The sequence below is a fragment of the Actinoalloteichus fjordicus genome (assembly GCF_001941625.1).
GTDB lineage: Bacteria > Actinomycetota > Actinomycetes > Mycobacteriales > Pseudonocardiaceae > Actinoalloteichus_A > Actinoalloteichus_A fjordicus.
This window is the reverse complement of the sequence record NZ_CP016076.1, coordinates 6,970,047-7,027,717: the sequence shown is the minus strand read 5'-3', so window position 1 is coordinate 7,027,717 and position 57,671 is coordinate 6,970,047. Positions and strand designations below refer to the sequence as shown.

Here is a 57,671-nt window from a genome sequence, read left to right as displayed (position 1 = left end):
GATGGCCAGGCCGATCGCCGTGCCGATGATGCCCGACTCGGCCAGCGGGGTGTCCATCACCCGCTGCTCGCCGAAGTCCTTCTGGAGTCCGTCGGTGATGCGGAAGACGCCGCCGAGCTTGCCGATGTCCTCGCCGAGCAGGAGCACCTTGGGATCACGTTCCATCGCCGCGCGCAGGCCGAGGTTGAGTGCCTTGGCGATGGTGATCTTCTGGGTCGCGCCTGCGGAGCCGCCTGCTGTCGCCGCAGCGCCGCCTGCATCCGGCCGCGCCGGTCTGCTGGTGTTCGCGTCGGGGCCCTGTGCCGTCGTCCGGGATCTCGTCTCGGCCATCAGTGCGCACCCCCCGAGTGGTCGAAGTCGGACAGGTAGGTGAGGAACTCGTCGCGCTGCCGATCCAGCGGCGGGCTGCCTTCGGCGTAGACCTGGGAGAAGATCCGCTCGGGGGGCGGCGTCGGCATGTCGACGCAGTAGGCGCGCAGTCGCTCGGCGAGGGCATCGGACTCGGCGTCGACCTGAGCGAAGAACTCCGCGTCGGCGAACTGGCTGCGCACCAGGTGCACCCGGACCCGCTCGATGGGGTCCTTGAGCTTCCACGCCTCCAGTTCGTCGGAGAGGCGATACCGGGTCGGGTCGTCCGAGGTGGTGTGGGCGTCCATCCGATACGTGAAGGCCTCGATCAGGATGGGGCCGTTGCCGCTGCGGCACTCCTCCAACGCCCATCGGGTGACCGCGAGGGTGGCGAGCACGTCGTTGCCGTCCACCCGGATGCCGGGGAAGCCGAAGCCGTTCGCACGCTGATACAGCGGGATGCGGCTCTGGCGCTCCATCGGCTCGGAGATGGCCCACTGGTTGTTCTGGCAGAAGAACACGACCGGTGCGTCATAGACCGCGCCCCAGACGAAGGCCTCGTTCACGTCGCCCTGGCTGGTGGCTCCGTCGCCGAAGAAGACGATGGTCGCCTCGGCGTCGTCCTGCTGCCCGTCGCCCACCTTGCCGTCGAGTCGCTGGCCCATCGCGTAGCCGGTCGCATTGAGGACCTGGTTGCCGATGACGATCGTGTAGGGGTGGAATCGCTTCTCCAGCGGGTCCCACGTGCCGTGGTCGGTGCCACGGAAGATGCCCAGCAACTCCGTCGGGTCGATGCCTCGACACCAGGCGACCCCGTGTTCGCGGTAGCTGGGGAACGCCATGTCGGCGGGGCGCATCGCCCGACCCGCGCCGATCTGTGCGGCCTCCTGGCCGAGGAGCGGCACCCAGATGCCGAGCTGTCCCTGGCGCTGGAGTGCGTTGCACTCACGGTCGGCGCGTCGGACCAGGACCATGTCCCGGTAGAGGTCGCGCAGGCCCTCCGGAGGGATGTCGAGGTCGAAGTGCGGGTGCGTGACTCGCTCACCCTCAGGGGTGAGGAGCTGCACCAGGTCGGGGCCACCTTCCGAGGTGGCGCGCAGTCCAGCGATCACCTGCTCCGCCGTGGGTCGAGCCGCCACGGCGGCGGGGGCGCTCTCCGATGGCGGCGGTATGTCGGCCGAGGAACTCGGCCAAGGCTTGGTCCAGTATTCGGGCGACGACATGCCTGTCTCCTCAGTCTTGAGGCCCGCGCTCACCACTTGTGATGGCGGAGCACGGACGCACCGCCGGGCGCCGCCACCGTCCTTTGGGACTGCGACATCGACCGTCGGCACTGACGGTTCGCTCCAGCCATACTTGCATGGTCGCTGGGCGGGCAAGAGTATCGATGGTCGCTAAAGATGCCCCTGGTTTGTGGTGGAGACCGTCCCTAGCTGCACGTTCGGCGACACACTGTGCTCGTCCGTCACCGGGGGTCATGGTTTCCGCGGTTGCGGGCGATGGTCTCGCGTCCGTAGTGGATCAAGGCTGTTGCTGGTTCGCGCGGGGAGGTGCCCGGCGGCGGTTCGGCTGCCGTCGTGCCTTCGGGCGGCTCGGCCGCTGTGGTCTCTGGGCGGCTCGGTCGCCGTGTCTTCTGGGCGGCTCGGCCGCCGTGTCTTCTGGGCGGCTCAGCCGCCGTGGCCCGCTCGCATCCCGGCATCCCGCATCCCCTCGGTCGCCAGACCCTCCGATGACAGGATGCGGTCGTGACGCACGCAGAGCTGATGACGACGGTGCAACGACAGTGGGACTCGGCAGTCCTCCCGAGCCTGGAGCGGCTGGTCGAGATCCCGGCCCTCTCGCCTGCCTTCGACCCGGACTGGGCCTCCTCCGGGCACTTAGACGCGGCGATCGCGCATGTCGAGTCCTGGATCTCCGACCGGGGACTGACCGGCGCGACCACCCGAGTCCTGCGGGGGCCAGGACGTACGCCGTTACTGGTGGTGGACGTCCCGGCGACGCCGGGAGCCGAGGACGCGGGGACCGTTCTGCTGTACGGACATCTCGACAAGCAGCCGCCCGTCGGCGGCTGGTCCGAGGGCCTCGGCCCGTGGACGCCGGTCGTCCGGGACGGCAGGCTCTACGGGCGCGGTGCGGCCGACGACGGCTACGCGGCCTATGCGGCGACGACGGCCGTGGAGGCACTGCGGTCCACCGGCGGCGCCCATGCCAGGGCCGTCGTGCTGTTGGAGACCGGTGAGGAGTCCGGTTCGCCGGACCTGCCCGCCTATCTGGCGGAGCTGAGCGACGACCTCGGCGAGGTCACCCTGGTGGTCTGCCTCGACTCCGGGGCCGGCGACTACGAGCGGATGTGGCTGACGACCTCGCTGCGGGGGATGGCTCAGATCCGGGTGCGGGTGACGGTGCTCGACGCCGGACAGCACTCCGGCATGGCCAGCGGTGTCGTGCCCAGTTCCTTCCGCGTCCTGCGGGTGCTGCTCGACCGGATCGAGGACGCCGAGACCGGGGAGCTGCTGCTGCCCGAACTGTCGGTCGAGGTGCCTGCGAATCGGATCGACGAGGTCCGGGCGGCGATCGAGGCGGTGCCGGGCCTGGTGTCCGACGGCATCCCGCTGCCCGCCGACATCCGGCCGGTCGTCGACGACCCGGTGGAGCAGGCGTTGAACAACACCTGGCGGCCGACCCTGTCGGTGATCGGTGCGGCGGGCCTGCCGGACCCCGACGAGGCGGGCAACGTGCTGCGCCCGTCGACGACCCTGGCGCTGAGCTTCCGTCTCCCGCCGACCGCCGACCCGGATGCCGCGCTCGCGGCACTGCGGACGGTGCTGACCACGGATGTGCCGTACGGGGCGCGCGTCGAGTTGGACCGCAGTGAGTGCGCCCCCGGCTGGAACGCACCCGAGGTGGCGCCCTGGCTGGGGGCCGCGTTGGCGACCGCGAGTGACGAGGTCTTCGCCTCGCCGTGGCGGACGATGGGCATCGGCGGCTCGATCCCCTTCATGGGCCTGCTGCATGCCGCCTATCCCGCCGCTCAGTTCGTGGTGACCGGAGCACTCGGTCCGGGCAGCAACGCACACGTCCCGGACGAGTCGCTACAGCTGGACTATGCGGCGAAGGTCACTTCGGCGGTGGCCGTGGTGCTCGACGCGCACGCCCGCCGAGGCTGAGGGATCGCTCTCCTGCGGTGATTGACCCGTCACCGCAGGTGAGCCCTCCCGGCGTGCCCGACCCGCCGGTTCCCGGCGACGGCTCACCGAATTCGCCGTGATCTTGTGACTCGCGAACGTCCTAGTCCACCTGGCGGATCAATTGCACCCACATGCGTCACATCTCTACTCGTGGTTGAGTCCCTTAATCCAATGGTTACCTTAAATTTCGCCCAGTAGTGGAATGATGCCTTCCGTTCGATACGGATAGTGATCGGAGGGCGACGTTTTGGTGCAGCGGACTCGACCGCAGGCCCTGGTCGCGGCCTGCGTACTGGCCGCGTCCCTCGGACTCGCGGGTTGTGGATCGACCCCGGAGGCGGAGTCGCCAGAGGAAGACCGCGTCATCCCCGACGTCGAGCTCGTCTCCGAGGGCAGGCTGTTGACCTGCACCCATCTCCCGTATCCGCCCTTCCAGTACGAGGAGGACGGCGAGGTCGTCGGCTTCGACGTCGACATCGTCGACCTGATCGCCGACGAACTGGCCGTCGATCAGGCGATCGTCGACATGCCCTTCGACGGCATTCAGAACGGCGCGGCGCTCGACGGGGGCGAATGCGACATCGCGGCAGCCGCGATGACGATCACCGAGCCGCGCGGCGAGGTGGTCGACTTCGCCTATCCCTATTTCAACGCCGCGCAGGCATTGCTGGTCGAGCGCGCCTCCCCCGTCCGGGGCCTGGAGGGGATGCACGGCATGCGCCTCGCCATTCAGGAAGGCACGACCGGTGCCGCGTTCGTCGAGGAGTACAACGCCGAGCACGGCAACCCGATCGAGCTCGTCTATTACACCAACCTCAGCGCACTGACCCAGAGTCTGCGCTCCGACGAGACCGACGGCGTGGTCTCCGACAACGGGCCGCTGCACCAGTTCGCCGAGGTCTACCGAGACACCGAGGTCGTCGCCGAGTTCGACACCGACGAGCAGTACGGGCTCGCGGTCCGCAAGGGCAACACCGAGCTCCTCGACGTCGTGAACCGGGTGCTCGAAGAGGCTCGCACCGACGGCAGGTATGAAGAGATTCATCTGAGGTGGTTCGGTGTGACGCCGAACCAGTGGTGATCTCGCAGGTCAGCAACCGTCCTCGACGGCATCTCCATGGGCACCGGCTACGGTGCCCATTCGCCCCCCGCTCACCGGAATCGAAGGAACGAGACATTGGAACGGCGTAGTAGAAGGATCTTCCACCCGGCCGTCGTGCTGGCCCCCGCCCTCGCGTTGACCCTCGCGGCCTGTGGTGGTGACAGCGAGGGTGCTGGCACGGACTCGGGCGCGGCGACGGTCGACGGCATCGAGCTGATCGCCGAGGGCACGCTGACCACCTGCACCCACCTGCCGTACGAGCCGTTCCAGTTCCGGGAGGGTGACGAGGTCGTCGGCTTCGACGTCGACCTCGTGGACCTGGTGGCCGAGGACCTCGGCGTCGAGCAGGCGATCATCGACACCCCGTTCGACACGATCCAGTCGGGTGCCGACCTGGATACCGGCAAGTGCGATGTAGCTGCGGCGGCGATGACTATCACGCCGGAACGAGATGAGAACATCGACTTCTCGGACCCGTATTTTGATGCCAACCAGGCTCTTATGGTTCCTGCCGACTCGGATGTTGCGGGTTTGGATGACCTGTCCGGCCTTCGAGTGGCGGTCCAGGCGAGCACGACCGGCAAGGATTACGCAGAGGAGAACATCGCAGACGCCGAACTGGTCACCTACGAGGACTCGGGCTTGTTGACCGCCGCCGTCCAGACGGGCGAGGTCGACGCTGCCATTAATGACAACGGCATCCTCTATGATTTCGCGGCGAATAACGATGACGTCGTAGTGGTGACGGAATTCCCCACGGGAGACCAGTACGGACTCGGCGTGCAGAGCGACAATGACGTCCTCCGTGAGCGGATCAACGAGGTCCTGGCTGCGGCCCAGGAGGACGGTCGGTACGACGCAATCTACGAGAAGTGGTTCGGTACGGTGCCTGGGGATTCCGAGGACGCCGACTCTGACGACGCCGAGGGTGATGACGCGGGGGCCGACGAGACAGACGAGGAGTCCGAGGTGGAGTCGACCGAGACCTCGGAGAACTGACCGATCTGATCTGACGGGGCCGGCGTGCTAGAGCGCGCCGGCCCCTCGCATTCGCCACCGGCAGCCGACGTCGTGCCTGCCGCAGTCGACCTTCGTAGAACACATTCCAGGAGTACGAGAGACCATGGCGGGAAACAACACGGCAGGCCGGGTCGCCGGGGACGATCCCCCAGCTGCGCCGCCTCGGCCTGCGGTCGGGGAGACACCCGGCAGGCAGCCCCGACGGCGGATCAGCAAGCGACAGCGGGCCAGGCTGTTCCGAGGCGTGCAGTACCTGATCCTCATCGCCGCACTCGTCGCTTTGGCGTTGGCGGCCGACTGGGGACAGATCCAGCGGGCCTTCTTCAACATGGAGGTGGCGGCCAACCTGTTCCCCTCCGTGATCACGGTCGCGCTGGGCAACACCATCTTCTACTCGGTGCTGGGCTTCGGCCTCGGCCTCGGCCTCGGCCTCGTGCTGGCGCTGATGCGGCTCTCGTCGGTGGGGCCCTATCGGTGGATCGCGGGCATCTACATCGAGTTCTTCCGAGGCCTGCCCGCGATGCTGGTCTTCCTCGCCGTCGGCGTGGGCATCCCCTACGCGTTCGACACTCGGCTGGACCGCAACGTCCAGGTCATGGTGGCCCTCGGCCTCGTCGGCGCCGCCTACATCGCCGAGACCATCCGCGCGGGCATCCAGGCGGTGCCGAAGGGACAGATCGAGGCGGCCCGCTCGCTGGGCATGTCGCCCGCCAGAACGATGATCACGGTGATCATCCCGCAGGCGTTCCGCATCATCCTGCCGCCGCTGACCAACGAGCTGATCCTGCTCACGAAGGACTCCTCGCTCGCCTTCTTCCTGGGCAGCACCCTGGCTCAGCAGGAGCTGGCGCAGTTCGGTCGGGAGGCGCTGAACACCAACCAGAGCATGACCCCGGTGCTGGTGGTCGGGTTGTGCTATCTGATCATCACCATTCCGTTGTCGTTCGTCTCCCGAGGTCTGGAGAAGCGATTCGGCAAGGGAGTGGCCAGGAAACCGGTCAAACCCGGTGCGACTCGCAGCGGAGGGCAGTGACATGAGCGAGGCCAAGACCGACGACGCGAATGTCGCCGATCACCGGGCTGACGGCTCGAAGGTGATCGAGGTCCTCGACCTGCACAAGTCCTTCGGTGATCTCCAGGTGCTCAAGGGCGTCGATCTGAGCGTGCGTCGGGGCGAGGTGGTCTGCGTGATCGGGCCGTCCGGTTCCGGCAAGTCGACGCTGCTGCGCTGCGTGAATCTGCTGGAGGAGCCCAGCGGCGGGCGCATCCTCGTCAACGGCACGGAGCTGACCGACCCCGACTGCGACATCGACGCGGCGCGGACCGGGATCGGCATGGTGTTCCAGCAGTTCAACCTGTTCGCCCACCTCTCGGTGCTGGACAACCTCACCATCGCCCAGCGCAAGGTGCTCCGCCGCGACAAGACCGAGGCGGAGCGCATCGCCCGGGCCAACCTCGACCGGGTCGGGCTCGCGGACAAGGCCTCGGCGATGCCCGCTCAGCTCTCCGGCGGCCAGCAGCAGCGGGCCGCGATCGCCAGGGCCCTGTCGATGAATCCGGACGTGATGCTCTTCGACGAGCCCACCTCGGCGCTGGACCCGGAGCTGGTCGGGGACGTCCTCGGCGTGATGCGCGGGCTGGCCGAGGAGGGGATGACCATGCTCGTGGTCACCCACGAGATGCAGTTCGCCCGCGAGGTCGCCGACACGGTCCTGTTCATGGACGGCGGCGTCGTCGTCGAGCAGGGCGACCCGGCCCAGGTCATCGGCGCGCCGAGGGAGACCCGTACCCAGGAGTTCCTGGCACGCGTGCTGGACCCGACGCATCACGGTCCGCGCGATCCGGCGATCTGAGTTCCGCAGGCGAGCACTCGGCTGAGGCGGGCGTGAGGCAGGCTCCGGTGGACGGAGTCGGCCTCACACCCGCCGGAGTGAATTCGGGCGGCGGCTGCTCACCGTCGCCTGGCGCCGGGGACGGCCGTGGCGGGACGATCTTCCGGCCGCTTCGCGCCGATCTCCCCGCTCAGGCCGTCGACCGCCGGTTCCCACTCTGTGGGCGGCGGGTTTTCTTGCGTGTTAAACGTCGTGGTCGCGTGTGACGAGCCCTTCGCAGGCTGCTCCTTTCGAGTTAGGGTGCCGCCCGTGAGCACCACTGATGACGTTGACACGACCCGGCCGACGACGCCCGACGCCGCCTACCTGCGGTCGATGACCGACGCGACTGCCCGCGCGGTCGCGTCGGCCGAACCGCTCGGCTCGGCACACGGGGGAGTCGCGGAAGACGTCCGCGCGGCGATCACGGCGGCCTCGGCTCAGGCAGGCACGGACCTGGTCGCCTTGAGCCGAGACCTGCATGCCCACCCCGAGGAGGGCTTCGCCGAGCACCGGTCGGTTCGGGCGGTCGCCGAGCTGCTCACCGCACACGGCCACCGGGCCCAGGTCGGCGTCGGCGGGCTGGACACGGCACTGGTGGCCACCAGCGGCTCCGCCGACGGGCCGCACGTGGCGGTGCTCGCCGAATACGACGCGCTGCCCGGCATCGGCCACGGCTGCGGACACAACGTCATCTGCGCCGCGGGTGTTGGCGGATTCCTCGGCGCCGCCTCGGCGATCGACGCACTCGGCGGCCGGGTCTCGCTGATCGGCACGCCTGCCGAAGAGGGCGGCGGCGGCAAGGAGATCCTGGCCAGGCAGGGCGTGTTCGACGACGTCGACGCCGTGGTCATGCTGCATCCCTTCACCCATGACCTCGCCATGCACCCCTTCCTGGGCAGGCGCCAGCTGGAGATGGTCTTCCACGGGGTCGCCGCGCACGCCTCGGCCCAGCCCTTCATGGGTCGCAATGCCCTGGACGCGGCGGTCGCCGCCTACCAGGGGGTGGCCGCGCTGCGGCAGCACATTCCGCCGGGCGACCGGGTGCACGGGGTCTTCACCGACGGCGGTTCCCGCCCCAACGTGGTGCCCGACCGGGCCGCAGTCCTGTTCTATCTGCGCTCCGCCGAGCCCGAGACCCTGCGCGACCTGGCCGCCCGCCTGGCACGGATCGCCGAGGGCGCCGCCGAGCTGACCGGCTGCGGCGTCGAGCTGCGCTGGGACGCCCAGGTGCCCTACCTGCCGATCCGGCACAACGCCATGCTGGCCGGTCGGTGGGCGGTCAACCAGGAGCCGTGCGGGCGCAGGCCGCTGGCTCCCGGCGTGGTGCCGGACTTCATCACCGGCTCGACCGACCTGGGCAATCTGAGCTTCCGGATGCCCGCCATCCATCCGATGATCGCCGTCGCCGAACCGACCGGCGCGCTGCACACCACCGACTTCGCCGCCGCAGCAGGCAGCCCGGCAGGCGACAAGGCGGTGCTCGATGGTGCGCTCGGACTGGCACTGACGGCAGCCGACTACCTCGGCGATGCCGAACTGCGCACGGCCGTGCACGCCGAGTTCGAGGCGGCAGGCGGCCCCGTCGACGTGCCCGCGTACTTCGACTGAGCCCCGCGCCTCGACGAACCCGCCTACTGCGACGAACCCACCTACGGCGGCGAACCCGGTCGTCGCACCGACCACTCGATCGACGGCCGACTGCCAGGCCAGGCCAGACCGCACACCCGACCGCCGGTCGGCGCTGACGCGACATCGGCCGGGTGACATCGACACCGACGAGCCGCCCGGCTGGTCGGCATCCGATTCATTCGACAGCGGATCGCAGGAGGTGGCCACGGTGACCGACACCGCGACCTCGGCAAAGGGAAACCGGCTCGACCGGGTGTTGAACTGGATCGAACGGGCGGGCAACCGGCTGCCGGAGCCCTTCATCCTCTTCGTGCTGCTCACGCTCGTCGTCGCCGTGGTGTCCACGCTGATGGCAGGCTTCGGGATCACGGTCCTGATCCCCGGCGAGGAGGAGGCCACCCCGGTTCGCGGCGCCTTCACCGGCGAGGGCGTCGAGTTCATGTTCACCGGGCTGGCCTCGAACTTCATCGAGTTCCCGCCGCTGCAGACGGTGGTCACGATCATGCTCGGCGTCGGCCTCGCGGAGCGGACCGGGCTGCTCGCCGCATTGATCAAGCTGGCCTTCGGCAACGCGCCGAAGTGGATGCTGCCCTACGCCTTGGGCTTCATCGGCGTCACCGGCAGCATCATGTCCGACAGCGCGTTCATCATCATCCCGCCGCTCGCGGCGATGGTCTTCAAGGCAGCAGGCAGGCATCCGGTGGCAGGCCTGCTGGGCGGCTTCGCGGCAGCAGGCGCGGGCTACTCGACGTCGATGCTGGTCACGAGCCTGGACGCGTTGTTCTCCGGCATCACCAACTCGGTGGCGGCGACCCTGCCCTTCTCGGGCACCGAGGTCACCCCGGTGTCGAACTACTTCTTCAACCTCGTCTCCGCGATCGTGCTGAGCCTGATCGCGGGCCTCATCATCGCCAAGGTGGTCGAGCCCGGCCTGGAACGATCGAACTTCCCCCGCGAGGAGGTCGGCGCGGCGACCGCGCCCGTCGCGATGTCGAGCGGCGGGCAGGCGCCGCGCACCGTGGAGGCGGCCGAGGCCGCCGAGGAGTTCGGGGAGTCCCAGCGGTCCGAGACGGGCGAGCTGACCGCCGAGGTGTCCGCCCGGGAGCGTCGCGGGCTGCGGTGGTCCGGTGTCACGCTGCTGGTCCTGACCGCCGCGATCCTCACGCTCGCGCTGGTCCCCGGCTCGCCGCTGCGGAACGAGGACGGCGGCTACCTGCCCTCCTCGCCGCTGCTCAGCTCGGTCACCACCCTGGTCTTCCTGGCGTTCTTCGTGCCCGCCCTGGTCTACGGGATGGTCGTCGGGGTGATCCGCAAGGGCGCCGACGTGCCGCTGCTGATGGGCCGGGCGCTCAAGGACCTGTCCGGGTTCATCGTGCTGGCCTTCGTGCTCGGCCAGTTCATCGCCCTGTTCGCCTGGACCAACATCGGCGCCTGGCTCGCGGTGTCGGGCGCGAGCCTGCTGGAGAGCATCGGCCTCACCGGGTATCCGGCGATCCTCGGCTTCATCATGCTGGCCTCGCTGCTGAACCTGTTCATCATCTCGGGATCGAGCCTGTGGACGCTGATGGCCAGCGTGTTCGTGCCGATGTTCCTGTTGATCGGCTTCGAACCCGGCTTCACCCAGGCCGCGTTCCGGGTCGGGGACTCGGCCACCCAGGTGATCACGCCGCTGAACCCGTACATGATCGTGTTGCTGACCTTCGTCCGGCGCTACCAGCCGAGCGCGGGACTGGGCACGCTGATCGCGAAGATGCTGCCGTTCGTGGTGCCGTTCTGGCTGTTCTGGGCAGGCATCCTGACGATCTTCTACTTCTTCGACCTGCCGCTGGGACCGGGGATGGGCATCCATCTGGCCGACTGAGTCGGCGAGTCGTCGGCTCGGCGACCGAGCCTGTCCTCGGGCGCCGTGCACCGCAGGCGGCGATGCACGGTCGATGCGAGGACAGGCTCCGCCCGGTGGCCGTCGGCTCAGAGCCTGTCTTTAATCCCCGCTTTCGGAGTTGCGCGGGGCCAGCGCGGCGATCTGCGGCGTTGTCGTCAGTCGACATAACTCCGTTATGCCTCTTTCCTCCGCCTTGCAGCTCATCCACGCTGATCCCCGCTCACGACTGAGGGGGATCAAAGACAGGCTCTCAGGCGTCGGTCTCTGGCTCCGTGTCGGCGTCGGACTCCGTGTCGGCGTCGAGGGCTTGGGCGATCAGCTCGTCGGAGAGGATGCGCAGCCTGCGTCGAGCGTCGGGATCGTAGGCCTGCGAGTCCGCGCGATCCTCCTGCGTCGTGTTGAAGTAGCAGCCGCTGACCTCGTCGAATCGATCCTCGGTGATCAGCCGGAGCGTCGCCTCGCCGCCTTCCTCGATGGTGCTGACCGGGGTGATGCCCCATTCCCGGACCATCTTGGTGTCCATGAAGGTCGCGGGATGGACCGCGTTGACGGTGACGCCCTGGTCGCCGAGTTGATCGGCGAGATCGAGGGTGAACATGATCTGCGCGAGCTTGCTCTGCCGGTAGGCACGGGCACCGCTGTAGGCGTGGGTGAGGAGCGGATCGTCGAAGTCGATCGCGGACTGACCCGCGGAGGCGATGTTGACGATCCTGGCGGGCGCCGCGCGGGTGATCAGCGGGGTCAGTCGGTGTCCGAGGTAGTAGCCGGCCAGGTAGTTCACCGCGAAGCGCAGTTCGATGCCGTCGGCGCTCTCCTCACGTGCCTCGGCATCTGAACCGGCGCCGATGCCCGCGTTGTTGACCAGGACGTCCAGCCGGGGCAGGCGCAGATCGAGTTCGGTCGCCAGTGAGTCCACCTCCTTCAGGCTGGAGAGGTCGGCCAGCACCGTCTCGATCTTCTCGTTGCCGGTGGCGGTGACGACCTCGTCTCGGGCCTGCGCGGTTCGCTGCGCGTCCCTTCCGTGCATGACGACCCGAGCACCGGCCGCCGCGAGTCGCTCGGCCAGGTATCGGCCCAGCCCGACGGTCGCTCCGGTGATCAGGATCGTCTGTTCGCTCAACGGTCGCATCGGCGACGCTTCTCCTTCGTAGTCCGTTGACGGCTGAAAGGCGGAGTCACTGTGCCCGGCAGACCTCGCGGGCGAGGGTGCCCGGCGGTTGTGCTGGAGTCGTCGGCGGAGGCCGGGCGCCTGGTGCGTGATCGGGGGCGGACCTCGGCGACTCCGGGGGCAGCCGGTCGGCGGCCGGTCGCCGGTGGCAGTCGATCCTGATCGACGTGGGCCGAGACGTCCTCGGCAGGGGAGGAGGTCCGACCCGGTAGCGCGTGCGTCGGCGTCGTCGCGGAGCCTGCGTCGATCCCCGATCTCACCCTCGAGCCGGCCAGGGCAGCGACCGGTGTGGCGCTCGTCGGTCCGATGTCGGACGCCTGCTGACATGCGGCACTGTGGCAACGCCGCAGGGAGAGTGTGCCCGGTGCGCGGCGATCGGCGCCGCCGGGGACGTTCCGGTGCGGCGCCGAGTGCGCGAGACCATCGGGTCGGACCTGCTGGTCGACCTTGCCTGCCGCTTCCGCAGGCCCCGGCCGTCGAATCGGCGGCATGTCGGCGATTCGACGGCAGGCGGGCCCGCGAGACCACCGTCGTCGGCAGGCTCGTCGCGGCCTGCTGCCGTCGTGGTCCGTCCGGACCCGAGATCATCCGCCCAGTCCCCTCGTGAACAATGAGTCGTGAAGATCAACAAACTGGTGCCGCTGCTCCTCATCGCCCTTGCGCTGTATGCGGTGCTCGTGGACCCGGACTGGGCTTCCGGTCTGGTGCTGTGCCTGTTGTCGTGGTTGCGGATGGTCGCAGAGTCCATCGCGACGTTTCTCCACGGCCTCGGGCAGTAGACCGAACGGCGGAGTGTGGCCTGCGGCTCCGAACCGGCGCTCACCTCTGCCTGCGACCCGAGATCGGTCGGTGGAGTCCGTACCGAGGACTGCCCGTCGACCGCCGGGTCGCCGAGCAGGCGACGCCGCGCCGCATGGTGTCGGGCGGGACCCGACGCGACGGCGGGCTCCGTGTCCTCGTCGGGACGATAGATCGTGAACATGATCCATCATCGCGCGTTATGTCTGGATTATGGTCGTATCGTCTCCATCGTCGAAGCTGGCGGGTCGGTGGCCTCACATAGACGGCCGCCCCGCCGCCGTCTCCTCCTCGTCGAAAGGGTGCGAACACCCGGCATCGTGCCGTCACACCGGGACCGCCGTCGAGTCCGTCATACCGTGGCGGGGCCACCCGCCGCCGCGATCGGAGCCGAGGCTTTCGCCTGTTCCGACAGATAGTCGCTCGCGGCAGTCTGATCCGGTCCCATCGGCACCTTCAGCCTGCGGCATAGCAGCGTCACCAGGATCGCCACCACGAGGTTGGCCGCCAGCGCGACGAAGCCGACGAAGATCTGCGTGTCCGATCCTGTGAACGGATGCCAGCCCAACAGCGACAGTTCGCCGAGCCGCAGCGCCGAACCGCCGAAGTGCTCGCGCCCGGTCACCGGATTCGGGATGGAGTAGAGCATCAGGAATCCCCAGAGCATGCCCGTCGCCCAGCCCGCGATCAACGCCCAGCGGTGGAACCACCGCGTGTAGAGGGCGATCGCGACGGCAGGCAGTGTCTGCAGGATGATCACGCCGCCGATGAGCTGGAGGTCGATGGAGAACTGCGGGTCGACGAACACGATGAAGCCGAGCGCACCGAACTTGACCACCAGCGAGGCGATCTTGGCCTGCCGGGTCTCCTGCGCCGGGGTGGCGTCGCGACGCAGGTACTCCTTGTAGACGTTGCGGGTCCACAGATTCGCGGCGGCGATGGACATGATCGCCGCAGGAACCAGTGCACCGATGCCGATGGCGGCGAACGCCAGTCCGGTGAACCAGCTGGGGAACTGCTCGGAGAACAGCACCGGGATCACCGTGTTCACGTCCGGTCGACCCGTCGCGGCGTTCGTCACCGGTTCGGCACCCGTGGCCAAGGCGGCATAGCCGAGCAGCAGCAACAGCCCCAGCATCAGCGAGTACGCGGGCAGCGCAACCATGTTGCGCCGCACGACCTTTCCGCTCCTGGCCGCCAGGATGCCGGTGAGCGCGTGCGGATAGAGGAACAGCGCGAGCGCCGAACCCAGGGCGAGCGTGGCGTATTGCAGTTGATTGCTCGGCCCGAGCAGCAGGGAGCCACGCGCGTCGCCGGTGGGTCCCGGCTGGGCCAGCGCGGCGCCTGCGGAGTCGAAGATCGTGTCCCAGCCGCCCAGCTTGATCGGTAGATAGATGATCGCGACGATCACCACGATGTAGATCAGGCTGTCCTTGACGAACGCGATCAGCGCGGGCGCCCGCAGTCCCGACTGGTAGGTGTAGACGGCCAGGATCACGAACGCGATCAGCAGCGGGAGATGGCCGAGGAAGCCGCCGCCGTTCAGACCCATTGTGCGCAGCACCGCCTCCAGGCCGACGAGCTGCAGCGCGATGTAGGGCATGGTCGCGAGCAGCCCGGTCAATGCGATGAGCAGCGCCAGCAGCGGCGAGCCGTACCGACCGCGTACGAAGTCGGCCGGTGTCACGAACCCGTGCACCTTCGACACGCTCCACATGCGCACCAGGGGAAGCAGCGCCAGCGGGAACGCGATGATCGTGTACGGCAGCGCGTAGAAGCCGAGCGCCCCCGCACTGAAGAGCAGCGCCGGAACGGCGACGAAGGTGTACGCCGTGTAGAGGTCGCCGCCGATCAGGAACCAGGTGATCCAGGAGCCGAACCGACGGCCGCCCAGTCCCCACTCGTCGAGATGGTCCATGGTGTGACCGGACTTCCACCTCGCGGCGAGGAAGCCCATCACAGTGACCGCGAAGAACAGCACGCCGAAGACGGACAGCTCGACCCAGTGCAGATCGCTCATCGCGATTCGCCCCCGTCCGTGCCGCCGTCCGCAGGGACCTCGCCCGTGCCGACGGCGAGGCGTGGCCGCGTCCGGTTCACCACGATCGCCGTGCATGCCACGCCGAGCGGGATGAACAAGAACTGCGACCAGTAGAAGAACGGCAGACCGAGCAGGCTCGGCTCCATCCGGTTGAAGAACGGCGTGACCAGGACCAGTAGGGGAACCAGCAGCAGCAGGCTCCAGGCGTTCCAACGGCTGGTCCGACCTCGTCGTCGAGGCAGTCCTGTCATGGCTCTCCCCAGTAGGGCGGCGGCATCGGCCGATTCGCGCCTGCGACGGCGGTCCGGGCGGCGGCTGATCAAGGCAGGTGTGCCCCCAGGACAGCCGCCGCCTCGGCGATCGTTCGACCGGCGTGACGAGGATGTCAGTGCGACCTCCGCGGACACGAACGCCGAATGGGTGATCACGGAGCGTGCCGATCAGCGCTCTGTGATCGGCCGACATGACGGCCCGCCTCCCGGTGGCTTGTTCACCTGCTCGATGAGCTCCGCCCCTCGGACATCGCGGTGACCCAAGCGGCGATCGGGCATCGATCGACGAGTACGTGAGTCCGGCATGGACGATGCTCGGTACCGTGTCGAGTGACGACAGTCCGATCGAGAGGCGGAGGCCGTGTCGCGACGCTCGTCGGTGATCGGCGTGCTGCTTGCCGCCGCCGTGCTCCTCAGCGCCTGCACTCAGTCGAGTGATGAGTCGACGAACGACGAGTCCCCGAAGCCGCCCTCCAGAATCGAGCTGCCGCCCTCGGCCGAGACCGGCATCGCCGATGGCGACGGGATGTCGATCGAGCCCGAGATCGTGCCCGCCGAAGGTCTTCCCGCGTCTGGGGACTGCATGGTGCTGACCGACTTCCGGTCCGTCGACTGCGCCGAGCCGCACACGATGGAGGTCGCCGCGATCACCGAGCTGCCCGGCGACCTGCCTCGGATGCGCCCCGAGGACGACGAGATGCTGCGGTTGACGTCGGTCGAGTGCGCCGAGCCGGTGGCCGACTACGTGGGCAGCGGCGACATCAACGCCACCCGGCTGCATCCCTGGACGGTGTGGCCCTCGCAGGACGGCTGGGCCAGGGACGAACGATGGCTGGTCTGCGGACTCGCCGAGCTCGGCACCGACCTGGTGCCCACCGGCCGAACGGGATCGGTGCGCGACGCGCTGGTCGGCGAGCCCTTCTACGACTTCCAGGCCTGTCTGCCCGATTCCCCGACCGAGGCGACCGAACTGCGCTACGTGCCGTGCGACGAGCCGCATCGTGCGGAGGCGCTGCCTGGTGTGCTGCCGCTGCCGGGCCGCCCGAATGATCCGATGCCCTCAGCCGAGGAGATCGAGGAGCTGGCCGCGCCGCACTGTGAGCAGGCGCGGGCGGCGTATCTCGGTGGTGCCGAACGGGACGACATCGCGCTGAGCTGGCGGGTTCCCGAACTGGCCGACTGGCGACGCGGCTCGAACACGGTCGTCTGTTATGTCTCGACCGAGGAGCCGGTGGGTGAACTGCTGTTGGGCATCGGAGACCGTCCACTGCCGGAGTGATCGGACCGATCGGCCCCACCCCGGCAGTCCCTCGTTCGTCCGTTCGTCACTGCGTCACCCGAGTGTGGTTCTCGGTATCGAATGAGCCGTCACCCGCAGGCGCCTGTAGCGCGTTCTGTTCTTCCACGCGGACCTGTTCCGCATTCTCCTGCGTGCTATTGAGTCTCCCGGTGAGGACCGCGACCAGCACCGTCCCCATCGCGAGCGCCGTCATCGCCACTCCCGCATACATCATCATCACCCCCGTTCCCCCGGAACTGTGATCTACGTTACTAGGACGCGGGGGTGTGCGGGTCGGTTCCGGGAAAGACGGCAGGCGTGCGGGGGGACAACGGCTTCATCATCGGGCGTCCCGGCACACCAGTGACTCTCCGCCGCGCCAGGCATCGCCGACACCGCCGCCGTCGAATGCTCCGGTGGCCGTGAGCGTCGAACTGCACGCCACGGAGGACCACGACCGACCTGCTTCGTCGAAGGCCGGTCGGTGGTCCCCCGCAGTGCCCTGCCTGCGAGCGCTCACGCGGCAGACCGGGTGATGCCCTCGCATCACCCCAGGGGGCAGGCGGCCGTCCTGTCGATCGGCCGCCGTCGGGCAGGCACGTCGGTCAGCCCAGCCGCTGCCGCAGCGCCGCCAGCTCGTCGCGCATCGTGCTCGGCAGTGCCGGGCCGATGGTGTCGAACCACTCCTCGATGAGCGGCAGCTCGGCCCGCCACTCGTCGGCGTCGATCGCCAGTGCGGCCTCGACGTCCGCCTGATCCACGTCCAGGCCGCTCAGATCCAGGGCATCGGCGGCGGGGACCAGCCCCACGGCGGTCTCGGCCGCCGCCGCGTCGCCGTCGAGTCGCTCCACGATCCACTTGAGCACCCGGGAGTTCTCGCCGAATCCCGGCCACAGGAACCGGCCGTCCTCGCCACGGCGGAACCAGTTCACGTAGAAGATCGACGGCAGCGCGGCGGCGTCGGCCTGCTTGCCGAGGTCGACCCAGTGCTGGAAGTAGTCGCCCGCGTTGTATCCGATGAAGGGCAGCATCGCCATCGGATCACGGCGCACCTGTCCGACGGCGCCGGTCGCCGCAGCGGTCTTCTCGCTGGACAGCGTGGCGCCGAGGAACACGCCGTGCTGCCAGTCCCGTGCCTGGGCGACCAGCGGGACGGTGGTGGCCCGCCTGCCGCCGAAGAGGATCGCCGAGATCGGCACGCCCTGCGGGTCGTCCCACTCGGGCGCCAGCACCGGACACTGGTTCATCGGCGTGCAGTACCGCGAGTTCGGATGCGCGGCGGGCTCGCCTGCCGCGCCGTCGGCGGGCGTCCAGGCCTGCTTCTTCCAGGAGGTCAAGTTCTCCGGAGAACCCTCCATTCCCTCCCACCAGACGTCGCCGTCTGCGGTGCGGGCCACGTTGGTGAAGATGGAGTTGCCCTGTTCCAGGGTGCGCATCGCGTTCGGGTTGGTCTTCCAGTTGGTTCCCGGCGCCACGCCGAAGAAGCCGTTCTCCGGATTGACGGCGTACAGCCTGCCGTCCTTGCCGAACCGCATCCATGCGATGTCGTCGCCGAGCGTCTCCACCCGCCAACCGGGAATCGTCGGCTCCAGCATGGCGAGGTTCGTCTTGCCGCAGGCCGAGGGGAAGGCGGCTGCCACATAGTGGACCCGGTCGGCAGGCGAGGTGAGTTTGAGGATCAGCATGTGCTCGGCCAGCCAGCCCTCCTCCCTGGCCAGCGCGGATGCGATCCGCAGCGAGTAGCACTTCTTGCCGAGTAGCGCGTTGCCGCCGTAGCCGGAGCCGAAGCTCCAGATCGTCTTCTCCTCGGGGAAGTGGGTGATGTACTTGGTCTCGTTGCACGGCCACGGCACGTCGTCGGCGCCCTCGGCCAGCGGCGCTCCCACGGAATGCAGACAGGGCACGAAATCGGCGTCCGAACCCATTCGCTCGATTACTCGTCGACCCACCCTGGTCATGATGTGCATGGAGACGACCACGTATTCCGAGTCGGTGATCTCCACGCCGAACATGGGTTTATCGGCGGCCAGCGGACCCATGCAGAACGGGATGACGTACATCGTCCGACCACGCATCGAGCCGCGGTACAAATCGGTCATCACCGACTTCATCTCAGCGGGGTCCAGCCAGTTGTTCGTCGCGCCCGCGTCGGCCGGGTCTCGCGAGCAGATGAAGGTCCGCTCCTCGACGCGGGCGACGTCGTCCGGGTCCGAGGCGCACCAGAACGAGTTCGGCCGCTTCGGCAGCGGCACGAAGGTTCCGGCGTCGACGAGTCGCCCGGTCAGGCGATCCCACTCCTCCTGCGTGCCGTCACACCAGACCACCTCGTCTGGGCTGGTCAGCTCGGCGACTTCGTGCACCCACGAGAGCAGCCTCTCGTGGGTGGTCGGTGCGTGATCGAGGCCGGGGATCGCCAATGCGGTCATCGTCTCGTCTCCTGACTGGGCGGCGGCCCTAGGGGAGTCGCCTCGGCGGTGCCGCGGGTGGTCGTCGCCATTCACCGGGAATGGCTCGGTCCGCCCGGTGCGATCGACGGGCGTGGGGAAAAAGGGATGTCGTCGAGGCTAGCGCTCTTGACCAACACTGCTCTACGAGAACGTTGTCACATCGCTCACACGACCGATCAGGTTATCGATTCAGCACTCCAGTGGGTCACGCGTGTCGGAAACAATGCAGAAATATGAAAGACCCCGTATCCCGGCAAACGGGATACGGGGTCTTTCGGTTCAGTGGCGGGTCAGCCCCACTGCGCCTGGGCGTCCGCGCCCGCGTCCGCTGCGGGTTGGCTGAAGATTGCGGAGACGTCGTAGGAGCGCCGATCCGCGGCGCCGGTGTCGTCGTCATCGTCGTCGGCCCAGGCGTCGTCTGCCCAGGCGGCGTCGTCGGATGCCGCCGAGGAGAACGAGCCGCCCCTCCCGTCGGGCTCGCCGCCGAGGTCGATGCCGGACCCGCCGTCGGTGTCGAAGCCTTCGTCCGGGACGAAGTTGCCCTCGGCGTCGAGCCTGCCCGACTCGGTGATGATCCACTCGCCGTCGCCGACGTGCTCGGAGACGACCACCCGGCCGTCCGCGCCGAACTCGCCGATCATGTCGGCCTCTCCGTCGCCGTCCACGTCGCTGACCACCAGGATCGTGCCGTCGTCACCGGTGACCACTGCGGTGTCCAGCACTCCGTCGCCGTCGAGGTCCTCGGTGGGCGGACCTGCTTCGACGCCCCCGCTCGGCGTCTCGACGATCATCGGCGCACCGTCTGCGGTCACGTCGACGTCGTCGCCGGTCCTGCTGTAGTCGTCCTGGCCGTCGGTGGGGACGCCCGTCCCCGATCCGCCGATCGCGTCCTCGACGTCGGTGCCCACCCAGTCACCGGCCGCCTCGTCGTAACCGGCGGCCGACGTGACATCGCCGTTCTCGTCGAGCTTGACGAGCAGATCGGCGTCCCCGTCGCCGTCGACATCGGAGAAGACGGCATACCCCTCGTCCGACTCGATGACGACCGAGTCGTTGATGCCGTCGCCGTTCATGTCGTAGTTGGCCTCGGCGGTGTACTCCTCGCCGTCCACGGTGACCTTCAGATCGGTATCGGCCGTCGCGGTCGTGTCGGCCGAGCCGTCCGCGTCCTCGATGTACACAACGTCCCCCTCATCCTGGTTCCGCGAACCGCTCGGCTCTGCGAACTGTGTCGACGTTCTCGGGTTGGACTCGACGGGAGGCCGGTCGGTTCCGCGCCGTCGGCAGATCGTTTTCGTCGCCGCAGGTACGGCGGCTGCGGATGCCGTCGGCGTGCGAGGGTAGACACGGGTGCGACCTCGGTTCCAGCGCCGGGTTGTTCGTGGAGGCGGCGGCCGCCTGGACGAGCCGACGGGCTCAGCCGCCGACGCGCAGGGCGCTCAGCAGCCGGTCCAGGGATCGGCCGACCGCCACGAGGTCGCGCTCGGGGTCGTCCGAGCGCGCGAGCCACAGCGCCGCCTCGTTCATCGCGCCCGAGAGCAGCCGAGTGAGCGGTTCGACGGGCTGCGCCTCGATGACTCCCTGCTCGACGAGGCCGGTCAGGGCCTCGGCGAGATGGGCCCCGGAGGCCGCCTCGTCCAGCGCCCGCCAGTCGTGCCAGCCGAGGACGGCGGGCCCGTCGACGAGCAGGATGCGTCCTCTGGCGGGCGCGGCGCCTGCGGTCAGAAAGGCTTGACAGCCTGCGAGAAGCTGCTCCCACGGGGTGTCTGCGGCATCGGCGGCGGCGGCCACCTCGGCGGAGACCTCGTGCGCGACGTCGTCGACCACCGCGTGGAAGAGACCTGTCTTGCTGCCGAAGTGGTGGTAGAGCGCGCCCTTGGTGAGGCAGGCGGTCGTGGCGATCTCGGCGAGCCCGACGGCGTGATAACCCCGCTCGGCGAACAGGTCCCGGCTGATCGAGATCAGTGTTCTCCGGGTCTCCGCCCGCTGTCGGGCCTTGCTGCCTCCGGGGCTCATCGCCGCCGCCCTTCCTTGGAACACCTTGACATACCGAGGGTACGTGACTAGTTTTCGCTGGCATACCTACCGAAGGTATGTATCTGAGAGGACGTGTCTCGTGGCCCTGACCAGCTTCTATCCCGTCGTCTGCACGCACGACATTCCGACGTCGCACGCCTTCTACACCCGATGGCTCGGCTTCGAGACCACCTTCGAGTCGGACTGGTACGTGAGCCTGCGCCGGATCGAATCGCCGCACCAGGAGTTGGCGATGCTCGATCCCCGCCATGGCAGCGTTCCGGCGGGCCATCGCGAACCCGTGCGCGGCGTGCTGCTCAACTTCGAGGTCACCGACGTCGATGCCGAACATGATCGACTGGTGACCAGGGGTGGTCTGGTGCCGGTCCTGCCGTTGCGCAGCGAGGAGTTCGGCCAGCGCCACTTCATCATCGAGGGTCCCGACGGCGTCCTGATCGACGTCATCACCCCCATTCCGCCGTCGGAGTCCTTCCTCGCGCAGTACCGCGAGCCGTCGAGCTGAGGCGGGCCGGGCGGAAGCCAGACAGGGAGGAGGTGCGGCAACACTCGGCGGATGGCGGCCGATCGCGTGATCGGACCCCGACCGCCCTGGTCAGGCGGTCGCCATGTCGGCCGCTCGCTGCCGGGCGTCGGCGAGATCCCCGGCCGTGGGCGCGTCATCCTGCGTCCGGCCGAGTCGCCAATACCCCGCGAACTCGACACATCGGCCTGACAGGCCTCGGTCGGCGACCAGATGGCGGCGCAGCCTCCGCACGGTGGCGGCCTCGGCGGCCAGCCAGGCGACCGTCCGCTCGGGTGCGAACTCGGCCGCCCGTAGCGCCGGAAGCAGGAGGTCGCCGGTCCCCGGCCGCGTCTCCGCTCGGTGCAGCCACCGCACGGTCACCTCGCCGCGAGTCGCGAGCCGCTGCTCGTCGGCGGGGTCGGCGACCTCGATCAAGGCCAGCGCGCGAGTCTGCGCGGGCAGCGACTCGATCATCGTGCCGATGCCGGGCAGCGCCGACTCGTCGCCCACGAGCAGGAGTAGGCCGTCGACGTCGATCGACGCGCTGATCGGGCGGGCTCTGGCGAAGAGCGGCGACGGGCCGACCATGCCGATCACCGCGCCGATGCGGGCGGTCCGTGCCCACCGGGTCGCCGGGCCCGCGTCGGGACGGAGGGCGAAGTCGACGTCGATCACGCCCTGCTCGGCGCGATGTGCGCGGACGGTGTAGCTGCGCATCCAGGGCCGTTCCTGCTCCGGCAGCGCGAGGTAGGCCTGGTACCAGGGCAGCGGATCGCCGTCCGGAGTGGGGGCGGGCAGGCGTGGCGCGGAGTCGCCCGCCCGGGGGAAGCACAGTTTCACCTGCTGATCGGGAGCGAAGACGAAGTCCGCGAGGTCCGACCCGCCGAAGGTGATCCGGATCGTCCTCGGGGTCGGCTGGTGGCAGCCGACGACCTGGATGAATCGGACCGGGAGTTCTGTCATGGACGTCCTCTCGCTCGTTCGGCGGCCGCGAGCCCTCGGGCCCGACGGCGACAGCCAGACCAATCGCGCGGCAGCCCGAACGTCCGCCGACGTCGGGTCTGTCGGATCGAGACGCTCGACGGGCGGAGTCGAGGGCCTGCCGGAAGGCGGCCCGCTCCCACGGTGCGCAGCCGCGTCGCGAGATTACTTTACGATGTAAAGAGATTCAAGGCGGTCGCATGGCGTGGCGGCGTCCGGGCAGACCAGAAGATCGGTCACGTCGCAGCCGCGCCGCCATGAGCGCGGCGCGGGCCTGCGGTGCGACCGCTCTCGCGGCATCGAGGAGCCGCCAGGAACGCGGCCGGGATATCCGGGCGAGGAGTCAGGCCCGCGCTCGGACGTCGCGGATGCGGCGCAGCAGCTCCTCCACGCGATCACGGCCCGCCGTCACCTCGGCGAGCCTGCGATGGGTGGCCTGCAACTCGCGCTTGCGCTCGGCGACGTCCATCCGCAGCGCCTTCTCCACGTCGCGCAGCTCCTCCTCGATCGCCGAGATCCGCCGCGCCAGCGCGTCGTCCAGCGCGAGCGAGAGCTGGAGTTCCGCCTCGATGAGCTGTTCGGAGATGAGCTGATCCAGGGTCGAGCGCGACTCGGCGATCGCCTCGGTCAGCCACTGCTTCACATGCTGCTTGTCCGCGGTGTGCTTCCTGGTCTTGCCGATCCACCAGCCCGCGCCGAGGCCCAGCACGATCGCGGGCACCGCGAGCAGCGGCGCGGCGATGGCCAACGGCGCCAACGGCAGGGTGGCCAGCTTGCCTGCACCCAGCCCGCCGGAGAGCCCCATGAACACGAGCAGTTTGTCCTCGGCGGTCGCAGGCCGCTTCTCCGGGAGCCGGACGACGACCGGCGGCCGAGTCGCCCTGGCGACCTGGTTCCGCAGCACCGCGAGCTCCTCGGCGGAGAACAGCTCGGACAGGGAGGTGTCCGCCACCTTGGCCAGCCGATCGCTGAGCATGCCGCTGATCCGGGAGGACAGCATCTGCAATGCGGCGTCCACATGGTGCGGCAGTTCGACCAGCTTCTCCTTGCCCGCGATGTCGATGGCCTTGCGGAACCAGGACTGGAGGTCGCGCACCTGCCTGCCGACCTCGTGGGCGCATTCGACCCTCGCCCGGTTGATCTCGCCGCGCAGCCGCAGCTGCCAGCCTCGGTTGTTCGCCCGTCGCTCGCCTGCGAGCTCGTCGCGCCGGGCGCGCAGCACCTCGGCCTCGTCCTCCCCGACGGTCAGCGCCCGCTGCTCGGCCTCCAGCCGGACCACCAGCGCGTCGAGCGAGCTCGACAGCGCCCGCATGGTGTTGGCCTCGCCGAGCATGTTCGCCCGCCCGCCGACCAGCTGCGACAGCGACTCGGCGAGCTGTCCGACGCCGGAGCGCTCGCGCAGCATCCCGCTCGCGCCCTCGTTCGACGCCTGCGCGGCGAGTTGGAACATCCGAGCCGACACCGGGTGGAACTCGGTGTCGGCGAACCTCGGCGCATGTTCGGAGAGCAGTGCCCGGTTCGCCTCCAGGATCTCCCGCCAGCCCCGATACTGATCGGTCTTGGTCAGCGCGAACAGGACCGTCTCGACCCGATCGGACACGGTGGTGAGAAAGGCCAGCTCGCTTTGGGTGAACGGCGCCGAGGCGTCCACCACGAAGAGTAGGGCGGTGGCGTTGGCGGCGGCCTCCGCGGCCAGTTCACCGTGCACCTCGCTGAGCCCGCCGACCCCGGGGGTGTCGACCACCCGGAGGTTGGACAACAACGGAATCGGGCCGTCGACCTCGACGTAGCGGGGCGGCAGGGCGCCTGCGGGCAGCTCGTGATTCGCCGAGACCCAGGACGGGATCGACTCCATCGAAATGTCGACGGGCTCGACCCCGACTCCGTAGCAGGCCCGCGCGGACCACTGCTCGGCATGGCCGAAGGCCAGATAGGCGGCGGTCGCGACGTCGGCGTCGACGGGAGAGAGGTCCTGCCTGCTCAGCAATGCGTTGACCAGCGAACTCTTGCCCCGATTGGTCTCCCCGACGACGACCACCGACGGCGTGGCGACCTTCCCGGCCCGGACCTTCTCCACCCAGTCGGCCGACTCGGAGTCGATGTCCTTGAGCAGCTCGACGAGCCGTTCCCTGGTCTGCCGGACCAGCTTCGGCAGCGGCAGCTTCTTGGCGTTCTCCGCGGTCATCGCTCGGCACGCGGGGTGTAGACGATCACCACGGGCGGGCGTAGCGGCGTTCCGCGATCGGCGAAGCCGACGATCTCCGTCTCGGCCACCGTGCCTGCCAGCGCGGGTGCATCCGAGGCGACGACGCCGCCCGCCTCGTGGTGGGCGGGGTCGAACTGCTCGCCGTCCGGGCGCAGCGCTCGGACACCGACCGAGGCCAATCCCTCCTCCAGCCGCTCCGCGACGCCTGCGCTGCGCGCACGATCCAGCGCGTAGAGACAGAGCCGGATCAGTTCTCGCCGCTCGCGGAGCGCCTGTTCGAGCAGTTCGGCATCGGTGCCGGACACTGCGGACGACTCCGGTGCGGCCGGAGGATCAGCATGAGAGCCCACGTCGGGCTTCGACGGATGCGAGCCGGAGCCGGTTCCCGGTGATTTCGCGGCGGGTCCGAGGTTCGCGGCGGTCGGCGACGCCGTGCCGCCGGGACCGACAGCAGGCAGAACACCGGCCGATGATCGGCCGTCCGACGCGCTCGAATCCCCCGCCTGCCCCTGCCCCGGCGGCCGCTGCCCGATCGGCACCGACGTGTCGGCGTGCTCGACCGAGAGCGGTCTGGCGGCACTCACGGCGGTCCGACTCCCTGCTGACGGCGACCTGCGACCGTCCCAGGGTAGGTCCGAGGAGTATCACGAGGCGGCCGCCCACTATGCCGAGGTGCCGGGTTTCGCCGGGCCGAGGCGGGCAGGCCCGCCGCAGCCGATCAGCGAGTGCCCTCGCGAAGCTGCTGCCAGATCAGGAAGTAGGCCCGATGGACGACATGGGCGACCCGGCTCTGCGCAGGCGTGGCGCCGAACGAGGCGAAGGACCGCCACCAGCCCGCACGCTCCAACGCGTAGGCGGCCCATTCCATCGGCGGCCTGCCCACCATGCCGAGCTGCTCCCCGACCGAGCTGGTGCTGCCCACCCGCAGCACCTCCTCCGCGAGGTCCTCCGGCATGGACACGGCACCCGCCGCCACCAGGGTCAGCGCCTCCAACAGTCGGAGCTGGTGTGCCTCGGGCTTCGCGAGCAGCACCTCGATGGCGTCGTGCACCCGTTGCCGCTCGCCCGGATCTCCGGAGGCATGGGCCAACGCGCTCACCGACGCCATCGCCGCTGCGGCCTTGATGCCGTCGGCGCGGGCCCGGAACACACTTTCCAGCCTGCCGCGCACGGCGGCCAGTCCGGAGGAGTCCAGTAGTTCCCGGCGCAGCGCTCCGGCGGTGATGTCGGGCTTGCGGCTGACGGCACGCACGCCGCAGCGGATGCCGTAGAGGTCGAGCCGTTCCAGCAGCCGGGTCCGGTCGGCGGCGGGCACCTCGCAGTCCCAGGTGGTGAAGAGGTCGGCGGAGATCAGCATCGTCTCCAGGGTCGCCTCGTCGAGATCGGCGAGCCTGCGCAGCGCGTCGGCGTCGCTGGAGGTGAAGCCGCCCGCTTCCGAGGTCTCCGCGAGCAGCCCGATGACGGGGAGCACGTCGGCGACCCTCGGCTTGAGGCTGCCTGCCTGCCGTTCGGAGAGCAGCGTGGCGGCCCGCCAGAGATCGCCGCCCGAGCCCGCCACGGAATCCGGCTCGATGGTGTCGGCCTTGTTCAGCACGGCGATGGCGTTCACCGGTCCGGCCTCCCGGCTCGCCGTCGCCGCCGTGAAGGCCGCGAGGGCCTGCTCGTCATCGGCGCGGACCGACTGCGTGAGCACGTAGAGCACCGCCTCCGCGCCCGCCACAGCATTCCGGGACACCGGATCAAGCTCGTCGGCGGCCGGGTCCGATCCGCTCGAGGCAGCGGCGTCCCGGGGTGTCGTCCAGGAGTCCGCTCGGCCTGCGCCTGCCTGCTCGGCGTCCGCTGAGCCCGCGTCCCCGTCCGGTCGAGCCGTGCCCGCGCCGAGCAACTCCTCGGTCCGCTTCACCGAGGCGGCGTCCAGCGATCCGAGGCCGGGGGTGTCGATGACCGTGAGGTCACGCAGCACGGCGTTGGTGAGGAAGGCCTCGATGTGGGAGACCTTGTCGATGTCCACGCCCAGCGACGCCGGGATCATCCCGTCGGTGTCGAAGGGCAGCACCTGTTTGCCGCCGTCGGCGAACACCACCTCGATCCGGTCCACGGTCCCGTACTGGAACCGGGTGACCAGCCGGGTGCACTCACCGACGTCGGTGGGTGCGACCCGGCGGCCGATCAAAGCGTTGACCAGCGTCGACTTGCCCGATTTGATCCGGCCCGCCACCGCAAGCTGCAACGGGGCGTCCAGCCTGCGCAGCACCTCGCGGAAACCCGCGGCGGTGCGCGGACTCACCTGGGGCTGGAGCCGATGACACAGACTGGCGACGGCGGCGGACAGCGGCCCGGCCACGGGCTGTCGTCCACCTGCTGCCGCCACCCCTGACCCCTTGCGCCGTCCTGCACCGTCGACCCACTGTGACCAGATGGTGTCATGACCGAGAGTGCCGTCTCGACCCGCAGGGTTCGCCGAAGCCCATCGGCCGGCTCAGAAGGCCCCTTCGGGCAGATCCATCAGCGCGTTGTCCGTCGCCTCCAGGCTGCGCCTGCGCGCGGCCAGCTCCGGCAGCACCGTCGTGGCGAAGAATCGCGCTGCGCCGACCTTGCCCTCGTAGAACAGCCGGTCCTTCTCGCCGGGGCTGCCGTCGAGCGCCGCCATGGCGATCTCCGACTGCCGCAGCAGCGTCCAGCCGATGAGCAGGTCGCCCGCGCTCATCAGCAGTCGGACCGTGTTCTGCCCGACCTTGTGGATGTTGGCCTGGTCCTCCTGGGCGGAGGTGAGGAAGCCGACCATCGCCCCGAGCATGCCCTGGAAGTCCTCCAGCGCCTGCTTGAGCAGCTCGCGCTCCTCTTTCAGCCTGCCGTTGCCCGACTCCGTCGCGAGGAAGGACTGGATCTCGGTGGCAATGTGCAGCAGGCCCTGGCCATTGTCGCGGATGATCTTGCGGAAGAAGAAGTCCATCGACTGGATCGCCGTGGTGCCCTCGTAGAGGCTGTCGATCTTGGCGTCCCGGATGTACTGCTCGATCGGGTAGTCCTGGAGATAGCCGGAGCCGCCGAGCGTCTGCAGCGAGAGCGTCAGCATCTCGTAGGCCCGCTCGGAGCCGACGCCCTTGACGATCGGCAGCAGAAGGTCGTTGATCCGCTCGGGAAGCGAGACGTCCTCGCCCGCCGCCTTACCGGCCAGGATTCGGTCCTGGAAGCTCGCCGTGTAGAGGTAGAGGCCGCGCATCCCCTCCGCGTAGGCCTTCTGCAGCATGAGCAGCCTGCGGACGTCGGCGTGCCGGGTGATCGGCACGCGCGGTGCGTTCTTGTCGGTCATCTGCGGCAGGTCGGCGCCCTGCACGCGCTCCTTGGCGTAGTCCAACGCGTTGAGGTAGCCGGTGGAGAGCGTGCCGATCGCCTTGGTGCCGACCATCATCCGGGCGTACTCGATGACCTGGAACATCTGGGCGATGCCGTTGTGCACCTCGCCGAGCAGCCAGCCCTTGGCCGGGGTGCCGTTCTGACCGAAGGTCAACTCGCAGGTGGCGGAGGCGTTGAGCCCCATCTTGTGCTCGACGCCGGTGACGAAGGCGCCGTTGCGCTCGCCGAGTTCGCCGGTCTCGCCGTCGAAGTGGAACTTCGGCACCAGGAACAGGCTGAGGCCCTTGGTGCCGGGTCGCGTCTCGATGCCGGGGCCCTCTGGCCGCGCCAGCACCAGATGCATGATGTTGTCGGACAGGTCGTGGTCGCCGGAGGTGATGAAGCGCTTGACGCCCTCCAGGTGCCAGGAGCCGTCGTCCTGCTGGACGGCCTTGGTGCGGCCCGCGCCCACGTCCGAGCCCGCGTCGGGCTCGGTGAGGACCATGGTGGCGCCCCAGCCCTTGTCGATCATCACCTGAGCCCAGTTCCGCTGCTCCTCGGTGCCCTCGCGCCAGATGACCGTCGCGAAGTTCGGGCCAGCCAGGTACATGTAGGTGGCGGGGTTGGAGCCGAGGATCAGCTCAGAGGCCGCCCACTGCACGGTCGGGGGAATGCCGTAGCCGCCGAGTTCGACCGGCAGGCTCAGGCGGTACCACTCGCCGTCCCACAGCGCCTGATACGCGCGCTTGAAGGGCTCGGGAAGGGTGACCGAGTGCGTCGCCGGGTCGAAGGTCGTGCCCGCGCGGTCGGCCTCGGCGAAGGACTCCGCCAGCGGGCCGGACGCGAGCTTCTCCAGCTCGGCGAGGACGCCTCTGGCGGTCTCCTCGTCGGCCTGGTCGAAGGGTCCGGTGCCGAGGTTCTCCTGCACGCCCAGGACCTCGAAGAGGTTGAACTCCAGGTCCCGGAGGTTGCTCTTGTAGTGGCCCATCGTGTGCTCCCCGCGTCGTGCCGTGTGCAGCGGACGTATCCCCTACCAGTCGGTAACAACACTATATTACCCGCTGGTAACCATCGGCAAGAGATGAACGGCGACGAGACCGCCGAGTCGATCCCGAGGGAGCCTGCGGGCATCGGCTCGCAGGCCTGTCCGGCCGGTCACGGCACGACGCTCTCCTGGTGACGGACCTCGACGAAGCGGGTGTTCACACCGGCCGAGGCCGCTGCGGCACACAGCGCCGCCTGCTCGGTCCCGGCCCTGTTCGGTCGGCGGCGGGTCGACGTCATCGACGAGCATCGCGGCAGGCGCCACCCTCGGCGGTCGTCGCAGGCCGGACAGGCGCACCGCGTGCGGCCTGCCCGGTGACGCCCGCTGGCGAGAACACGCCGGACGGTTCTCCGGCGGGGCCGCTGATCGCGGCGTTCACGGCGTCGTCCACCTGGCCGCTCGTCGGGCTCTCGCCTGCGTCAGGACGCCGCAGGCCTGCCAACGAGGCCGCGACCGACACGGCCTCGCTACGGAGTCGTTACCCGAACGACGCTATCCGGGCCGTTGATCAACTGCGACAATCCATTCCGATGAGCACCGACAGCGGGCGTCCGCTCTACTACCTGGTCGGCACCACCGGCTTCCCGAACTACGGGGACGAGATCATCGCGGCCACCTGGCTGCGGCATCTCGCCCAGACGGCCCCGGACGCCGAGGTGTGGCTCGACTGCCCGAGCCCGGGCCCGGCGCAGGTGATGCTCGGCGACCTGCACCCGAGGGTCCGCTTCACCGACACGCTGTGGCGGTTGTGCTGGGAGGCGCCGACCGACGAGCCGTGGGGCGTCGCCGACTTCGCGCAGCGTTGCGTGGACTTCCCCGGCATCGCCCCTCGCTGGGTGGCGGGCGTCGAGCTGCTCGCTCGCGCCGACGTCGTGCACATCATCGGCGGCGGCTACGTGAACCGCATCTGGCCCCGCCACGTCGGACTGCTCGCGGGCGCCGTCGCCGCCGTGCGTCGTTCCGGCGGGCGGGCGGCGATGACCGGCATCGGCCTCTACCCCGCGCCCGCCCACTGCGAGCCCCTGCTGCGCGAACTCGCCCAGCGATTCGAGGTCGTCGACGTCCGCGACGCCCCGTCGGCAGACATGCTCAGCAAGACCGTCTCCGTCACCCACACCTGTGACGACGTGTTCTTCGGCCTCGGCCCGCAGCTCTACCGGCAGGACGACGACGTCCGCGAGGTCATGGTGTGCATGCAGTCCGACCTGGTGGAACTCGGCGTGCCGCGTCTGGCGGGCTTCGTGCTGGACACCCTGCGCGACTGGGGCGTCGACTCGACGCAGCTGGGCGTGGTGGAGTGCATTCCGCGCGTCGACCGCGAGGTGTTCTCCCTGATCGAGCATGAGCTGCCCGATGCCCGCTTCTACCCGCTGTCCGAGTTGATGGACACCGGCCTGCCTGCCGCGCCGGGTCAGACGTGGATCTCCAGCCGCTTCCACCCGCACCTGATCGCCTCGGCGGTGGGTGCCAGTGGCGTCGCGGTGAGTGTCAGTCCGGACTACTACGCCACCAAGCACCGCTCATTGATCGACCTCGGCAGCGGCTGGACGATGGTGGAGGACGTCACGGAGACGCCCGCCCGTCCCACCGACGGCGGCTACAGCCCGGAGGCGCTGCGCGAGTACCGGATGCGCAAGGACCAGATCGCTCGGCAGGTGTACGCCCGCTGATCGTCATCCCATCTCCTCCAAGGTCTTGCCCTTCGTCTCCGGCACGAACTTGAGCACGAAGAAGAACGACAGCAGTGCGAAGGTCGTGTACAACCCGTAGGCGAAGGTCAGGCTGAACTCCGAGAGACTCGGGAAGCTCATCGACACCACCCAGTTGGACATCCACTGGGCGGCAGCGGCGACCGACAGCGCTGCGGCGCGGATTCGGTTGGGGAACATCTCGCCGAGCAGCACCCACACCAGCGGACCCCACGACGCCGCGAAGAAGAACACGAACGCGTTGGCGGCGATGAACGCGATCTGGCCCTGCGGGTCGGGAAGCACCGTGGCGCCGTCGATGACCTCGGAGTAGCCGAAGCACCAGGCGGCGATGCCCAACGAGGTCGACATCCCGATCGAGCCTGCGAACAGGATCGGCCTGCGACCCACCCGGTCGATCAGAGCGATGGCCAGGAAGGTGCCGAGGATGTTCACCACGGCGCTGACCACACTGTTCAGCAGCGCCGCGTCCTCGCCGATGCCTACCGACTGCCATAGCGTGGCCGAGTAGTAGAAGATCACGTTGATGCCGACGAACTGCTGCAGCATGGACAGGCCGATGCCCACCCACACGATCGGCAGCAGGGTTCGACGGCCGCCGAACAGGTGTCGTAACCTCGGCTTCGGCTCGTGCTCGAGCGAACGACGAATCTCACCCAATCGTTCCTCGGCGGCGCCCGGTTCTATCCGATCGAGTACCTCTCGTGCCTGGGTGAATCGATTCTTCGACACCAGATGGCGTGGTGACTCCGGAATTCGCGAGACGAGGATTCCGAAGATTGCGGCGGGGACGACGGCGATTCCCAGCATCCATTGCCAGGCGCCGAACGGACCGAGGGGATTCGCGCTTCCGCCCGCGACGGCGACGATCCCGTAGTTCAGCAGCGCAGCGCTGGCGATCCCGGTGACCATCCCGAGCTGTTGCAGCGAACCGAGCCTGCCGCGATAGGCCGCAGGCGAGATCTCCGCGATGTAGGCGGGCCCGGTGACCGAGGCCAGCCCGATGCCCAGACCGCAGGTCACCCGCCAGAACACCAGGTCGACGGCGGAGAAGGACATCGCCGCCGCCAACGCGCCGATGCCGTAGAGCAGCGCCGCGAACTGCATGGTCCTGACCCGACCGAACCGGTCGGCCAGCGAACCCGCGAACCACGCGCCGACCGCGCAGCCGATCAGCGCCGAGGACACGATCAGTCCGGTCGCGCCCGCGCCGATCGAGAATCGATCCTGAACTCCGGTGATCGCGCTGTTGATCACCGCCGTGTCGAATCCGAACAGGAAACCGCCCAGCGCCGCACTTCCGGCGATGAGCGCGACATACAGCAACCGATCAGATGAGGGGGGTAGGGATGCGCCGGCTGAGTTTGATGTCGTATATGAACCTGTTTCGACCATCGAGACGTCACCTCCAATGGATCAGACGAACTCCTGGCCGAAACTACGGTCTGAACTCGATGTCAGATGAGCGTCGAAAGGCAAGATCAGCCGATCGGTTTTACCGTGAGAGTGAGTGAACGGCTGCCGAGGCGGGGGAGAGCATGACGACTGCGGAGCCGGCGCGACCCGAGAGCGGCAGCGGCGTGACCGTGGTGATCGCTCTGCTCGTGAATGCGGGGATCGCGGTGCTCAAGGCCTTCGCGGGCCTGGTCACGGGATCGGCCGCGCTCTTCGCGGAGGCGGCCCACTCGGTCGCGGACACGATCACCGAGATCCTGCTCCTGACCGCCCTCCGCAGGTCCCGCAGACCCGCCGATCGCAGACACCCGTTCGGGTATGGCAAGGAACGCTATTTCTGGTCGCTGATGGCGGCGGTCAGCATCTTCGCGTCCGGTTCCGTGCTCGCGATCGCCGAGGGCATCCGCGCGCTCACCGGGGACGGCCGGGAGCAGACGAGCCCCGAGGTGGCCTATGTGGTGCTCGGGCTGGCCTTCGTGCTGGAGAGCGTCTCGTGGCTGCGGGCCGTGCGCCAGATCCGTTCGGAGGCCGAGGAGGAGCGGACGCCGTTCTTCCACTACCTGCGGTCCGTCGACGATCCGACGGCCAAGACGGTGCTGTTGGAGGACAGCGCCGCGTTGATCGGGCTGATGCTGGCGTTCCTCGGCGTCGGCCTGCACCAGCTCACCGGTTCGGCCGTCTGGGACGCCTCGGCCTCCCTGGCCATCGGCGTGCTGCTCGCCGTCGTCGCCTACGTCCTCGGCCGCAGCAACCTCGACCTGCTGATCGGCCAACAGGCCTCTCGCAAGCTGATCGACCGGATTCGGGCCCGGCTGCGCGAGGTGCCGGAGATCGACGTGGTGGTGGACCTGCTCACCATGAGCACGGGCGCCGATCGAGTCCTGCTCTGCGTGCGGCTGGACTTCGACGACGCGTTGTCGGTGGCCGAGCTGGAGCGTGCCTGCGTCCGGATCGACGGCGAGCTGCGTGCCGAGTTCGTCGAACTCGACGAGATCTTCCTGGAACCGGTGCCCCGATCGGACGAGGAGCTACGAGCCAGGGTCTTCTCGCGGTACGGCCGCATCACCTGACCGGGTTGGTGGCTGGAAGGACTCGCCTGCCATCGGTTCGAGCGCCGAGACCATTCGCAGGGCGCGAGACGGTGGCTTGACGACCAGCCGATCCCACGGCGTGCTGGGCCTCGGCGGAAGGCGCCCCCGGCGAGGCTGGCACTCGGCGGCGGTCGACGACGGCGCGGGCCGGGCGGGCCGAGGGTGCGCAAGGTCATGCCGTCCGCCTGCTGGACATCCACTCCGATGGTCTGCACGGTGTAGGTCATGGCGACGGGAACGAGCGGACCCACGACGGAACCCACGAGAGAGACCCGACCGGCCGAGGACGGCTTCGTCGTCGCTGCCGTCCTGTTCGACCTCGACGGGACTCTCATCGACTCGACGCCTGCGGTGACCCGTTGCTGGCACGGCTGGTGCGAAGAGCACGGGATCGCGCCGTCGGCGCTGGTGAACAGCCACGGGCGTCGGGCCGTCGAGATCATCGGCGAACTGCTGCCCACGAGCGAGGTGGCCGAGGCCGTCCGCAGGCTGGACGAACTGGAGCTGGCGGATCTCGACGGGGTCACCGCTCTTCCCGGCGCGGCGACGGCGCTGGCCTCGCTGGCCGAGGGGCAGGGGGCGATCGTCACGTCGGCCGTCCGAGCCCTGGCACTGGCCAGACTCGCGGCGGGCGGCCTGGTGCCGCCCACGACCGTGGTCACCGCCGATGACGTGCAGGTCGGCAAGCCCGATCCGGAGCCCTACCTCACCGCCGCCCGACGCCTCGGCGTGAACCCGGCCGACTGTCTGGTGGTCGAGGACGCGGCGGCCGGAGTCGCCTCGGCCAAGGCAGCGGGCATGCAGGTGTTGGGGGTGCTGACCAACCCACACGTCACGGGGCTGGCCGCCGATCTCGTGGTGCGCAGTCTGGACGAGGTGAGCTGGGACAGGCAGAACGGAGCGGTCGCGGTACGCGTGCGGGGCTGACGGGTGCGCGTGGGCCGGGGCGCCCCGGCCCCACGGATGCCCGCGCGGTCGAACGCCGCGAGCAGGCCGCCACGATCAGCGCTTCGTGTCGGTCCGCCGGAAGTTCAGATAGGCCCGCGACGGCGTCGGACCCCGCTGACCCTGGTACCGGGAGCCGGTCGAGCTGGAGCCGTACGGGTTCTCGGCAGGGCTGGAGAGCCGGAAGATGCAGAGCTGCCCGATCTTCATCCCCGGCCACAGGGTGATCGGCAGGTTGGCCACGTTGGACAGCTCGAGCGTGATGTGCCCCGAGAAGCCGGGGTCGATGAAGCCTGCGGTGGAGTGCGTGAGCAGGCCCAGCCTGCCCAACGACGACTTGCCCTCCAACCGGCCCGCGAGATCCGCGGGCAGCCCCACCATCTCGAAGGTGGAGCCCAACACGAACTCGCCGGGGTGCAGGACGAACGGGTCCTCGCCCTCGGTCTCGACCAGGGAGGTCAGCTCGTCCTGCTGAAGCGAGGGGTCGATGTGGGTGTACTTCGTGTTGTCGAACACCCGGAAGAAGCGGTCCAGTCGGACGTCGATGCTCGACGGCTGCACCATGTCGGGCTCGAAGGGGTCGAGCGAGAGCCGACCTCCGTCGATCTCTTTGCGCAGGTCCAGATCACTGAGGAGCACGGGACCACCCTAACGGCAGGGCACCTGCTGACCCCGGCGCGGGCGGCGTGTAGCATGTGATCTGCTGCGGATGTAGTTCAATGGTAGAACATCAGCTTCCCAAGCTGAATACGCGGGTTCGATTCCCGTCATCCGCTCGTTGAACGAAGGCCCAGGTCAGGGGGTGTGTCCTCTGGTCCTGGGCCTTCGTCGTCTCTTGATTGACTTGTCTGTCGTACTGTCTACGTGCGGTTGATCCTCGACCTCGGATTCCGTGCTGTCCCGCTCGTCTTGTGAGGTCGTGGTTCTGTGCTCGTCGACGAGCGCACTGAGGTTGTCTGAGATCCGCCGCTCGGCCAGGTCGGTGGCCCGCCGGCCCAGCGACTTCGGCAGACCCACCGCGATCCCGCTGACTGGTGATCTCGGTATGCGCCCGCGTCACCCGCATCCACGAGCCGTCTGAAGCGACGTCACACCGCCGCAACGCGGTCACCTCCCCCACCGCAACGCGCAGAACGCGCAAGCAGGATCAACACTCGGAACCGATGGCCATCCCGTGCCGCGCCGACGACCTCTCCGACAGCCTCGAGGTCCGTGCCCGCATGGGCCGGATCATGGAACGCCACACCTACGCGATCATCGACAACGTCACCGAACTCGGCAGGCTGGGCCTGGACACCGAGGTCACCGCCGAAGTCCGCGTGCACCGTGCCGCACCCCTGTTCACGCTCTATGGCTCAACGGCGAAGACGCCCTTCTTCGGCTTCTACCCGTCCAAGAACACGTCCTCTCCCTCGGCGGCGAGACGACCACCAGCTACGACCTCGCAGACAAGGACGCCATCCTCTTCCGCAACTCCACCACCTGGTTCACCAGCAGGTGGACCACCGTCGTAAGGAGCACATCCTGTGAAGCAGGTGCCAGTAGACGATTTCGACCTCTTTCGACGCCTGCTCGTTGATGCCGACGCGCTCTTGTTGGACTTCGACGGCCCGGTTTGTTCCGTTTTCGCGGGATACCCCGCACCCGTCATCGCCGCCGAACTCCGAACCCTCATCCACGATGCGGGAGAACTCCCACCACCCGAGGCTGACGCGAACGACCCGCACACCATCCTCGGCTACGCCGCAGAACTCTCACCCGCGCTAGGCCGCCAGATCGAGGCCGCGCTACAGGCGGGTGAGATCGAAGCCGCCAAGACCGCTACACCCACACCGGGTGCCGCCGAGCTCATGGCGACATGGCACGCAACCGATCGGCCGCTCGCCATCGTCAGCAATAACACGACAGAGGCAATTCGCGGTTACCTGGCTGCGCACGACCTCAGCACCTACGTCGATCACATCCAGGGGCGTGACCCGTACGACCCGACACTGATGAAGCCCAACGCCCATCTCCTTACCGAAGCTGCGAAAGCGCTCGACGTGGACGCTGCGTACTGCGTCCTGATCGGCGACTCCACCACCGACGTCCAGGCGGCGCACGCACTCGAGGTCCCTGCCATCGCGTATGCCGACAAACCCGGCAAGCATGATCGGTTGGTCCGAGCCGCCCCAGCGCTGCTGCTGACGACGTTCACGCCCTCCTGCTGACATGGGTGCCTGCCATAGGTGCTGGCCTGTGTATGCAGACCTACCGTCGTCCTTGCCGAAGCTGGCTCTAGGAGGAGGTTCAAGGCGCGCCGCGCGGCGACATCAACGGTACGTTCAGCGCCTCAGGCGGTCTTCAACACCGACATGTCGTGCGCACGGCACCTCCTGGGACACCCAGCGCTCCGACGGTGAGATCAGCCTGCCGAGTGCCCGCTGGGACAGCCCGGCGCCGACCCCGGTAGAACGCCACCTGCCGCCTGACGGCGTCCGGCCGGGTTCGCGTCAGCGGTCAGATCCCCTTGCCGTGCGGATCAGTCAGGAACTCCACGCGCGTCTCCGAGACGTACAGGTCCCGCTCCGCCAGGAATCGCCGCGTGTGCGGAGCCGCCTCATGGGCTTCGAACGCCGCCTTGTCGCGGTACAGCTCGTAGAACACCCGCGACAACGGGGCACCTTCCACCCCGCTCACCACGTACGACAGCGTCCCCGGCTCCGACTCCCTGATCCCCGGAGCCGTCTCCGAGACCAGCTGATCGAACCCCGCCGCCGCCTGCTCATCACGCAGGTCGAACCGAACCACCAACGAGAACATGTGCACCTCCAAGCCTGAAGCGAGTACAGATCGTGCTGGATGAACCGTGGCGCGCTACCTGCCGCAGCCGTTGATCCCGATCGATGCCGTCAGAACCGTTTCGCCCACAACAGGCACGAGCCAGCACCCGACGCCATAGTCGGCGATCGGGCGCCGCGACGGCTCCGCCGCCGTGCCGTCGGTCTCGGGTGATCACGCTCATCGGGTCTGCGCGACTGCTCGTCGGCAAGGTCCAGCCTGCTCGGGACACGTCAGCCGCGCGGTCGCCTGCGGTCGTGGTGGGTGATGTCGCCGCCTGCCTGTTGAACCACCGCGTTGCCTGCGGCCTCGGCGTGCTGGTGCACCGTCCGGGGCGTGTCGTTGACGACGATGCCGCCCTCGATGTCCCGACCCTGGACGACCGATCCGCCGACCTCCCCGGAGATCGAGTTCTGCACGGGCGCCGGAGCCTGCGGTGCGGCGTCGGGGCTTTCCTGCCCGGCCGAGGCTGCCCGGTCCCGACCGGAGTCCCGTTGCGTCCAGAGTGTCACGCCGGCACCGGCGAGCGTCAGTACGACGACGGCCACCCAGGCCAGCACGTTGTCCAGTGACTCCGTCGCCACGTTCACGGCGATGCCGCCGCCCGTCACCACCAGGGCCGTCGCCAGCGCCTGCCACCATCGCCTCATGCCCGACCCCTTCGGCTCCCGGTCACCGTCACCTTCAGTATCCGGTTGACGGCCGCGACGCGTCATCGGCCGGGCGTCAGCCGTCGGATCTGCGCGCTGCCGGCCCATCCGAGGTGTCCTGCGAGGACTGTGCCCGGGACGAACACATCCGCGGCCGGTGGCGGCTCGCCGATCAGGTCCAGCGGCGGAACCCGCCTTCGGAGTTGATGACCTGGCCGGTGATCCAGCGCGCCTCGTCGGTGACCAGCCATGAGATCAGCCGTGCGGGGTCGTCGGGCTCGCCCCAGCGGCCGCCGGGGAATCGGCAGGCCACGGCGGCGCGCGCCTCGGGGGCGGCATATCCGGTGTCCACCGGTCCCGGATTCACCGCGTTCACCGTGATGCCGCGGTCCGCGAGCTGGTCCGCGATGGTGAGGGTGATCGCGGCCAACGCTCCCTTGGCTGCCGCGTAGGCGACCTCGCCGGGCATCGGGCCCTGGTCCTGCCCTGAGGTCATGAACACGATGCGTCCGCCGTCGCCTCCGTCGTGCCGGGCGGCGAACTCGCGGGCCAGCAGGATGCTCGACCTGGTGTCCACCGCCCAGTGGCCGTCCAGGATCTCGGCGGTCATCGCCGCCAGATCGCCGTCCGGCTCGGAGCGGGCGTGATTGCACACCAGGATGTCGAGCCTGCCTGCGGCGGCGACCGCCTCGACCAGCGCGGCGGGTGCGGTGGGGTCGGCCAGGTCCGCCGCGAGGTTCGAGACCTCGACCGTCGGCCCCGCCTCCTGGATGCCTGCCGCAATCGCCTCGATGCCTGCCGGGTCGGCGCCCCAGGCCTGCGCGGCGTCGTGGGGGACGTGGTGGTGGAAGACGATGTCGGCCCCGTAGGCGGCGAGCTTGCGGGCCACGGCGTACCCGATGCCCTGTCGCCTGCTGACGCCAGTGATCAGGGCTCGGCGACCGCACAGGGGATGTGGATCGCGGCCTGGCGGATCGGACCTCGGCCCCGGCGGGGAATCGCTCATCAGCCGATGTTGATCCGCTGCGCCCCGGAAGTCCACTCGATTCCGTTCGTCGGCGCCTCTCGCGTCGGGTGGCCTCTCTACAGGGCTGCGCCGGGATCAGGGCTCTGAACAGGCAAGAAAGCCGTTGTCACCTCGTGAGGTCAGTCGTCTTTGGGAGCGCTCCCGTGGCTAGCGGGACATCGAAGCCGCTCGATGGCGGTCGCACGGCCGCCTGCCGCTTTCGACCCCGCCGAACGCCCGTCGGGCACCGCCGGACGGGCGTCGACCGTCGCCTGCGGACGGGTGCCGTCGGTCCTGCCTTCCGAGACAGCCGCACGCCGGGGGTTTACAGCGTGTTTCCCTCCCGTTACCCTTTCAATATTGGGAGCGCTCCCAGTTTCGACCGGGAACGCTTCGATGAAGCTCCGGTCTAGGGCGTGCTGCGCGCCCTCACGTCCTGGACCGGTCTCCAACCAGTTCCGTGTTCCGTCGCACTGCTGAATCGTGGCAACGGAATACGCCTGCCGATAACCTCGTAGGCAGGCGTGTGACCTGTCCGAGCAGCGGGCTTCCGGCTCGCGCTCGGCTAATACCGTTGTCGGCGGTGGGTTCGCAGGGGAACCCACCGCCGACAACGGACCACGGTCAGCTGATCGCGCGTCGACGTCGCGAGAGGAACAGCGTCAGGCCGCCCGCGCCGACGAGGAGCGCCGCGCCCAACGAGATCGGCAGGATGCCGTCGGCACCGGTCGAGGCCAGGTTGCGCACGCCCGCTGCGTTCGGGCCCGCACCGCCCGGATTCTGCGATCCCCCGTTCGGGCCGGGAGCACCGTCGGGGCCGTTGCCGTCCGGGCCTGCGCCGTCGGGGCCAGAGCCGTCCGGCCCCGAACCGTCCGGGCCGCTGCCGTCCGGACCGGAACCGCCGGGGCCGGAACCGTCGGCCCAGGTCACCGGAATCCTGGTGTCCTGCGAGCGGTCGCCGCCCGCCTGGTGGTCCCGTCGGGTGATCACCGAGCATGCGGTCTCACGGCAGTCGACGAACTCGTCCGCCGCCGTCACGTTGAGGGTGACGTCGAACGAGCCGCCCGAGCCCCACGGAGTCGTCAGCCCGGAGCCGTACGGGTCGGTGCCGATCCACTTCGACGAGCCTGCCTCGCCGCTCATGTCCACGCCGCCGACACACGGGGTGGGCTGCGCGCCGGGTCCGTTGTCCACGCACAGCGCGACGTAGATGTTCTTGTCGGTGTCGAAGCCGCTGCCGGTGACCCGGATGTCGGCGCCCTCGGGGTCGAGGTCGTTCACGGGCGTGGCCTCGACCTGCTGGCCTTCCGGGCCGGTCGCCGAGCCGGTGCCGCCCGGCTCCTGTCGCGCCTGCTCGGCGAAGGTGACGGGCACCCAGACGTCCTGAGAGCGGTCGTCGATCGCGGTGTGGTCGTTGAAGGCCGCGACGAAGCACGTCTGTGCCGCGCAGTCCACCGTCTGTCCCTCGGACTCGAAGGTGGGCAGCAGTTCGATCGTCTCGGTGAACTCGCCCGAGTCGTCGACGGCCTGGAGCCAGCTCGCCGAGGTGTAGGTCTGCGGATACCCGGCTTCGCCGAGTTCTATGGTCTGCGCGAGGTAGATCCCCCGACCGGGCGCGAAGCCCCGGCCGACGACCTCGACCGCCTCGCCGTCCGCCGCCAATGACTCCGTCTTGGAGACGGTCAGCGTCGGGATCGCCTCCGCCGCGGCGAAGGACAGCGGGGTGAAGGTGTCCAGGCTGCGGTCGGTGGCGCCGTGCGCGGCGAAGGTGAGCACCTCGCAGCCGTCGGCGACGCAGTCGACCGGGCCCGCACCGGTCTCATATTCGGCGATCACGTCGAGGTCCGCCTCGAAGGTGCCCGTGGCGAGATCGCCTGCCGGGATGAACGTCGCCGAGTGATAGACGCTCGCGTCCGTCCAGTAGGCGTCGGTGCGCGGGCCGAAGACCGCGTAGATGCCGGATACCCCGGCGGGCGGGTGGAACCCCTCGCCCGAGACGGTCACGGTCTCGCCTGCCGGGTCGAGGTCGGCGGTCTTGGAGACCGTCACCACCGGGTCGGCGACGGGGCGCGGCTCGGCGAAGGTCACCGGAACCCGGACGTCCTGCGAGCGGTCGCCCGCCCTGGTGTGGTCGGCGCGGGTGATCACCGAACAGACCGTGCCCTCGGCCAGACAGTCGGTGTACTCGTCGGCGGCCGCGATGCGCAGGTCGAACTCGAAGCCGCCGCGTCCGTCGCCCTCGTCCACATAGGGCTTGGCCAGGTCGGCGCCGTACGGCGGCGGATTCGAGGAGATCCAGACCGAGCCGCCGCTCTCGCCGGTCATGTCCACCCCGCCGATGCACGGGCTCGGCGTGACGCCGGGTCCGTTGTCCACGCAGAAGGCCAGGTAGATGCCCTTCGCGATGTCGAAGCCGGTTCCGCTGACCGTGATCGTCTCGCCTGCGGGGTCGAGATCGACGTTCTTGCTGACGGTGATCTGCTGCCCCTCCGGACCGGGGTCCGACTCCGAGGTCGCCAGTGCCGGGACGGCGGCGCCGAGGGCCATGGTCGCCGCCACGGCGGCGGCGACCGGCCATCTCAGGCGGTGCGCGAATCGTCTTCCACTCGTCCTCATCTGCTGCGTCACTCCTGAAGGTCGCATGGTTGATCGGGTGTCCGGCGACGAGTGGTGGGCTCGGGAACTGCTCGTGGGAACAGGAGGAGAACGCGTCGTCGGTGTCGACGGCGACGGTTCTCGGCCTGCTCGGGCGGTCCGCTAGTACTGCTGGCTATTACTAGCCATTGCGGACGATCGGCGTCGGTCGGGTGGATCGAGATGTCGCCCTGGGTAGCGGCGCATCGGACCAGTCCGGCTGGCGCGTAACCCTTTCGTGACAAGTTTGGTTAGCCTTGCCTGTGTCAATTTTGGGCAGCCTAACCTACTCTTGCGGAGGTCAACAAGGCCCTTCGAGCCGAGTGCTCGTCGGGTGCTGCGGCCTTGACCAGGTGCGATGTTGATCGGCCGCTGCTCGTGTTGTCGAGACTTCTCAGGCGCCACGGGCTGCACGTCCCCGATCGCTCGAACCGCAGGCCGCTTCACCCGGAGGACGCCGCTTCACCCGAGTGCGTCGAACAGCGACTCACGAAGACATCAGGCAGGGGTGCGATGGACACGAAGAGTGCCCGCGAGGTGGGCTTCGCGGAGCGGTTGAGAGATCGTGGTCGGGACTGGCATGAGGCCGCTCGGCACACCGCGTATCTGGATGCGTTGCTCGCGGGCGGGCTGTCTCGAGAGAGCTATGCGGGGCTCGTCGGTCAGCACTTCCTGCTGTACCGACGGCTGGAGGCGGCGGCGGAGGCGATGCGCCCCCATCCGGTCGCGGGCCGTTTCGTCTTCGACGAGCTGTCGCGTACCACCGCGCTCGAGGCCGACCTCCGCCACCTGCACGGTCCACAGTGGCGCGACCGCATCGAGCCGACGTCCGCGACCGTGCGCTATCTCGATCGGGTCGACGAGGTCTGCTTCGACTGGCCGGGCGGATTCGTCGCACATCACTACACCCGCTACCTGGGCGATCTCTCCGGCGGTCGCATCGTCGCTCGTCGGCTCCACGAGATCTACGGCTTCGACGGCGACGGCGCCCGCTTCTACGCCTTCGACGCGATCCCCCGGCCGCCCAGGTTCAAGGCGGCCTATCGGGCGCTGCTCGACGGCACGGAGTGGGACGCGGCCGAGCAGGACCGGGTGATCGAGGAATCCCTCCTGGCCTACCGGCTGAACACCGAGATGCTCGCCGATCTGGCCTCGGTGCATCTGCCGCACATCCCCCGCCCCGCCGCGTATTCGATCGAGACCGAGGACGTCGCCTGATGCGCGATGCCGCTGAGGGCACCGGGAAGCCGCCGCTGCGGTTCTTCGCGTTGACGGTCCTGTCGATGCTGGCGTTGTCGGTGCCGGGGCTCTCGCTGCCGGGCCTGGCCGGTCCCGTCGCGCACGCCGAATCCGCGCAGGCCGAGTCGGTCGAGGCTACGGGCGAGGCAGGGCAGACACTGATCCTCTCCCGCGCCGACGGGCTCGATCCGGCGGGCGAACAGGTCACCGTCGTCGGTCGGGGATTCGACGAGAACAAGGGGATCTACGTCGCGCTGTGCGTCCTGCCCGAGCCGGGCGGGCAGCCGGGTCCCTGTCTCGGCGGCGTCGACATGGAGGGGGAGAGCGGCGCGTCGAGCTGGATCTCCTCCACTCCGCCGCCGTACGGGGAGGGACTGGCCACGCCCTATGCGGACGACGGCTCGTTCACGGTCGAGCTGAGCGTGCAGGCGCAGGACCAGTTCACCGACTGCCTGGACACGCCGTGCGGAGTCGTCACCCGCGCCGACCACCTGCGCACGGGCGACCGAAGCCAGGACGTGCTTATTCCGGTCAGCTTCGCCGAGTCGTCGGGGGGCGACCCGGCGGACGCCTCGGCTGACGCGGCCGCTGCGGGCGAGGGCGACGATCCGGTCACCGATGCCGCCCAGCCCGCAGCCGAGCCCGAGGGCCCGTCGACCGGCCTCGTCGTCGGCGGAGTGGCGGCGGCCGTGGTGGTGCTGCTCGCCGTCGTGCTCGTGATGATCCGCCGCCGAGCTGCCACGAACCCGACTGCCACGAACCCCGCTGCTGCGAACAAGACCGCCACGGGCACGACTCCCACGGATGGAGGGCCCGCAGGCGATGCGTCTCGCTGATCGGGGTCGCCTGACCCTCGCGGTCCTCGGGATCGGCTGCCTCACGGCCTGCGGCCTGCCCGTCGACTCCGAGGCCGAGGCAGGCGGCACGTTCACCTGTCTGCCCGCGCCCGACTCGGCGGGTGCGGTCGTCGTCGATCCGCTCCGGTCGCCGAGCCCGGAACTGCCGGTGACGGTCACCTCGTCGGACGGCGCCGAGGTGACGGTCACCGACGTGAGTCGGATCGTGGCGGTGAATCTGAACGGCTCACTCGCCGAGATCGTCTTCAGTCTCGGGCTCGGGGACAACGTGGTCGGCCGCGACGTCTCGACCACCTTCGCGCAGGCCGAGCAGCTGCCGGTGGTCACGCAGGCACACGACTTGTCGGCCGAGGGCGTGCTCGATCTGGACCCGAGCCTGGTGCTGATCGATACCAGCATCGGCCCGCCCGAGGTGATCACCCAGCTCCGGGAGTCCGGCGTGCCGGTGGTCTCCTTCGAGGAGTCCTGGTCGATCGAGGAGATCGCCCCGCGCATCGAGGCGGTGGCCGGCGCGCTCGGGGTGGCCGAGGCCGGGGACCGTCTCGTCGAGCGCACCGAGGCGGAACTGACCGAGGCGCTGGACCGGGTGCGGTCCGACGGGCCGAGTCCGCGCATCGCGTTCCTCTATATGCGCGGCACCGCCGGGGTGTATCTGATGGCGGGCGAGGGCTCCGGCGCTGACTCGATGATCGAGGCGATCGGCGGCGTCGACGCGGGCAGTGACATCGGCATCGAGCGCTTCCGGCCGATCACCAGCGAGGCGCTGATCAACGCGGCGCCCGACGTCATCCTGATGATGTCCGGCGGTCTGGAGTCGGTCGGCGGCATCGACGGGCTGGTCGACGTGCCGGGCGTCGCGCAGACGCCCGCAGGTCGGGACCGATGTGTGGTGGACGTCGAGGACGGCACCCTGCTCAGCTTCGGACCACGCACCGGGCAGATCGTCCTCGACCTGGCGGCCAGGATCGAGCGCGCGGAATGACCAGCACGACGCGTGACTCCTCGGCCGAGGGCGGCTCGCCGGGCACCTCGGAGACGCCGAGCACGTCGGAGACGCCGGACTCGGAGGTGCCGAGCTCGGCCGATGCCTCGGCGAGCCAGCAGGCCGCCGGGCCCGTGACGACGTCGTCCGCCGCCTCGGCCGAGGTGCCCCGGCACACCGGTCGTCGCAGGCTGGTCCGTGGCGGGCTGCTCGTGCTGCTCTCCGGCGGCCTGCTCGCGGTGTGCGTGGTGGCGGCAGGCGTCGGTCAGGTCCGCGTGCCGCCTGCCGAGGTGCTCGGCTCGCTGCTGCACTGGCTCGGGATCGAACTCGGTCCGCTGCCCGCTCACCCGCAGGGCCAGAGTGCCTTGTGGAACGTGCGATTCCCCCGGGTGCTGCTCGGCGTGCTGGTCGGCGCCGCGCTCGGCTGCGCGGGCGCCGTGATGCAGGGCGTCTTCGGCAATCCGCTCGCCGAGCCCAGTGTCATCGGCGTGTCCTCCGGCGCGGCGGTGGGTGCGTTCACCGTGATCGTGTTCGGTCTGACCACGTTCGGCAACGCGACCATGGCCGTGGCGGCGTTCATCGGGGGACTGCTCACCACGCTCCTCGTCTACAGCCTCTCCCGTACCGAAGGGCGCACCGACGTCGTCACGATGATCCTCACCGGCATCTCGGTGAACGCCCTGGCAGGCGCGGTGATCGGCTTCTTCACCTTCCTCGCCGACGACGACGTCCGCACCGCGATGGCCTTCTGGAATCTCGGCAGCCTCAACCGGGCGCTGTGGCCTGCGGTGTGGGTGGTGGCCTGCTGCGTGGCGCTGGGGCTCTCGGTGTCGTTCCGTCATGCGCGGCGCCTGGATCTGCTCGCGCTCGGCGAGCGGTCCGCGCGGCACCTCGGTGTGGACGTGGAACGGCTGCGGCTGCGGCTCGTGATCACGGCGGCCCTGCTCACGGCGGCGGGCGTCGCGTTCACCGGGGTCATCGGCTTCGTCGGTCTGGTGGTGCCGCACGTGATCCGGCTGATCGCGGGCCCTGGTCATCGGCTTCTGCTGCCCGCGAGCGCGTTGGGCGGGGCGCTGGTCGTGGTCGCGGCGGATCTGTTGGCCCGCAACCTGATCGAGCATCAGGAACTTCCGCTCGGCGTGCTGACCGCGCTGGTCGGCGGACCGTTCTTCCTGTGGCTGATCAGGCGGACGCGCTCCAGGCCGGGGGGTTGGGCATGAGCCGAGGACCGCGCTGGAGCCGATTCCGGGTGCCCGCCGCTCCCTCGGCGCGCATCCCTGGGACGTCCGCGCTGCGAGCCGAGGGCGTCGGCGTGCGTCTCGGCGGCAGCACGGTGCTCGACGGTGTCGATCTGACCACGACGGCGGGCCGGGTGACCGCGCTCGTCGGGCCCAACGGCGCGGGAAAGTCGACGTTGTTGGCGGTGCTCGCGGGCGACCGACGTCCCGACGAGGGCAGAGTGCTGCTGGACTCCCGGTCGCTGACCGAGTTCTCGGTGCGCGAGCTGGCGCTGCGGCGGGCCGTGCTGCCGCAGCGGGTCACCCTGTCCTTTCCGTTCAGCGTGCTCGACGTCGTGCGCATGGGCCGCGCACCCTGGCAGGGCGTGGAGTCCGATGTGGACGACGAATCGGCTGTGCACGAGGCGATGGCGGCGGCCCAGGTGACGGAGTTCGCCGCTCGTCCGTTCTTCTCGCTCTCCGGCGGGGAACGGGCGCGGGTCGCCCTGGCCAGGGTGCTCGCGCAGCGCACGGGACTGCTGCTGCTCGACGAGCCGACGGCCGCACTCGACCTCCGGCACCAGGAGTCCGTCCTGCGCGTCGCGGTGGATCGGGCCGCCGCCGGAGACGCGGTGGTGGTGGTCCTGCACGATCTCGGGCTCGCCGCCGCCTACGCCGATCGCGTCGCCGTCCTCGCCTGCGGGCGGCTGATCGCGGCGGGTCCGCCGTTGGAGGTGTTGACCTCGCGACTGTTGTCCGAGGTCTACCGGCATGACGTCGAAGTCCTGCCACATCCTCGCACCGGTGCCCCGCTGATCCTGCCGCGTCGAGACTGACCCGCCGCGCTCAGGTCCTGTGCGGCCGAGGTCGGGGCGGCCACGCGGCGTTCGAGTCCCAGGTGATGTCGGGGCAGGCTCCGTCTGCGGTGTCTCCGCCGCAGGAGAGGGCATCGGGCCCGGCGCATCCTGGGCGGGAGCAGGCTCGATCAGTGCGCCTGCGAGGCCGATTCCGACGGCGACGACGAGTCCGAGGAGCCGGACCCGCGATGCTCGCCGCCGGGCGACATCGTGGTCGGCAGCCACCCGCGCGCGGCGGCCATGACGACGAACGCCCCCCGCCGAGGCCGGCGAAGGGCGTTCGAACAGCCGGGACAGACGCTAGCGGGTCGAGCCCTGCGCGTCGGGCAACGGCGTCCCGGTGGCGGTCTCGTCGGTGGGGACATCGGCACGGGCATCCGATCCGACCGCGCCGACCGCCTGCGTCTGGCCGCGTCGGACCGCACTGAGCAGCAGCTGGGCGACGTCCACGACCTCCACGTTCTCGCCCTGGCCCTCACTCTGCTTCGCGGTCACGCCGTCGGTGAGCATCACGCGGCAGAACGGACAGCCGGTGGCGATCTTCGTCGGCGCGGTCCCGAGCGCCTCGTCGACCCGTTCGACGTTGATCCGCTTGCCGACCCGCTCCTCCATCCACATCCGTGCACCGCCCGCGCCGCAGCACATCGAGCGGTCCCCGTGCCGGGGCATCTCCCGCATGGCCGCGCCGGAGGCGCCGATCAGCTCGCGCGGCGGGCTGTAGACCTGGTTGTGCCTGCCGAGGTAGCAGGGGTCGTGATACGTGACGTCCTCGGCGACGGCGGCCACCGGGACCAGCCGCCGCTCGCGGACGAGCCGATTCAGCAGTTGGGTGTGGTGGACGACCTCGTACTCCCCGCCGAGCTGGGAGTACTCGTTGGCCAGGCTGTTGAAGCAGTGCGCGCAGGTCGCCACGATCTTGCGCTTGTGCTTCTCCCTGCCCTCGAAGACGGCGTTGAGCGTCTCCACGTTCTGCTGGGCCAGCATCTGGAACAGGAACTCGTTGCCCGCGCGTCGGGCCGGGTCGCCGGTGCAGGTCTCGTCCGGGCCCAGCACCGTGTACTTGACGTCGGCCAGGTGGAGCAGCTCGGCGACGGCCTGGGTGGTCTTGCGGGCTCGATCCTCGAAGGCGCCCGCACAGCCGACCCAGTACAGGTACTCGACGTCCTCGGCCAGCTCGCCGTCGAAGACGGGGACCTCGAAGTCCAGCTCCTGGGTCCAGGCCAGCCGGTCCTTGGCGTTCTGGCCCCAGGGGTTGCCCTTGTTCTCCAGGTTCTTGAACATCCCGCCGAGTTCGCTGGGGAAGTTCGACTCGATGAGCACCTGGTAGCGCCGCATGTCGATGATGTGGTCGACGTGCTCGATGTCCACCGGGCACTGCTCGACGCAGGCGCCGCAGGTGGTGCACGACCACAGGACCTCGGGGTCGATGACGCCGAGTTCGTCGAGCCCGCCGACCAGCGGACGTTCCGCCTCGGCGAGCACGTCGCGGTGGATCGCCGCGATCCTCGCCTCCGCGTCGTCGCCGGTGATGCCGACCTCGTCGCCCGCCATGTCCTTGCTGCCGCCCGCGAGCAGGTACGGGGCCTTCGCGTAGGCGTGATCACGCAGCGAGGTGATCAGCAGCTTCGGCGACAGCGGCTTGGCGGTGTTCCACGCGGGGCACTGCGACTGGCAACGGCCGCACTCGGTGCAGGTGGAGAAGTCCAGCCAGCCCTTCCAGCTGAAGTCCTCGATCTTGCCCGCACCGAAGACGTCCTTGTCGGGGTCGGCCTCCTCGAAGTCCAGCGGCTTGCCGCCGCTCATCATCGGCTTCACGGCGCCCAGCGCGACGGCGCCGTCGGCCTCGCGCTTGAAGTAGATGTTGAAGAAGGCGCTGAAGCGGTGCCAGGCGACGCCCATGGTGAGGTTCCTGGCGATGACGATCGCCCAGGTCATCGAGATCAGGACCTTCACCGTCGCGACGATCGAGATGCCGAGGGCGGAGGCGGGGAGGATCGCACCCAGCGCGTGCGAGATCGGCGCCGCCCACACCGGGTAGGCCAGGTGATCGGTGGCCGCCTTGAAGCCCCTGATGAGCAGGATGCAGACACCGACACCGAGGATGACGGCCTCGACGAAGTAGGCCTGCCAGAAGTTCGAGCCCGCGAAGCGGGACTGGAGGTCGGCGCGGCGGGGGTGACTGCGCTGCCGGATGACGATCAGGACCAGGATGCCCAGCACCGTGGTGGTCGCCATGATCTCGACGAACAGGCCCCACAGGCTCCAGGAACCCAGGATCGGCAGGCTGAAGAACGGATTCCAGGTCTCGCCGTAGGCCTCGACGAGGGTCAGGATCAGCGTGATGAAGCCGACCATCACGAACCAGTGCGCGACCCCGACGATGCCCCATTTGAGCATCCGGGTGTGGCCGACGATCTCGACCAGCATCGTCTTCAGCCTGCGCGGGAGCGGGCCGTTGCGGGTCGGGTCCGGCTGACCCAGCCGGACGGTGCGCACGATGCTCACTGCCGCCTTGATCAACAGGACGAGCGCGACCGCGGTCACCGCATAGCTGATCGCCGCCAGGGCCAGGTGCAGGACGTCCATCCCCGAAGCCTCCAGTCCGAACTTTCGAGTGTGGGCAGCGTACGTCAAGTTACCGGTCGGTAACCACCGTGGTGTCGGCGGTACGACGAGTGTCCCCTGCCCGGACCACGCGACTTCGAGCGCGTTGACGTTCGACAGGATCACCGCGCGATCGTGTCCGTGTTCCCAGGGACGTCCGCCGGTCCCGCCGTTCTGGTGCGCCTGCGGCGGCTTCGGGCCTTGCAGTCTTCGTCGTCGGCGAGCCCGTCGTGGGAGGCGGCGAGCAGGCGGCGGTGCCTTGCCCAGGCCGGATTCGAGCAGGCAGCCGAGCGAGCGGACTAGGGTGACGGCCCGCGCGTGTCGGTCGGTCCGAAGTCCCGAGCCGTGCCGGAGCTGCCCGTGAGCCCGGTCCAGTGTGGACCGCCGGCGGCGAACCGCCGCGCCCGGCTCGGCGTGGAGCAGGCCGGGGTCGCCGTTCTCGGCCCGTCCCTCGTGCGAAGAAGACGTGACGGGTAGTCGTGCGTCGACATCGGCCCGGACGGCCCGGACGCGAGAGAGGGCGGCCACTCCGATCTGGAGTGGCCGCCCTCTCGGTCGTTCAGCGGTTCATCGAACCGGTATCACCGGGTATCAGGCGATGCCGTCGGTGCCCGCGGCGTTGCGACGCCGGAACTTGAGCGCCATGAAGGTTCCGCCTGCGAGTGCCACGCCGCCGATGATGATCAGCGGGAGGATGAAGTTCGCACCGGTGTCAGCCAGGTCGTCCTCGTCCTCGTCCGGAGCACCGGCACCCGGGCCTTCCCCGTCACCGTCGCCGGGCGGCGTGGTGGGGGGCGGGACCTCGCCGTCTTCGTCCAGCACGATGTAGGTCACGCTGGCGGTCGCGGAGTCGACACCGTCGATGACCTGCACGGCGGTGATGGTGTGCGAGCCCGCGGGCAGCGCGTCGACGACGTTGACGGACCAGTTGCCGTCGGCGTCGGCGTCGGAGCTGCCGATCTCCTTGTCGTCGACCGAGACGGTGACGATCGCACCGGCCTCAGCGGTACCGCTGACGGTCGGCGTGGCGTTGTCGCTCTCGGCGCCGTCGGCGGGCTCCAGGATGGCCGGAGCGGCCGGGGCGACGAAGAAGGTGAGGCTGGTCTCCTCGGAGGTCCAGCTCTCGCCGCCCACCGTCAGCGACTGCGTCGCGGTGACCGAGTATTCGCCGACCGGCAGCGCGTCGTTGGGACGAAGCTCCCAGGCACCGTCAGCGTCGGCCTGAACCTCGGCGGTCTGGTCGTTGATCTGCACGGAGAGCGTGGCGAACGGGTTCGCGGTACCGCTGATGACCTGCTCGTCCTCGCCGACGCGCTGGCCGTCCTCGGGGGACTCGATGACCGGCGCGTTGACCTCGGTGAGAACGGCGACGCCGTCCAGGTGGGGCAGCACGTCGGAGGTCAGCGAGACGCCGAGCGAGATCGGGTCGATCGGGTTGCCCTGACCGTCCGTGATCTCGCAGCCGCCGTCGGCGTTGCCCGCGGCAGCGGAGGTGATGCCGACGGCGAGGGAGCCCGCGACGATGGCACCGCCACTGTCACCGCCCTCGGTGCAGGCGCTGTGCTCGAAGCCGTCGATGTCGACGAGGTTTCCGTTGCCGTCGTTCACGCCCTCCCAGGTGGTCGCGGCGTGTGTGATCTCGCCACAGGTGTACTGGGTGGTGCGGCCCGACTTGCAGACCTCCATGCCCTCGATCGGCGCGACGACCCCGGTGAGGGTGGTCGTGGAGCCGTCCCAGGTGTTGACGGCCGGGGCGATGGTGTCGCCGGTGACGTTGATGGTCGCGAAGTCGGTGTTGTTCTCACCGAAGGACACGACGTCGAAGTCGCCGAGGCGCTCCAGCGGCAGCGTCGGCTCCTGGCCGGGGGTCTCCCGGTAGGCGACGCTGTAGTCCTCGTCGCCGTAGCAGTGCCCGGCGGTCAGGTACAGGGGGCTGCCTGCGGCGTTGTACGCCGGGAAGCCGAAGGAGCAGATGCCGAGGAGCTGGTCCTCGGCCTGGTTGCCGGTGAAGTAGCCGTCGCCCGCGTTGATCTCGACGAGCCTGCGCTCGGCGGTCTCCTGCTGGGTCGTGACGTCGACACCGACGTTCGGGACCTGGCCTGCGAGGCCTGCGGCCTCTTCGCCATTGGCGAGGGTCACGACGACCGAGCTGCTCTGGACGTCGACCGAGACGCCTGCGACGAGGCCGCCCTGGCCGGACGCCCACGAGGCGAGTTCTGCGCTCGCGGCGTCGAGCTGGCTGAGGCTGGGTCCACCGACCTCGACCTCGGCACCGAGATCGACGGCGACCTGCGCCGCCGCGTTGTCGGTGACCTTGACGTGGAGCGAGTTCGTGTCCGAGTTGAACCACGAGCCGCCGAAGCTGTCGCCCAGTTCACCGGCGAGCCGGGTGCTGGTGATCGACGCGTTGCCTGCCGCCGTGGCCTGCTCTGCGTATGCCTCGGCGCTGATGCCGAGGTCACGCTCGATGGCGACCTGCATCTCGGAGGGGATCGACTCGACGTTCACGTCGGCGCTGCTCAGCGGGGACGCATCCTCGGTCTGGGCGCTTGCGACGCCCCCGAAGGCCCCCAGGGTGACAACACCGGCGGACAACGCCGCGGCGAGCAGCCCCCGACTGGGACTTGCCTTGCTCATTTAGCTCCTTCCCCAGTGCCCCAGCCCCCCGGTTGGGGTCACACGTTCAGGTGACGAGGGGACCGTAACCTCACGGAAGGTTGGCACGGGTGGTGCTCGTGAAAATAGGCACGAAGTTGACCTGTTCGTTATATGCGCAGCGTGCGGGTTCGTTGACCGTGCGTCTGGCTTTGGGTGATGCGTCCGAAATGTGCGTGTACCCTGCGAAGCCGCCAGTCAGCTGCCCCGCTTAGCTCCATGGAGTGATCGCATTGTCACTTCAGGTGAGATTCGTGCGTGGCAATGGGGCCGCTGGGGCACGCGAGCGCGACGAGGCAGAGCGATTTCCCTGGTGCGCCAGGGGTCCGAAGAGCGTCGCGGTCGATCTTCGAGTGATCGATCCGTGATCGGCTGTCGAGGGTGACGCCGATCGCCCCTTCGGCGGCCTGTCGATCCACCTGGTGGGACGGTGCGAGCGGCCTGCGCACTCGCTCGGCGGGCGGGCGTCCCCGATCCGCGGGCGTCGGCGACTCGGGCGGGCTCGGAGCGACTTCTCGGCGCGAGAGTCTGCGGGGCGATACGGGGCGATAGCGGCAGGCCGAGCCCGACCCCTCCGGTGGCGTGACCGGCCGGCCGGTGCCGGGCGACCCCCGCCTCGCCTGGCGTTGGGGTTGGATCGTGATCCGCGTCTCGTCGGGTCAGGCGAGGGCGGACTCGGGAACTTCTCCCCGATATCCTGCGTTCACAGGCAGGAAGGTTGAGTGGAACTCGCTCAAGTCGCCGTCGTGGGCCTGTAGGTCTGCCAGACTTGAGCGTGAGCCGCTCAGGCTCTGACACACACGTCTTTTAGCTGGAGGTTCCTCGATGTCGCGTGCGGTCGGTATCGACCTCGGTACGACCAACTCGGTTGTCGCCGTGTTGGAGGGTGGTGAACCGACGGTCATCGCGAACTCCGAGGGTTCGCGGACGACGCCGTCGGTCGTCGCGTTCGCGAAGAACGGCGAGGTGCTGGTCGGCCAGTCGGCCAAGAACCAGGCGGTCACCAACGTCGACCGGACGATCCGCTCGGTCAAGCGGTACATGGGTACCGACTGGACCGTGGAGATCGACGGCAAGAAGTACACCTCGCAGGAGATCAGCGCCAGGACCCTGCAGAAGCTGAAGCGGGACGCCGAGGCCTACCTCGGCGAGGAGATCACCGACGCTGTGATCACCGTGCCCGCCTACTTCGAGGACGCCCAGCGGCAGGCCACCAAGGAGGCCGGGACGATCGCGGGGCTCAACGTGCTCCGCATCGTCAACGAGCCGACGGCGGCCGCGCTGGCCTACGGCCTGGACAAGGGCGAGAAGGAACAGACGATCCTCGTCTTCGACCTCGGCGGCGGCACGTTCGACGTGTCCCTGCTGGAGATCGGCGACGGCGTCGTCGAGGTCCGCGCCACCTCGGGTGACAACCTCCTCGGCGGTGACGACTGGGACCAGCGGGTCGTGGACTGGCTGGTCGAGAAGTTCAAGTCCTCGCAGGGCATCGACCTGACCAAGGACAAGATGGCCATGCAGCGGCTGCGTGAGGCCGCCGAGAAGGCCAAGATCGAGCTGTCCTCCTCGTCGACGGCCGCGATCAACCTGCCGTACATCACGGTCGACTCCGAGAAGAACCCGCTGTTCCTGGACGAGACGCTCTCCCGCGCCGAGTTCCAGCGCATCACCTCGGACCTGCTCGACCGCTGCCGCGCGCCGTTCGCCAACGTCATCAAGGACGCGGGCGTCTCGATCTCGGCCATCGACCACGTCGTCCTGGTCGGCGGCTCCACCCGGATGCCCGCCGTCGGCGAGCTGATCACCGAGCTGACCGGCGGACGCGAGCCCAACAAGGGCGTGAACCCCGACGAGGTCGTCGCGGTCGGCGCCTCGTTGCAGGCGGGCGTCCTCAAGGGCGAGGTCAAGGACGTCCTGCTGCTCGACGTCACCCCGCTGTCCCTGGGCATCGAGACCAAGGGCGGCGTCATGACCAAGCTCATCGAGCGCAACACGACGATCCCGACCAAGCGCTCGGAGATCTTCACCACCGCCGACGACAACCAGCCCTCGGTGCAGATCCAGGTCTTCCAGGGTGAGCGCGAGATCGCCGCCTACAACAAGAAGCTCGGCATGTTCGAGCTGATCGGGCTGCCGCCGTCGCCGCGCGGCCTGCCGCAGATCGAGGTCACCTTCGACATCGACGCGAACGGCATCGTGCACGTGTCCGCGAAGGACCTGGGCACCGGCAACGAGCAGTCGATGACCATCACCGGCGGCTCGGCCCTGCCCAAGGACGAGATCGACCGGATGATGCAGGAAGCCGAGGCGCACGCCGAGGACGACAAGCAGCGTCGTGAGGAGGCGGAGGTCCGCAACCAGGCGGAGACCCTCGTCTACCAGACCGAGAAGTTCATCAAGGACAACGACGAGAAGCTGCCCGCCGAGGCCAAGGAGAAGGTGACGACGGCCGTCACCGAGGCCAAGGAAGCCCTCAAGGGCACCGACGTCGCGGCGATCCGCACCGCAGTGGAGAAGCTGGCCACCGAGTCGCAGACCCTGGGCCAGGCGCTCTACGCCGACGCGGGAGCTGCGGGCGCCCCCGGTGCCGAGGGCGCCGAGGCACCCGGCGGGGCAGGTGCCGGTGCTGGTGCCGGTGCGCAGAAGGACGACGTCGTGGACGCCGAGATCGTCGACGAGGACGACAAGGACAAGAAGTGAGTTCCTCGGACCGAGCGGAGAACGGGGAGAACGAGAGCGGGACGGAGCAGCCGCGGTTCGCGTTCCACGACCGCCGCCGCATCGACCCGCAGACCGGAGAGGTGCGTGTGTCCGAGCCCGCCGATGCGACGTCCGAGAAGCAGGCCGCCCCGTCCGAGAACTCCGCGGACACTGCTGCCGCCGGACCGGACGCGGTGATCGAAGCCGAGGAGACGGTGGACTCGGCCGCCGATCAGCCGGTCTTCCCGACCGAGGACGACGTCGCCGACCTGACGGCGGCGGCCGAGGCGGCAGCCGCGTCCCCCCCGTCGGGGGCGGCCGACCCGGTCCAGGCCGAGTGGGAGGACCTCACCCGGCAGCTCGCCGACCGCACGGCCGATCTGAAGCGGTTGAACGCCGAGTACGCGAACTACCGCAAGCGGGTCGACCGTGATCGGGAGGCCGTCGCGGTGGCGGGTCGATCCCAGCTCGCGGCCGAGCTCCTCGTCGTCCTGGACGACCTGGAGCGGGCCGAGGCCCACGGTGATCTGACCGGTGCCTTCCGGTCGGTGGCGGACAAGCTGGTCGGGGCACTCACCAAGTCGGGCCTCGAGCCCTACGGTGAGGCGAACGAGCCGTTCGACCCGACGGCGCACGAAGCGGTGCAGCACGACACGTCTCCCGACGTGTCCGGGCCGACCGTGACGATGGTGCTCCGGCGCGGTTACCGGTTCGGCGACCGGATCCTGCGCCCGGCTCTGGTCGCGGTCACCGACTACGAGGCCGCCGCGCCCGCCTCCTCGGCGGCCGCGGCGGACGAGACGCCGTCGAGTGATCAGCAGGCAGGCTCGTCGACCGACGCTGTCGGCGAGTCGGCTGCCAAGGAAGACTGATCGTCAGAAGGGGGGACGTCCGAATGAGCGCGAGAGACTGGATCGAGAAGGACTTCTACGCGGAGTTGGGCGTCCCTCCTGACGCGTCCTCTGACGAGGTGAAGCGGTCCTACCGCAAGCTCGCCAGGGAACTGCATCCGGACGCGAACCCGGGCGACACCAAGGCCGAGTCCCGCTTCAAGGCGGTGTCCGAGGCCTATGGCGTGCTCTCTGACTCGGAGAAGCGCAAGCAGTACGACGAGGCGCGCAGACTCTTCGGCGGCTCGGGCGGTGGCGGCTTCCGTCCCAACAACTTCGAGGGCTTCGGCAACAGCACCTTCGACTTCAGCGACATGTTCGCCAACCGGGGTGGCGGTGCGGCAGGCGGTGCGGGCGGGATCGGCGACATCCTCGGCGGTCTCTTCGGCAAGCAGCGGGGCGCCCAACAGGGCGGTGCCCGACCGCAGCGCGGCGCGGACGTGGAGACCGAGATCCGTCTCGACTTCGTCGAGGCGATCCGGGGCGCCACCGTTCCGCTGCGGCTGTCCAGCCCGGCGGCCTGCACCACCTGTCACGGCTCCGGTGCCCGCCCCGGCACCTCGCCGAGGACGTGTCCGACGTGTTCCGGCGCGGGTCTGGTCACCCGCAGCCAGGGGGCCTTCGCGTTCAGCGAGCCGTGCCGTGACTGCCGGGGCACCGGAAAGCTGATCGACGATCCCTGCCCGGAATGCGGCGGTGACGGCGTCAGCACTCAGACCAGGACGCTGACGGTGCGCATCCCCAGCGGCGTCACCGACGGACAGCGCATTCGACTCTCCGGACAGGGCGAGCCGGGCAGGCGCGGCGCGGCCGCAGGCGATCTCTACGTCCGAGTGCACGTCACCCCGCACCCGGTGTTCGGCCGAGAGGGTGACGATCTGACCCTGGCGCTCCCGGTGACCTTTCCCGAGCTGACCCTGGGCGCCACACTGAGTGTGCCGACCCTGGACGGGCGGGTGTCGGTGAAGGTGGCGCCCGGTACGACCAGCGGCCGCGTGCTGCGTGTCCGTGGCCGGGGCATCGGCAAACGGGACGGTTCCACGGGCGATCTGCTCGTGACTCTCCAGGTCACCGTCCCGTCCCGGCTGGAGGGCAAGGCCGAGGAGGCCCTGCGTGCCTACGCGGAGGCCACCGAGGAGCACGATCCCCGTGCCGAGCTGACCAGACTGTTGGACGACGGACACCGGGGGTGACGCCGACGTGTTCCCCACTGCGGAGGTCGCGACGGTGAGGGCAGGGCTGCCCGGGAGCGTGGCGACGTCCCTCCCTGGGTACTTCGCAGCCGATACCGTCGATGCGATCGTCCCGGCGGCGTCGCGGGTGAGGTGCGTTCTCGCCCCGGTGGCGTGCGTGTCCTCGACAGGCGTGTCCGAGGTGCGCGCCCGCCCGATGCGGGGAGTTCCTCGGACGCCGGGCGACTCGGGGCGTCGGCCTGCTCATGGTCGCGGCCTGCTCCGGGGCCCCGTTCGTGGCGGGGTCGCGCGGCACGGCGCTCGCCAGGAGGACCCACGGCGACCGCAGTTCGATCGCCGTGCCGTGATCGCCGAGCCCGCTCGACGCGGTCGCGGCGACGACGTCGTGACAGCCGAGACCTGATCAGCCGAGTCCTGACAGCGTCAGACCTGAAGCGGAGGAGACGACATGACCGGAATTCCGTTTCCGCCAGGAGTCGACGAGGACACTCCGGTGTTCGTCATCTCGGTGGCCGCCCAGCTCTCCGGCCTGCACGCCCAGACGCTGCGTACCTACGACCGGCTCGGGCTGGTCTCGCCGGGACGCACGGCAGGCGGCGGACGTCGATACTCGGCGCGAGACATCGGCCTGCTACGCGAGGTGCAGCGACTCTCGCAGGACGAGGGTGTCAACCTCGCCGGGGTCAAGCGCATCATCGAGCTGGAGAACGAGGTCGAGGATCTGCGCGCGCAGGTGCTCGAATTGGCGCATGAGGTCGCTGCGGCGCACGTCGCCGCCGAGCAGGCCGCCGCCGCCGTGCACACCTCCTACCGGCGAGACCTGGTGCCGGTACGTCGGGAGACCGCGCTGGTCGTCTGGCGTCCGCAGTCCCGCTGACCGCGCTCGGCTCGGCCGGACGGCGGCTCGCTCGTCGCGACTCGGCTCTGGGCGCAGGCTGGAACTCCGTCAGGGGTGGCGGTGCCGGGGCAGGCACCGGTCAGGCCTGCGAACCCGCCGGTTCAGGATCACCGT

Annotated in this window: 46 protein-coding genes and 1 tRNA gene (1 of these 47 only partly in view); 25 read left to right on the top strand and 22 right to left on the bottom strand. The window is 69.3% G+C overall.

Annotated elements, in window-relative coordinates:
* Both UA74_RS30090 and pdhA read right to left on the bottom strand, forming a co-directional pair.
* Positions 1-330, bottom strand: the beginning of a protein-coding gene (locus UA74_RS30090) for an alpha-ketoacid dehydrogenase subunit beta (protein ID WP_083683841.1). It extends 759 nt beyond the left edge of the window; the window shows 330 of its 1,089 coding nt (coding positions 1-330); the start codon lies at positions 328-330; the stop codon falls past the left edge of the window.
* Positions 330-1,571, bottom strand: coding sequence for a pyruvate dehydrogenase (acetyl-transferring) E1 component subunit alpha (pdhA, locus tag UA74_RS30085; RefSeq protein WP_075743176.1), 1,242 nt, complete (start codon positions 1,569-1,571; stop codon positions 330-332). The genes UA74_RS30090 and pdhA overlap by 1 nt, the downstream gene beginning before the upstream one ends.
* A gap of 540 nt (positions 1,572-2,111) precedes the next feature.
* Between pdhA and UA74_RS30080 the strand changes: the two genes are divergently transcribed.
* The 7 genes from UA74_RS30080 (at position 2,112) to UA74_RS30050 (ending at position 11,022) form a co-directional block, all read left to right on the top strand.
* Positions 2,112-3,515, top strand: a complete 1,404-nt coding sequence (locus tag UA74_RS30080) for a M20/M25/M40 family metallo-hydrolase (RefSeq protein WP_075744409.1) — start codon at positions 2,112-2,114, stop codon at positions 3,513-3,515.
* Between the two features lie 271 nt (positions 3,516-3,786).
* Positions 3,787-4,617, top strand: coding sequence for an ABC transporter substrate-binding protein (locus UA74_RS30075; protein WP_198042882.1), 831 nt, complete (start codon positions 3,787-3,789; stop codon positions 4,615-4,617).
* Positions 4,618-4,713: 96 nt separating this feature from the next.
* Positions 4,714-5,637: an ABC transporter substrate-binding protein gene (locus tag UA74_RS30070; protein WP_232237567.1), complete on the top strand. Its 924-nt coding sequence runs from the start codon at positions 4,714-4,716 to the stop codon at positions 5,635-5,637.
* Positions 5,638-5,866: 229 nt separating this feature from the next.
* Positions 5,867-6,691, top strand: coding sequence for an amino acid ABC transporter permease (locus tag UA74_RS30065; protein WP_075744407.1), 825 nt, complete (start codon positions 5,867-5,869; stop codon positions 6,689-6,691).
* Position 6,692: 1 nt separating this feature from the next.
* On the top strand, positions 6,693-7,511 hold the full coding sequence (locus UA74_RS30060; RefSeq protein WP_075744406.1) for an amino acid ABC transporter ATP-binding protein: 819 nt from the start codon (positions 6,693-6,695) through the stop codon (positions 7,509-7,511).
* A gap of 354 nt (positions 7,512-7,865) precedes the next feature.
* Positions 7,866-9,140, top strand: coding sequence for a M20 family metallopeptidase (locus tag UA74_RS30055; RefSeq protein ID WP_075766380.1), 1,275 nt, complete (start codon positions 7,866-7,868; stop codon positions 9,138-9,140).
* 229 nt (positions 9,141-9,369) lie between these two features.
* On the top strand, positions 9,370-11,022 hold the full coding sequence (locus tag UA74_RS30050; RefSeq protein ID WP_232237566.1) for an AbgT family transporter: 1,653 nt from the start codon (positions 9,370-9,372) through the stop codon (positions 11,020-11,022).
* 271 nt (positions 11,023-11,293) lie between these two features.
* On the opposite strand, the gene UA74_RS30045 is transcribed toward UA74_RS30050, so the two are convergent.
* Entirely contained in the window at positions 11,294-12,172 is an 879-nt protein-coding gene (locus UA74_RS30045) for an SDR family NAD(P)-dependent oxidoreductase (RefSeq protein ID WP_075765882.1), read from the bottom strand.
* Positions 12,173-12,828: 656 nt separating this feature from the next.
* Between UA74_RS30045 and UA74_RS32610 the strand changes: the two genes are divergently transcribed.
* Entirely contained in the window at positions 12,829-12,990 is a 162-nt protein-coding gene (locus UA74_RS32610) for a hypothetical protein (RefSeq protein ID WP_157434525.1), read from the top strand.
* A gap of 371 nt (positions 12,991-13,361) precedes the next feature.
* Here the strand turns inward: UA74_RS32610 and mctP are convergent, their stop codons facing one another.
* Together mctP and UA74_RS30035 are read right to left on the bottom strand one after the other, a co-directional pair.
* Positions 13,362-15,029 (bottom strand): monocarboxylate uptake permease MctP, encoded by a 1,668-nt coding sequence (gene mctP / locus UA74_RS30040; protein ID WP_075743172.1) that lies wholly within the window; start codon positions 15,027-15,029, stop codon positions 13,362-13,364.
* The gene (locus UA74_RS30035) at positions 15,026-15,301 is read right to left on the bottom strand and encodes a DUF3311 domain-containing protein (protein WP_075743171.1); all 276 of its coding nucleotides are present in this window, start codon (positions 15,299-15,301) and stop codon (positions 15,026-15,028) included. The genes mctP and UA74_RS30035 overlap by 4 nt, the downstream gene beginning before the upstream one ends.
* 382 nt (positions 15,302-15,683) lie before the next feature.
* On the opposite strand from UA74_RS30035, the gene UA74_RS30030 reads away from it, so the two are divergent.
* Positions 15,684-16,601, top strand: a complete 918-nt coding sequence (locus tag UA74_RS30030; RefSeq protein WP_075743170.1) for a septum formation family protein — start codon at positions 15,684-15,686, stop codon at positions 16,599-16,601.
* A 46-nt stretch (positions 16,602-16,647) separates the two neighbouring features.
* Here the strand turns inward: UA74_RS30030 and UA74_RS30025 are convergent, their stop codons facing one another.
* The 4 genes from UA74_RS30025 to UA74_RS30010 form a co-directional block, all read right to left on the bottom strand.
* Positions 16,648-16,839, bottom strand: coding sequence for a hypothetical protein (locus UA74_RS30025; RefSeq protein ID WP_157434524.1), 192 nt, complete (start codon positions 16,837-16,839; stop codon positions 16,648-16,650).
* A 367-nt stretch (positions 16,840-17,206) separates the two neighbouring features.
* Complete coding sequence (locus UA74_RS30020; protein WP_075743168.1) at positions 17,207-19,027, bottom strand: phosphoenolpyruvate carboxykinase (GTP); 1,821 nt, start codon at positions 19,025-19,027, stop codon at positions 17,207-17,209.
* Positions 19,028-19,338: 311 nt separating this feature from the next.
* Entirely contained in the window at positions 19,339-20,229 is an 891-nt protein-coding gene (locus UA74_RS30015; protein ID WP_075743167.1) for a DUF6802 family protein, read from the bottom strand.
* 235 nt (positions 20,230-20,464) lie between these two features.
* Complete coding sequence (locus tag UA74_RS30010) at positions 20,465-21,064, bottom strand: TetR/AcrR family transcriptional regulator (RefSeq protein ID WP_075765880.1); 600 nt, start codon at positions 21,062-21,064, stop codon at positions 20,465-20,467.
* 100 nt (positions 21,065-21,164) lie between these two features.
* On the opposite strand from UA74_RS30010, the gene UA74_RS30005 reads away from it, so the two are divergent.
* Positions 21,165-21,587, top strand: coding sequence for a VOC family protein (locus UA74_RS30005; RefSeq protein ID WP_075743165.1), 423 nt, complete (start codon positions 21,165-21,167; stop codon positions 21,585-21,587).
* Between the two features lie 90 nt (positions 21,588-21,677).
* On the opposite strand, the gene UA74_RS30000 is transcribed toward UA74_RS30005, so the two are convergent.
* The 5 genes from UA74_RS30000 to UA74_RS29980 form a co-directional block, all read right to left on the bottom strand.
* On the bottom strand, positions 21,678-22,550 hold the full coding sequence (locus tag UA74_RS30000; protein WP_075765878.1) for a siderophore-interacting protein: 873 nt from the start codon (positions 22,548-22,550) through the stop codon (positions 21,678-21,680).
* 361 nt (positions 22,551-22,911) lie between these two features.
* Positions 22,912-24,753, bottom strand: a complete 1,842-nt coding sequence (locus UA74_RS29995; protein WP_075743163.1) for a dynamin family protein — start codon at positions 24,751-24,753, stop codon at positions 22,912-22,914.
* Positions 24,750-25,232 carry a nucleotide exchange factor GrpE gene (gene grpE, locus UA74_RS29990; RefSeq protein WP_157434691.1) on the bottom strand — a complete coding sequence of 161 codons (483 nt, stop codon included), beginning with the start codon at positions 25,230-25,232 and terminating at the stop codon, positions 24,750-24,752. The genes UA74_RS29995 and grpE overlap by 4 nt, the downstream gene beginning before the upstream one ends.
* A 260-nt stretch (positions 25,233-25,492) precedes the next feature.
* The gene (locus tag UA74_RS29985; protein ID WP_075743162.1) at positions 25,493-27,145 is read right to left on the bottom strand and encodes a dynamin family protein; all 1,653 of its coding nucleotides are present in this window, start codon (positions 27,143-27,145) and stop codon (positions 25,493-25,495) included.
* A gap of 108 nt (positions 27,146-27,253) precedes the next feature.
* On the bottom strand, positions 27,254-29,098 hold the full coding sequence (locus tag UA74_RS29980) for an acyl-CoA dehydrogenase (protein WP_075743161.1): 1,845 nt from the start codon (positions 29,096-29,098) through the stop codon (positions 27,254-27,256).
* A 587-nt stretch (positions 29,099-29,685) separates the two neighbouring features.
* On the opposite strand from UA74_RS29980, the gene UA74_RS29970 reads away from it, so the two are divergent.
* Entirely contained in the window at positions 29,686-30,825 is a 1,140-nt protein-coding gene (locus tag UA74_RS29970; protein WP_075743159.1) for a polysaccharide pyruvyl transferase family protein, read from the top strand.
* Positions 30,826-30,828: 3 nt separating this feature from the next.
* Here the strand turns inward: UA74_RS29970 and UA74_RS29965 are convergent, their stop codons facing one another.
* Positions 30,829-32,259 (bottom strand): sugar porter family MFS transporter, encoded by a 1,431-nt coding sequence (locus UA74_RS29965; RefSeq protein WP_075743158.1) that lies wholly within the window; start codon positions 32,257-32,259, stop codon positions 30,829-30,831.
* A gap of 143 nt (positions 32,260-32,402) precedes the next feature.
* Between UA74_RS29965 and UA74_RS29960 the strand changes: the two genes are divergently transcribed.
* Both UA74_RS29960 and UA74_RS29955 read left to right on the top strand, forming a co-directional pair.
* Complete coding sequence (locus UA74_RS29960) at positions 32,403-33,389, top strand: cation diffusion facilitator family transporter (protein WP_075743157.1); 987 nt, start codon at positions 32,403-32,405, stop codon at positions 33,387-33,389.
* 246 nt (positions 33,390-33,635) lie between these two features.
* Complete coding sequence (locus tag UA74_RS29955; protein ID WP_083683834.1) at positions 33,636-34,337, top strand: HAD-IA family hydrolase; 702 nt, start codon at positions 33,636-33,638, stop codon at positions 34,335-34,337.
* A 75-nt stretch (positions 34,338-34,412) separates the two neighbouring features.
* On the opposite strand, the gene dcd is transcribed toward UA74_RS29955, so the two are convergent.
* Positions 34,413-34,994 (bottom strand): dCTP deaminase, encoded by a 582-nt coding sequence (gene dcd, locus UA74_RS29950; protein WP_075765876.1) that lies wholly within the window; start codon positions 34,992-34,994, stop codon positions 34,413-34,415.
* 66 nt (positions 34,995-35,060) lie between these two features.
* On the opposite strand from dcd, the gene UA74_RS29945 reads away from it, so the two are divergent.
* The 3 genes from UA74_RS29945 to UA74_RS29940 all read left to right on the top strand — a co-directional run bounded on the left by UA74_RS29945 (position 35,061) and on the right by UA74_RS29940 (position 36,565).
* Positions 35,061-35,131 (top strand) — tRNA-Gly (locus UA74_RS29945).
* Between the two features lie 387 nt (positions 35,132-35,518).
* A complete protein-coding gene (locus tag UA74_RS32605) occupies positions 35,519-35,869 on the top strand; it encodes a hypothetical protein (protein ID WP_157434523.1) in 351 nt (116 codons plus the stop codon).
* 12 nt (positions 35,870-35,881) lie between these two features.
* Positions 35,882-36,565 (top strand): HAD family hydrolase, encoded by a 684-nt coding sequence (locus tag UA74_RS29940; protein WP_232237564.1) that lies wholly within the window; start codon positions 35,882-35,884, stop codon positions 36,563-36,565.
* 289 nt (positions 36,566-36,854) lie between these two features.
* Here UA74_RS29940 and UA74_RS29935 read toward each other — a convergent pair whose 3' ends face one another.
* The 4 genes from UA74_RS29935 to UA74_RS29920 form a co-directional block, all read right to left on the bottom strand.
* Positions 36,855-37,157: a putative quinol monooxygenase gene (locus UA74_RS29935; protein WP_075743155.1), complete on the bottom strand. Its 303-nt coding sequence runs from the start codon at positions 37,155-37,157 to the stop codon at positions 36,855-36,857.
* 251 nt (positions 37,158-37,408) lie between these two features.
* Positions 37,409-37,825 (bottom strand): hypothetical protein, encoded by a 417-nt coding sequence (locus UA74_RS29930; protein WP_075743154.1) that lies wholly within the window; start codon positions 37,823-37,825, stop codon positions 37,409-37,411.
* Positions 37,826-37,997: 172 nt separating this feature from the next.
* The gene (locus UA74_RS29925; protein WP_075766378.1) at positions 37,998-38,831 is read right to left on the bottom strand and encodes an SDR family oxidoreductase; all 834 of its coding nucleotides are present in this window, start codon (positions 38,829-38,831) and stop codon (positions 37,998-38,000) included.
* Positions 38,832-39,455: 624 nt separating this feature from the next.
* Positions 39,456-41,447, bottom strand: coding sequence for a neocarzinostatin apoprotein domain-containing protein (locus UA74_RS29920; protein ID WP_157434522.1), 1,992 nt, complete (start codon positions 41,445-41,447; stop codon positions 39,456-39,458).
* 531 nt (positions 41,448-41,978) lie between these two features.
* On the opposite strand from UA74_RS29920, the gene UA74_RS29915 reads away from it, so the two are divergent.
* Genes UA74_RS29915 through UA74_RS29895 form a run of 5 tightly spaced genes read left to right on the top strand, consistent with a single transcriptional unit; the run spans position 41,979 to position 46,596 of the window.
* Positions 41,979-42,683, top strand: coding sequence for a biliverdin-producing heme oxygenase (locus UA74_RS29915; protein WP_075743152.1), 705 nt, complete (start codon positions 41,979-41,981; stop codon positions 42,681-42,683).
* Entirely contained in the window at positions 42,683-43,540 is an 858-nt protein-coding gene (locus UA74_RS29910; protein ID WP_075743151.1) for a hypothetical protein, read from the top strand. Before UA74_RS29915 ends, UA74_RS29910 begins: the two co-directional genes overlap by 1 nt.
* Positions 43,527-44,543: a heme/hemin ABC transporter substrate-binding protein gene (locus tag UA74_RS29905; RefSeq protein WP_075744400.1), complete on the top strand. Its 1,017-nt coding sequence runs from the start codon at positions 43,527-43,529 to the stop codon at positions 44,541-44,543. Before UA74_RS29910 ends, UA74_RS29905 begins: the two co-directional genes overlap by 14 nt.
* On the top strand, positions 44,540-45,763 hold the full coding sequence (locus UA74_RS29900; protein ID WP_083683832.1) for a FecCD family ABC transporter permease: 1,224 nt from the start codon (positions 44,540-44,542) through the stop codon (positions 45,761-45,763). Before UA74_RS29905 ends, UA74_RS29900 begins: the two co-directional genes overlap by 4 nt.
* A complete protein-coding gene (locus UA74_RS29895; protein WP_232237563.1) occupies positions 45,718-46,596 on the top strand; it encodes a heme ABC transporter ATP-binding protein in 879 nt (292 codons plus the stop codon). Before UA74_RS29900 ends, UA74_RS29895 begins: the two co-directional genes overlap by 46 nt.
* A 321-nt stretch (positions 46,597-46,917) precedes the next feature.
* Here UA74_RS29895 and UA74_RS29890 read toward each other — a convergent pair whose 3' ends face one another.
* The gene (locus UA74_RS29890) at positions 46,918-49,203 is read right to left on the bottom strand and encodes a (Fe-S)-binding protein (RefSeq protein ID WP_075744397.1); all 2,286 of its coding nucleotides are present in this window, start codon (positions 49,201-49,203) and stop codon (positions 46,918-46,920) included.
* Positions 49,204-49,812: 609 nt separating this feature from the next.
* The gene (locus tag UA74_RS29885) at positions 49,813-51,858 is read right to left on the bottom strand and encodes a S1 family peptidase (protein ID WP_157434521.1); all 2,046 of its coding nucleotides are present in this window, start codon (positions 51,856-51,858) and stop codon (positions 49,813-49,815) included.
* A gap of 843 nt (positions 51,859-52,701) precedes the next feature.
* On the opposite strand from UA74_RS29885, the gene dnaK reads away from it, so the two are divergent.
* The 4 genes from dnaK (at position 52,702) to UA74_RS29865 (ending at position 57,536) form a co-directional block, all read left to right on the top strand.
* Positions 52,702-54,576, top strand: coding sequence for a molecular chaperone DnaK (dnaK, locus tag UA74_RS29880; RefSeq protein WP_075743149.1), 1,875 nt, complete (start codon positions 52,702-52,704; stop codon positions 54,574-54,576).
* On the top strand, positions 54,573-55,448 hold the full coding sequence (locus UA74_RS29875) for a nucleotide exchange factor GrpE (protein WP_075743148.1): 876 nt from the start codon (positions 54,573-54,575) through the stop codon (positions 55,446-55,448). The genes dnaK and UA74_RS29875 overlap by 4 nt, the downstream gene beginning before the upstream one ends.
* Positions 55,449-55,471: 23 nt before the next feature.
* Entirely contained in the window at positions 55,472-56,659 is a 1,188-nt protein-coding gene (gene dnaJ, locus UA74_RS29870; RefSeq protein ID WP_075743147.1) for a molecular chaperone DnaJ, read from the top strand.
* Between the two features lie 448 nt (positions 56,660-57,107).
* Complete coding sequence (locus UA74_RS29865; protein WP_075743145.1) at positions 57,108-57,536, top strand: heat shock protein transcriptional repressor HspR; 429 nt, start codon at positions 57,108-57,110, stop codon at positions 57,534-57,536.
* Positions 57,537-57,671: the final 135 nt, after the last annotated feature.

What these genes read in the sequence shown, in the direction of transcription:
- UA74_RS29920 (WP_157434522.1), bottom strand. Translation starts at nt 41,447, where the DNA reads ATGAGGACGAGTGGAAGACGATTCGCGCACCGCCTGAGATGGCCGGTC.
- UA74_RS29980 (WP_075743161.1), bottom strand. Translation starts at nt 29,098, where the DNA reads ATGGGCCACTACAAGAGCAACCTCCGGGACCTGGAGTTCAACCTCTTC.
- UA74_RS30045 (WP_075765882.1), bottom strand. Translation starts at nt 12,172, where the DNA reads ATGCGACCGTTGAGCGAACAGACGATCCTGATCACCGGAGCGACCGTC.
- UA74_RS30035 (WP_075743171.1), bottom strand. Translation starts at nt 15,301, where the DNA reads ATGACAGGACTGCCTCGACGACGAGGTCGGACCAGCCGTTGGAACGCC.
- UA74_RS30060 (WP_075744406.1), top strand. Translation starts at nt 6,693, where the DNA reads ATGAGCGAGGCCAAGACCGACGACGCGAATGTCGCCGATCACCGGGCT.
- UA74_RS29890 (WP_075744397.1), bottom strand. Translation starts at nt 49,203, where the DNA reads ATGGACGTCCTGCACCTGGCCCTGGCGGCGATCAGCTATGCGGTGACC.
- UA74_RS30020 (WP_075743168.1), bottom strand. Translation starts at nt 19,027, where the DNA reads ATGACCGCATTGGCGATCCCCGGCCTCGATCACGCACCGACCACCCAC.
- UA74_RS30055 (WP_075766380.1), top strand. Translation starts at nt 7,866, where the DNA reads ATGACCGACGCGACTGCCCGCGCGGTCGCGTCGGCCGAACCGCTCGGC.
- dnaJ (WP_075743147.1), top strand. Translation starts at nt 55,472, where the DNA reads ATGAGCGCGAGAGACTGGATCGAGAAGGACTTCTACGCGGAGTTGGGC.
- UA74_RS30010 (WP_075765880.1), bottom strand. Translation starts at nt 21,064, where the DNA reads ATGAGCCCCGGAGGCAGCAAGGCCCGACAGCGGGCGGAGACCCGGAGA.
- UA74_RS29865 (WP_075743145.1), top strand. Translation starts at nt 57,108, where the DNA reads ATGACCGGAATTCCGTTTCCGCCAGGAGTCGACGAGGACACTCCGGTG.
- UA74_RS29930 (WP_075743154.1), bottom strand. Translation starts at nt 37,825, where the DNA reads ATGAGGCGATGGTGGCAGGCGCTGGCGACGGCCCTGGTGGTGACGGGC.
- UA74_RS29915 (WP_075743152.1), top strand. Translation starts at nt 41,979, where the DNA reads ATGGACACGAAGAGTGCCCGCGAGGTGGGCTTCGCGGAGCGGTTGAGA.
- UA74_RS32605 (WP_157434523.1), top strand. Translation starts at nt 35,519, where the DNA reads ATGGCCATCCCGTGCCGCGCCGACGACCTCTCCGACAGCCTCGAGGTC.
- UA74_RS29955 (WP_083683834.1), top strand. Translation starts at nt 33,636, where the DNA reads ATGGCGACGGGAACGAGCGGACCCACGACGGAACCCACGAGAGAGACC.
- UA74_RS30025 (WP_157434524.1), bottom strand. Translation starts at nt 16,839, where the DNA reads ATGATGATGTATGCGGGAGTGGCGATGACGGCGCTCGCGATGGGGACG.
- UA74_RS29970 (WP_075743159.1), top strand. Translation starts at nt 29,686, where the DNA reads ATGAGCACCGACAGCGGGCGTCCGCTCTACTACCTGGTCGGCACCACC.
- mctP (WP_075743172.1), bottom strand. Translation starts at nt 15,029, where the DNA reads ATGAGCGATCTGCACTGGGTCGAGCTGTCCGTCTTCGGCGTGCTGTTC.
- pdhA (WP_075743176.1), bottom strand. Translation starts at nt 1,571, where the DNA reads ATGTCGTCGCCCGAATACTGGACCAAGCCTTGGCCGAGTTCCTCGGCC.
- UA74_RS29885 (WP_157434521.1), bottom strand. Translation starts at nt 51,858, where the DNA reads ATGAGCAAGGCAAGTCCCAGTCGGGGGCTGCTCGCCGCGGCGTTGTCC.
- UA74_RS29935 (WP_075743155.1), bottom strand. Translation starts at nt 37,157, where the DNA reads ATGTTCTCGTTGGTGGTTCGGTTCGACCTGCGTGATGAGCAGGCGGCG.
- UA74_RS29965 (WP_075743158.1), bottom strand. Translation starts at nt 32,259, where the DNA reads ATGGTCGAAACAGGTTCATATACGACATCAAACTCAGCCGGCGCATCC.
- UA74_RS29905 (WP_075744400.1), top strand. Translation starts at nt 43,527, where the DNA reads ATGCGTCTCGCTGATCGGGGTCGCCTGACCCTCGCGGTCCTCGGGATC.
- UA74_RS29995 (WP_075743163.1), bottom strand. Translation starts at nt 24,753, where the DNA reads ATGACCGCGGAGAACGCCAAGAAGCTGCCGCTGCCGAAGCTGGTCCGG.
- UA74_RS30000 (WP_075765878.1), bottom strand. Translation starts at nt 22,550, where the DNA reads ATGACAGAACTCCCGGTCCGATTCATCCAGGTCGTCGGCTGCCACCAG.
- dnaK (WP_075743149.1), top strand. Translation starts at nt 52,702, where the DNA reads ATGTCGCGTGCGGTCGGTATCGACCTCGGTACGACCAACTCGGTTGTC.
- UA74_RS29900 (WP_083683832.1), top strand. Translation starts at nt 44,540, where the DNA reads ATGACCAGCACGACGCGTGACTCCTCGGCCGAGGGCGGCTCGCCGGGC.
- UA74_RS30080 (WP_075744409.1), top strand. Translation starts at nt 2,112, where the DNA reads ATGACGACGGTGCAACGACAGTGGGACTCGGCAGTCCTCCCGAGCCTG.
- UA74_RS29960 (WP_075743157.1), top strand. Translation starts at nt 32,403, where the DNA reads ATGACGACTGCGGAGCCGGCGCGACCCGAGAGCGGCAGCGGCGTGACC.
- UA74_RS29925 (WP_075766378.1), bottom strand. Translation starts at nt 38,831, where the DNA reads ATGAGCGATTCCCCGCCGGGGCCGAGGTCCGATCCGCCAGGCCGCGAT.
- UA74_RS29910 (WP_075743151.1), top strand. Translation starts at nt 42,683, where the DNA reads ATGCGCGATGCCGCTGAGGGCACCGGGAAGCCGCCGCTGCGGTTCTTC.